General features: G+C 46.3%; 50 protein-coding genes (1 of these 50 running past the window's edge). 4 read left to right on the top strand and 46 right to left on the bottom strand.

Annotated elements, in window-relative coordinates:
* From AB840_RS04780 to ispE, 34 genes are all read right to left on the bottom strand, one after another.
* Nucleotides 1-2413, bottom strand: the 5' portion of a protein-coding gene (locus tag AB840_RS04780; protein WP_048513699.1) for a beta strand repeat-containing protein. It extends 1880 nt beyond the left edge of the window; only the first 2413 of its 4293 coding nucleotides appear in the window; it begins with the start codon at nt 2411-2413; its stop codon lies beyond the left edge, outside the window.
* A 351-nt stretch (nt 2414-2764) separates the two neighbouring features.
* A complete protein-coding gene (locus tag AB840_RS04775) occupies nt 2765-3889 on the bottom strand; it encodes a 1-propanol dehydrogenase PduQ (RefSeq protein ID WP_048513698.1) in 1125 nt (374 codons plus the stop codon).
* A 15-nt stretch (nt 3890-3904) separates the two neighbouring features.
* Nucleotides 3905-5341, bottom strand: a complete 1437-nt coding sequence (locus AB840_RS04770) for an aldehyde dehydrogenase family protein (RefSeq protein ID WP_048513697.1) — start codon at nt 5339-5341, stop codon at nt 3905-3907.
* A 14-nt stretch (nt 5342-5355) separates the two neighbouring features.
* Nucleotides 5356-6165 carry an ethanolamine utilization protein EutJ gene (gene eutJ, locus AB840_RS04765; RefSeq protein WP_048513696.1) on the bottom strand — a complete coding sequence of 270 codons (810 nt, stop codon included), beginning with the start codon at nt 6163-6165 and terminating at the stop codon, nt 5356-5358.
* 14 nt (nt 6166-6179) lie between these two features.
* Nucleotides 6180-6821 carry a phosphate propanoyltransferase gene (locus AB840_RS04760; RefSeq protein ID WP_048513695.1) on the bottom strand — a complete coding sequence of 214 codons (642 nt, stop codon included), beginning with the start codon at nt 6819-6821 and terminating at the stop codon, nt 6180-6182.
* Between the two features lie 44 nt (nt 6822-6865).
* Nucleotides 6866-7162: a propanediol utilization microcompartment protein PduA gene (pduA, locus tag AB840_RS04755; protein WP_048513694.1), complete on the bottom strand. Its 297-nt coding sequence runs from the start codon at nt 7160-7162 to the stop codon at nt 6866-6868.
* Nucleotides 7163-7203: 41 nt separating this feature from the next.
* Nucleotides 7204-7464, bottom strand: coding sequence for a EutN/CcmL family microcompartment protein (locus tag AB840_RS04750; RefSeq protein ID WP_048513693.1), 261 nt, complete (start codon nt 7462-7464; stop codon nt 7204-7206).
* 24 nt (nt 7465-7488) lie between these two features.
* A complete protein-coding gene (locus AB840_RS18145; RefSeq protein ID WP_072061758.1) occupies nt 7489-8190 on the bottom strand; it encodes a BMC domain-containing protein in 702 nt (233 codons plus the stop codon).
* 20 nt (nt 8191-8210) lie between these two features.
* Nucleotides 8211-8954: a hypothetical protein gene (locus tag AB840_RS04740; protein WP_048513692.1), complete on the bottom strand. Its 744-nt coding sequence runs from the start codon at nt 8952-8954 to the stop codon at nt 8211-8213.
* Between the two features lie 17 nt (nt 8955-8971).
* Nucleotides 8972-9250: a propanediol utilization microcompartment protein PduA gene (pduA, locus tag AB840_RS04735; RefSeq protein WP_048513691.1), complete on the bottom strand. Its 279-nt coding sequence runs from the start codon at nt 9248-9250 to the stop codon at nt 8972-8974.
* A gap of 82 nt (nt 9251-9332) precedes the next feature.
* Nucleotides 9333-10139, bottom strand: coding sequence for a propanediol utilization microcompartment protein PduB (pduB, locus tag AB840_RS04730; protein WP_048513690.1), 807 nt, complete (start codon nt 10137-10139; stop codon nt 9333-9335).
* A gap of 17 nt (nt 10140-10156) precedes the next feature.
* Nucleotides 10157-11095: a glycyl-radical enzyme activating protein gene (locus tag AB840_RS04725; protein ID WP_048513689.1), complete on the bottom strand. Its 939-nt coding sequence runs from the start codon at nt 11093-11095 to the stop codon at nt 10157-10159.
* 36 nt (nt 11096-11131) lie between these two features.
* Entirely contained in the window at nt 11132-13714 is a 2583-nt protein-coding gene (locus AB840_RS04720; protein WP_048513688.1) for a glycyl radical protein, read from the bottom strand.
* A gap of 242 nt (nt 13715-13956) precedes the next feature.
* The gene (gene metK / locus AB840_RS04715) at nt 13957-15120 is read right to left on the bottom strand and encodes a methionine adenosyltransferase (RefSeq protein WP_236684547.1); all 1164 of its coding nucleotides are present in this window, start codon (nt 15118-15120) and stop codon (nt 13957-13959) included.
* 26 nt (nt 15121-15146) lie between these two features.
* Nucleotides 15147-16043 (bottom strand): PocR ligand-binding domain-containing protein, encoded by an 897-nt coding sequence (locus AB840_RS04710; protein ID WP_048513686.1) that lies wholly within the window; start codon nt 16041-16043, stop codon nt 15147-15149.
* Between the two features lie 134 nt (nt 16044-16177).
* Complete coding sequence (locus tag AB840_RS04705) at nt 16178-16726, bottom strand: BMC domain-containing protein (RefSeq protein WP_048513685.1); 549 nt, start codon at nt 16724-16726, stop codon at nt 16178-16180.
* A 3-nt stretch (nt 16727-16729) separates the two neighbouring features.
* Nucleotides 16730-18052: a 4Fe-4S dicluster domain-containing protein gene (locus AB840_RS04700; RefSeq protein ID WP_048513684.1), complete on the bottom strand. Its 1323-nt coding sequence runs from the start codon at nt 18050-18052 to the stop codon at nt 16730-16732.
* 299 nt (nt 18053-18351) lie between these two features.
* Nucleotides 18352-20922: a glycyl radical protein gene (locus AB840_RS04695; protein WP_048513683.1), complete on the bottom strand. Its 2571-nt coding sequence runs from the start codon at nt 20920-20922 to the stop codon at nt 18352-18354.
* Nucleotides 20923-21122: 200 nt separating this feature from the next.
* Nucleotides 21123-22019: a PocR ligand-binding domain-containing protein gene (locus tag AB840_RS04690; RefSeq protein WP_048513682.1), complete on the bottom strand. Its 897-nt coding sequence runs from the start codon at nt 22017-22019 to the stop codon at nt 21123-21125.
* Nucleotides 22020-22319: 300 nt separating this feature from the next.
* Nucleotides 22320-23237 (bottom strand): ribokinase, encoded by a 918-nt coding sequence (gene rbsK / locus AB840_RS04680; protein ID WP_048513680.1) that lies wholly within the window; start codon nt 23235-23237, stop codon nt 22320-22322.
* Between the two features lie 19 nt (nt 23238-23256).
* Nucleotides 23257-24273, bottom strand: a complete 1017-nt coding sequence (locus AB840_RS04675; RefSeq protein WP_048513679.1) for a LacI family DNA-binding transcriptional regulator — start codon at nt 24271-24273, stop codon at nt 23257-23259.
* A 14-nt stretch (nt 24274-24287) separates the two neighbouring features.
* The gene (locus tag AB840_RS04670) at nt 24288-25442 is read right to left on the bottom strand and encodes a M20 family metallopeptidase (protein ID WP_048513678.1); all 1155 of its coding nucleotides are present in this window, start codon (nt 25440-25442) and stop codon (nt 24288-24290) included.
* 25 nt (nt 25443-25467) lie between these two features.
* Nucleotides 25468-26226 (bottom strand): glutamine amidotransferase, encoded by a 759-nt coding sequence (locus AB840_RS04665; RefSeq protein ID WP_048513677.1) that lies wholly within the window; start codon nt 26224-26226, stop codon nt 25468-25470.
* Between the two features lie 10 nt (nt 26227-26236).
* Nucleotides 26237-27502 (bottom strand): M20 family metallopeptidase, encoded by a 1266-nt coding sequence (locus AB840_RS04660; protein ID WP_048513676.1) that lies wholly within the window; start codon nt 27500-27502, stop codon nt 26237-26239.
* Between the two features lie 5 nt (nt 27503-27507).
* Entirely contained in the window at nt 27508-28314 is an 807-nt protein-coding gene (locus tag AB840_RS04655; RefSeq protein WP_048513675.1) for an energy-coupling factor ABC transporter ATP-binding protein, read from the bottom strand.
* Entirely contained in the window at nt 28315-29163 is an 849-nt protein-coding gene (locus AB840_RS04650) for an energy-coupling factor ABC transporter ATP-binding protein (RefSeq protein WP_048513674.1), read from the bottom strand.
* Nucleotides 29151-29945, bottom strand: coding sequence for an energy-coupling factor transporter transmembrane component T (locus AB840_RS04645; protein WP_200809936.1), 795 nt, complete (start codon nt 29943-29945; stop codon nt 29151-29153). The genes AB840_RS04650 and AB840_RS04645 overlap by 13 nt, the downstream gene beginning before the upstream one ends.
* Nucleotides 29946-30044: 99 nt before the next feature.
* The gene (locus AB840_RS17525) at nt 30045-30212 is read right to left on the bottom strand and encodes a hypothetical protein (protein ID WP_201775874.1); all 168 of its coding nucleotides are present in this window, start codon (nt 30210-30212) and stop codon (nt 30045-30047) included.
* A gap of 19 nt (nt 30213-30231) precedes the next feature.
* Nucleotides 30232-30624: a hypothetical protein gene (locus AB840_RS04640; protein ID WP_200809934.1), complete on the bottom strand. Its 393-nt coding sequence runs from the start codon at nt 30622-30624 to the stop codon at nt 30232-30234.
* Nucleotides 30625-31070: 446 nt separating this feature from the next.
* Entirely contained in the window at nt 31071-32471 is a 1401-nt protein-coding gene (locus tag AB840_RS04635; protein WP_048513672.1) for an FAD-binding oxidoreductase, read from the bottom strand.
* Nucleotides 32472-32695: 224 nt separating this feature from the next.
* Nucleotides 32696-33991: an NPN-dependent 2-hydroxyacid racemase, LarAH10 family gene (gene larAH10, locus AB840_RS04630; RefSeq protein WP_048513671.1), complete on the bottom strand. Its 1296-nt coding sequence runs from the start codon at nt 33989-33991 to the stop codon at nt 32696-32698.
* A 40-nt stretch (nt 33992-34031) separates the two neighbouring features.
* Entirely contained in the window at nt 34032-34190 is a 159-nt protein-coding gene (locus tag AB840_RS17050; RefSeq protein ID WP_159445799.1) for a hypothetical protein, read from the bottom strand.
* A gap of 20 nt (nt 34191-34210) precedes the next feature.
* On the bottom strand, nt 34211-34951 hold the full coding sequence (locus AB840_RS04625; protein WP_048513670.1) for a GntR family transcriptional regulator: 741 nt from the start codon (nt 34949-34951) through the stop codon (nt 34211-34213).
* Nucleotides 34938-35819, bottom strand: a complete 882-nt coding sequence (gene ispE, locus AB840_RS04620; RefSeq protein WP_048513669.1) for a 4-(cytidine 5'-diphospho)-2-C-methyl-D-erythritol kinase — start codon at nt 35817-35819, stop codon at nt 34938-34940. The genes AB840_RS04625 and ispE overlap by 14 nt, the downstream gene beginning before the upstream one ends.
* 220 nt (nt 35820-36039) lie before the next feature.
* On the opposite strand from ispE, the gene AB840_RS04615 reads away from it, so the two are divergent.
* The 3 genes from AB840_RS04615 to AB840_RS04605 all read left to right on the top strand — a co-directional run bounded on the left by AB840_RS04615 (nt 36040) and on the right by AB840_RS04605 (nt 40642).
* Nucleotides 36040-36975, top strand: a complete 936-nt coding sequence (locus tag AB840_RS04615) for a YitT family protein (protein ID WP_048513668.1) — start codon at nt 36040-36042, stop codon at nt 36973-36975.
* Between the two features lie 464 nt (nt 36976-37439).
* Complete coding sequence (locus tag AB840_RS18460) at nt 37440-39344, top strand: acyl-CoA dehydrogenase family protein (protein WP_074502828.1); 1905 nt, start codon at nt 37440-37442, stop codon at nt 39342-39344.
* A 92-nt stretch (nt 39345-39436) separates the two neighbouring features.
* The gene (locus AB840_RS04605) at nt 39437-40642 is read left to right on the top strand and encodes an FprA family A-type flavoprotein (RefSeq protein ID WP_048513667.1); all 1206 of its coding nucleotides are present in this window, start codon (nt 39437-39439) and stop codon (nt 40640-40642) included.
* A gap of 138 nt (nt 40643-40780) precedes the next feature.
* Here AB840_RS04605 and AB840_RS04600 read toward each other — a convergent pair whose 3' ends face one another.
* From AB840_RS04600 to AB840_RS04550, 11 genes are all read right to left on the bottom strand, one after another.
* A complete protein-coding gene (locus AB840_RS04600) occupies nt 40781-41899 on the bottom strand; it encodes a DUF362 domain-containing protein (protein WP_048513666.1) in 1119 nt (372 codons plus the stop codon).
* A gap of 58 nt (nt 41900-41957) precedes the next feature.
* Nucleotides 41958-42386 carry a PPC domain-containing DNA-binding protein gene (locus AB840_RS04595; RefSeq protein WP_048513665.1) on the bottom strand — a complete coding sequence of 143 codons (429 nt, stop codon included), beginning with the start codon at nt 42384-42386 and terminating at the stop codon, nt 41958-41960.
* 234 nt (nt 42387-42620) lie between these two features.
* Nucleotides 42621-43397, bottom strand: coding sequence for an IclR family transcriptional regulator (locus AB840_RS04590; RefSeq protein ID WP_048513664.1), 777 nt, complete (start codon nt 43395-43397; stop codon nt 42621-42623).
* Between the two features lie 368 nt (nt 43398-43765).
* Nucleotides 43766-44413, bottom strand: a complete 648-nt coding sequence (gene phoU, locus AB840_RS04585) for a phosphate signaling complex protein PhoU (protein WP_048513663.1) — start codon at nt 44411-44413, stop codon at nt 43766-43768.
* A 15-nt stretch (nt 44414-44428) separates the two neighbouring features.
* The gene (pstB, locus tag AB840_RS04580; RefSeq protein ID WP_078791717.1) at nt 44429-45286 is read right to left on the bottom strand and encodes a phosphate ABC transporter ATP-binding protein PstB; all 858 of its coding nucleotides are present in this window, start codon (nt 45284-45286) and stop codon (nt 44429-44431) included.
* Nucleotides 45286-46164 carry a phosphate ABC transporter permease PstA gene (gene pstA, locus AB840_RS04575; protein WP_048513662.1) on the bottom strand — a complete coding sequence of 293 codons (879 nt, stop codon included), beginning with the start codon at nt 46162-46164 and terminating at the stop codon, nt 45286-45288. Before pstA ends, pstB begins: the two co-directional genes overlap by 1 nt.
* A gap of 1 nt (nt 46165) precedes the next feature.
* The gene (gene pstC, locus AB840_RS04570) at nt 46166-47086 is read right to left on the bottom strand and encodes a phosphate ABC transporter permease subunit PstC (protein WP_048513661.1); all 921 of its coding nucleotides are present in this window, start codon (nt 47084-47086) and stop codon (nt 46166-46168) included.
* 33 nt (nt 47087-47119) lie between these two features.
* Nucleotides 47120-48010 carry a phosphate ABC transporter substrate-binding protein gene (locus tag AB840_RS04565; protein ID WP_048513660.1) on the bottom strand — a complete coding sequence of 297 codons (891 nt, stop codon included), beginning with the start codon at nt 48008-48010 and terminating at the stop codon, nt 47120-47122.
* Between the two features lie 298 nt (nt 48011-48308).
* On the bottom strand, nt 48309-49961 hold the full coding sequence (locus AB840_RS04560; protein ID WP_201775873.1) for a M20/M25/M40 family metallo-hydrolase: 1653 nt from the start codon (nt 49959-49961) through the stop codon (nt 48309-48311).
* Nucleotides 49962-49977: 16 nt separating this feature from the next.
* Nucleotides 49978-50823, bottom strand: coding sequence for a transporter substrate-binding domain-containing protein (locus AB840_RS04555; protein WP_048513659.1), 846 nt, complete (start codon nt 50821-50823; stop codon nt 49978-49980).
* 168 nt (nt 50824-50991) lie between these two features.
* The gene (locus AB840_RS04550) at nt 50992-51864 is read right to left on the bottom strand and encodes a DMT family transporter (RefSeq protein WP_048513658.1); all 873 of its coding nucleotides are present in this window, start codon (nt 51862-51864) and stop codon (nt 50992-50994) included.
* A 141-nt stretch (nt 51865-52005) separates the two neighbouring features.
* On the opposite strand from AB840_RS04550, the gene AB840_RS04545 reads away from it, so the two are divergent.
* On the top strand, nt 52006-52872 hold the full coding sequence (locus AB840_RS04545) for a LysR family transcriptional regulator (protein WP_048513657.1): 867 nt from the start codon (nt 52006-52008) through the stop codon (nt 52870-52872).
* A gap of 195 nt (nt 52873-53067) precedes the next feature.
* On the opposite strand, the gene AB840_RS04540 is transcribed toward AB840_RS04545, so the two are convergent.
* Nucleotides 53068-57671, bottom strand: a 4604-nt coding sequence (locus AB840_RS04540; RefSeq protein ID WP_048513656.1) for a TonB-dependent receptor plug domain-containing protein, incomplete at its 5' end; no start/stop codon positions are given.

Below are 57671 nucleotides of genomic sequence, written 5' to 3'. Positions count from 1 at the left end.
TGCCCTTTCCAATAGCCGCAGACTTCGTATCTGCCGCACCGTTTTCCGTCCAACCGTCTTTAGCGGCATACACCTTGCCGTTTACCAAGCCGGCGCCAGCAAAGGTGGAGGTCTGAGTACCCATCTGGATATCGCCTACATTTTGCAGTTTGGCTCCTCCAACAGTAATACTCTGTTTTGTCGCATCATCATATTTCACTGTCAGGGCATCCAAGTCAATGACACTATCCTTTACGGCATTGACTTGTTTCATATTGGCCGCATCATTGTCATCTCTGCCGTCTTTTACATTAGTAATACGGCGCTGCAAATCTGTTTCATAAGTAGTGCCATCCGCTTTTTTATCACCGCCTTTATGGCCTACGGAAACGACGGCATCTGATTTCGCGACGCTGTCCGCCCCAAGCGCCACAGTGTTATATGCATCGGCAAAACTCTGATAACCCAAAGCCACACCGTTAGTCCCTGTAACGTTGCTCTTAGATCCAACGATAGTCGCATAGCTGGCATTGTTGATACTGCTTCCCTGTCCTATAAGGGTGCTATAGCCTTGGAATCCGGAATTTTTCACCGTGATGGAGCTGCCCTGACCAACCAGCGTACTATAGGCTACATTTTCTCCGATCATACTGCCCTGTCCAATGACGGTGCCGAAAGCAGATCCAATCGTGCTATCCTTCCCGACGGCCACACCATAAGCGGCATGGATCTGGCTGCCATTGCCGACAGCCGTGCTTTGCTGATATTTCACATAACTTCCTTCACCAAGAGCCAGGCCTGCCGCTGCAGCGGCATCCACCGTCCCCGGCACGATGCCAGCGGCGGCCAGCTGCCCACCGGTTACGGCATCATGAGATCCGGTTTCGATACGACCAACAGCTACATTGATGATGCGGCGTGTAAATCCATCTGTGCCAGATTTGCCGACGGACACAACACCATGGATATCGGTATCCGGCACATCCGATTGTCCAACGCTGCTATCAGCGCCTAAGGCAACAGAATTCACAGTCGTTACTGAAGACCCGGCACCTAACGCCGTGCTCTTAGCGGCCCCGCCTTGAACCATGGCCCCCTGGCCAAAGGCCGATCCAGATTCACCACCGCTATAGGCCGCAATCCCTACAACCGTGCTGTTCTTAGCGCCAGAACCGACACTAAACTGATGGCCGCCGCCAAGACCGCCTTCGGTTTCCTGGATCGGGCTACCAATAGCAATGCTGTTTTCTGCTCCCGTACCAATCTTAGCAACTTTACCGATGGCTATGCCATTGATAGACTGTACCGCAGACCCCTGTCCAACGGCGATGCTGTCATCTTTGCCCACGTTGCTTCCCTGACCAATAGCCACGCTCTTGCTGGCACTGACACGTGCCCCCTGCCCCAGAGCAAGAGACCGTTCTACGGGTGCGTACTCGCCGTCTACGATAGCCTGACTGACAGCAGCTCCCGCCCCAAAGGCCGCGCTCATGGTTACATTTTCTTCTACCTCACTGCCATAGCCAACAGCCGTACTGTACTTATTATGTGCTATGCCAGGAATCAATCCTGCTTCCTGGAAGCTGTGCTGTTCCGCTTTGCCATTGAAAAAATTCGTCGTATTCATGACGATATCATCTACATTTTTCAGCTTTGTTCCTGCATTATGTCCCTTGTCGTCCGTCACGCCGGCAAACGTAACAGAACGTTTATTGACAGAACCATCTGCATTCCGGTCATATGTAACCGTCTGTCCTATTGTAGCCGCATCCGTATCCCTGATCCCGTCTGCTATATTGATAACGCGGCGGGTAAAGCCATCGGTGCCGGATTTACCGACAGAAACGACATTATCCTCCGATATGGCAGTTTCGCTTGCCTGTCCTAATGCTACACTGTTTTCTCCAAATGCATAAGCATTCGCGCCGAAAGACGACGCATTTATATCATATGCATGACTCTGAAAACCTATCGCGGTAGCATTTTCTTGAGTAGCACTATTCCAAGCGCCAATGGACGTAGCTCCTGCTGCCGAAGCCTCACTGCTGCCGCCTACGGCTGTTGCGTCTTCACCTTTAGCGAATGCCAATGCACCAAAGGCTGTTGCCCTGTTTCCTTGCGACGATGCGTTATTTCCGACCGCTGTACCATGCCCCTTATTATCAACGAGGCTGCCAGTTCCCAACGCTAAAAAGGTATCCGCTCCGTCGCCCACTGTACCGGCTTCCACACCTGCTTGTTTCAAGGCTTCAATATATTCCCCATCTGTCAACACTATGGTTTCTGCCTGCACGGCAAAGGGAACTGCCCCAGTGCAGAATAGCGCCGCCAGCATGGCATTGGCCGCCTTCTTTTTCCAAGACCCCTTCTTTCCCTTACTTGTCACTCCCACGAATAATACTCCGTTGTCATTTTCACGATGTTCTGTATTCATACTGCTACATCCTCCATTCCCAATACGTTTATAAAGTAATGTATTCAGCCGTAATGAATTCTGCTTATTTTCTTACAACTAAATATATATCGTTTATATCGTACGCAGGGAATGTATCGGATTATGAAATACCTCTGTAAATCAATAGTAAATAATATATATATTTTATTTCATCGTGTTATGTATTTTATATTGTAAACCATTTTATTCAGGTCATGCATGTGTATTTACTATGTTTTGCGGGAATTTACATGTAAAAAAAGACCACCGCATATGAAAGTCAGCCAGTAGTCCTATTCGACAACAAGCTGCCCTTCTATTCGGTAGTCTTTATGTGGGCATTTATTACATTTAATATGCGTTTTTTAATAATTCGACAGCCGCATTATAGGTCAGCGGACGACGGTTTTCCGGGAGGCACCGATCCTGCAGGGCATTTTCCGCCATCTGCGGAATCATCGCTTCGTATTCGCTGCGTGATACGGCTTTCGGCAAATCCGATACCCGTTTGGGCATGCTCATGTCATCCATGAGCGCGCTGAGTACGGCGCACAAAGCCTGCACGGCAACGCTTGGCAGCATCGTCCGCGGCGCAATACCTATTTTATATGCCAGATCCGCATATTTGGCCTCTACAGCAACGTCCTGACTGTTATAAGCAATACTGGCCCGCAGGAAGATAGCGCATGCCAGACCATGCGGTACATGCAGCATGCCGCCCAGCTGATGAGCCAGACTATGTGCCATCCCCAGGCCGCTCAGGTTGAACGCTGTGCCAGCCAGGTTGGATGCTGTCAGCATTTCCTTACGGGCTTTTATATTAGCCCCATAATGGTAGCATTTCGGCAAGGCCTGCAGTGCTATTTCAAAGCTTTTACAGGAAACGCCGTCTGTAAAGTTAGAGGCAGAAACGGACACATAGGATTCGATTGCATGCGTAATGACGTCAAAGCCTGTATTAGCCGTAATAGCCGGCGGTACCGTCAGCGTCAGATGCGGGTCCAGAATGGCAATATCCGCATACATCAGGTCGTCGATGAGAGCAATCTTCCGTTTTTCCTGATCATCCGTAAATACGGCAAAAGCTGTCATTTCAGAACCTGTGCCGCTAGTCGTCGGAATGGCAATAAAGGATGGTTTTTTTATAACTGCCTTACCGGATACGGAAAAATAGACCACGCCTTTTGCCGTGTCAATCGCCGCACCACCGCCAAAACCGATAAGAATCGTAGGCTGCAGCGTAATTGCGGCTTCCACGCCCTTGGCAATAACGCCCAGCGTAGGATCCGGTACCGTGCCGTCAAAGACGGTCACGGTATTGGACGAATCCAGATTATTGGTTACTAACTCAATGGTACCATTATCATTCAGGAACTTATCGCATACGATCAATACCCGTTCATTCCGGTAGGTCTGCAAGGTTGCCAGTGAGTTTTCTCCCGAAATTACTTTCGTTACGATTTGGCATATGGCCATATTCGTTCCTCCTAATTAACGGATGTTAAACATATCCTTCAATACGCATTCACGACGGCGGCAGAAGGATTTTGGACTCGTGAGCCCTTCCCCTGTGGGGCCTGCGATCGTAAAGGTCGGATAGCCTTCCCCGCCGATACCAAGACCAGCAAAGGACGGACCGTTTTTAACAAAAATAGTGGTTTCCATCAATTTTGCCATCTTGCTCAGTTTGGTAATATTGGTGGAATGCATCATAGCGCTATGACGGTTGCCATGTTCTGTTTCATGAGCCCATTCAATAGCCTGATCGACATTGTCACAGCGTACGAGGGGCAGAATAGGCATCATCATTTCTGTCTGGACAAAGGGATGATCTTTATTGACTTCCATAATGATCAGACGTTTGGAGTCATCGACTTGGATGCCGATTTTGTCCAGAATATATTGTGCCGATTTGCCAACGAATTCGACTTTAGGACCGCCCTTTTCGTTGGAAACCAGTCTCCACAATTGTTCGATAACATTGCGGTCTTTGATCTCGTATGCGCCGGCACCTTTCATATTAATCATCAAATAATCAAAAATAGTGTCTACAGCAAACACTTCTTTTTCCGCAATGCAAGGCACATTGTTATCGAAGGAGCTGCCAGCTACGATATCCTGCGCAGCTTGCTCAATATTAGCGGTTTCGTCGACAACAGCCGGTGGATTGCCAGGGCCCGCGCCGATTGCTTTTTTACCGGAGGACAATACTTTCTTTACAATGCCGGGACCGCCTGTAGCAACAAGCATACGCACCTTCGGATTGTCGATCATTTCGTTGGTTGCATCAATTGTCGGTTTGCGGATCATGGTGATCATATTATCAGGCGCACCTGCTTCTACCAATGCTTTATTTAAGGTCTGTACCAGGAAGATAGAAGTCTTGCAGGCACGAGGATGGGGACTGAATACAACAGTATTCCCGCCGGCAATCATGCAGATCGAATTATTGATAATCGTTTCTGTCGGATTTGTCGTCGGTGTAATAGCACCGATAACACCAAACGGGCAATATTCAAATAGGGTAATCCCATGATCACCGGTGCGAGCATCCGTTATCAGATCCTCAATTCCCGGTGTGTATCTGGCAGCTGCCGTGTTTTTAGTGACTTTATCTTCATAGCGGCCAATGCCGGTTTCTTCTACAGCCATACGGGAAATGATTTCCATAACATCTTTTTTCAGGCAGGTCTTGCGAATGACATCTACCCATTTCTGACGTGTGCGGGGTGGCTGAAACAACAACGTATGCTGTGCTTCGGCAGATGCGTCGATAGCCGCACCTATCGTTTCAAATACACCGTATTCTTCTTTTGCTGCAGGAGCGGCAGCGGCAGCGGCACAGGGACGGCTACCTTCTGTCTGCAATTGTTTTACAGCCTGTGCAACTAATTGCTGCAGGACTTCAGGATCTATTGTGGCACTCATTATGTTACCTCCATTTATACATTTACAGCAATTCCCAAGGGTGTGACAAATAAACAGTCATTTGGCTTCATCGTAGGAATATGCAGTATTTTTTCAAACACAGTTTCAAATTCTGTAAAGCAGCAAGCTCCGCCTACTACGTATATCTTGGAAACATCACGTCCCGAAACAAACCGCTGGACAATTGTCGCCATTTTTTCGACAACAGGCTTTACAACCGGAAAAACTTCATCTTCTTTGGCAGTATCCTGCTTCATCACTTCCGCTTCGTCAAAGGTCAATCCGTGATAGCCCGCCAATACCAAAGTCATGTGTGTCCCGCCGGTTGCTTCATCGGCAGTAAAGGTCACTGTGCCATTATTCAGGATGCTGATGCCCGTCGTACCACCGCCTACGTCTACAACCGCCCCGTCCTGTATCTCCAAAACAGTGGCAGCTGCCGTAGGTTCATCAATGACGCGGGTCACTTCCAAGTCGGCTCCTTCTACGCAGTTTGCGATACAGCGTACGTTTCCCTCGAGAATTCCCGGCGGGATAGCCGTGGCAGCTTTTATCAGCTCTACACCGAGTTTTTCTTCCAGTTGCCCTTTCATTTTTCGGACAGCCTGAACGGCCCCGACATAATCAACAACGATACCGTCGCGGACAACTTTGGATGCCGTGGTCATGCCGGCTACAGGCCTGTTGTTACTATCCACGACAGCGACAACGATATTGGCTGTGCCCAGATCAACACCGACCTTCAAAGGTCCGTCGAAAGGATTCACATGCCCGGTATGGACTAATGCCGCAAAATCCGCCAAACGTTTGTTATCTATCAACATGATATGCTCTCCTATTACCGATTCGGGCTAATCATCACATAGTCCTTATTGCTTAAAGAGCAGGCATTCGCTTCGTCTACATCGACGTGTATTTCCAATGCAGATTTGTCAGACACACGGATCACGACATCTCCCAAAACACCATGGCGTTCGCCAAAGGTTTCCACATTGACGATCTCACCGTTCGCCAGATCTCGTTCTTCAGCCTGAGCCGGTGTCATGTGAATATGACGTTTGGCAATAATGACGCCTTGCTTCATATGAACAGTACCGCGGGGTCCGATGAGGGTAATCCCCGGCGTGCCATCCAAATGACCGGATAAGGTAATAGGAGCGTTTACGCCTAAACGGCGCCCGTCGGTCTTGCTGATTTCCACTTGGCTTTCCGGCCGGATCGGACCAAGAATACGGACGTTTTTGAATTCGCCCTTCGGTCCTTTGATGGTAACCGTTTCATTCGCTGCAAATTGCCCGGGCTGGCCTAATTCGCTTTTTTTTGTCAGTGCATAATGTTCGCCGTACAGCGTATCCAAATCAGCCCTGCTCAAATGAACATGATGGTTTGAAACACCCACTTTGATTTTAAATTTTTCATAGTAATTGATTTTTTCAATCAATGTTTTTTTAATCAGATTGGTCAAATCTTCTTGACTCATTCGCAAATGCCCCTTTCCCCCTGTTTATATGTACTGCTTGTCTATTATTCAGCAGCTGGGGTTTCATTCAAATGAGGCAGTATTTTTTCAACATCCGTGTGAGGACGCGGAATGACATGGACAGATACTACCTGACCCACAGCTTTAGCCGAAGCAGCGCCGGCATCAACAGCTGCTTTTACAGCACCTACATCACCGCGAACCATGACGGTTACCAAACCGGAACCGATTTTTTCATAGCCAATCAAATATACATTGGCGGCTTTAACCATTGCGTCGGCTGCTTCAATAGAGCCGACAAGACCTTTCGTTTCGACCATTCCCAGTGCTTCGTTTGCCATTGGTTTTCCTCCTTTATTAATAGTGCATTCGCAAGTACCTGTTAGTTGACGTAATCGATAATGCCAACAATAGCCAAGTCCACAGGCTTGCCATGGTTTGCTTCGCGGGTACGCACAGCAGAACCGCTGGCCACTAATACCAGTTCACCGACACCAGCACCGACATAGTCTACAGCGACTTCTTCATTACCATAGGGGACACCTGTGCTTGTTTCGAATCGGACGATCATGAGTTTGGATCCTACGAGTCCTTCTTCCTTCTTTGTGGAAACGACAGAACCTGTTACTTTTGCTATTTTCATGATATATTCCTTCTGTTCTAATGCTTATTTCATATCAGTCGTGAGACTGTTTTTATCGTCTTTTTTAGATTTCGTACTTCCTTTAGTTCGTCTTGTACGGCTCGTCGTTCGCCGTACCGCACGTTTGACCTTCGGTTTTTCCGGTATGGCCTGGACAGGCTCCGCCGGGGTTTCCAGAGAGATGGCAGGTTCCACAGATGCCGTTTTTTCAGCGGCCTGAGTCTTCTCTTTCGGTATCACTTCCTGGCTTGTGTTTTCCGAGATCGGAGAAATGACATCTGCGGCCAGCGCCAGCTGCGTTTCCGGAAGATCCGGAACCGCCGCAGCAGGCGCTTCCTGTACCGGTTCTGTCTTCACAGGTTCCGGATCCGGTTCCTGCACTGCTTCTGCTTTTTGTTCTGGTTTTGCTTTTGGATCGCCGCCATAAAACATAGGCGGTTCTTTTTTGTCCGGATACCGAACAAACATGCCTCCCGTACTTTCATTGGGGCGGGCAATGATATCGACAGACACGAGTGCGCCGAAGGAAGCGGCAACAGCTCGTCCCGCTTCGACAGCAGCCCGTACAGCGCCTACATCACCGATTACCTTTACAGTCATCATGCCGTTGCCGCGAGCGCCTTCAAGCTCGACGAGCACAACGTTTGCAGCTTTGACCATTGCATCGGCAGTTTCAACAGCACTGCTCAACCCTGCTACTTCTACAAGACCTAATGCTTTTTCCATGAATACTTCCCTGCCTTTGGTCACGTCAGATTTTTAATAAATTGAATCTTTCTTTTTGCTGCTAATTCCTGTGCATACGCCGTTACAATGGTGTCCGAAGCAACTGCAATACTCTGACCATCCCTGTATGCATCAAGATCTGATGCCGTAATGAGACGGTTCTTTGTCTCTATCATGTCCGGCCGGCATGCGGTTTGTATTGCATTCTTCTTCCGAGAATCTGAGACGGTCGGGAAACTGGCACAGGGCCAGGCCCCAATAGACACATCGTACTGCAGAAGCATACGGTAATATGATAAAACCCGCTGCACGTATGCTTCCGGTTCTTTTCCCGTAAAACGCTGGAGTCCCGAAAGGAGAATATGTACGGAAGCGCCCGCTTCCATACACTTGGTAAACCACCTTGTCTCAAAGGTATCGCTGATGCACAGCGCCGCTTTGGCAATAAAAGAACGTGATGTCACCGGATACACGGTCAGCGAACCTTCCGCATGAAGGTTCGCTGACGCCGTCCGGCTGACTATCTTACAAAACGGGCAGTCAGCTTGTATGCGGCTGATCTGAACAGTAGACCATTCGTCAGGAATGACAGCGGTCACCTCATCTCGATCAGTCAAGATGTGCAAAAATGAATCGTATCGAACATCAAAGGAATTTTCAAAGACGACATACAGCCGGCGTTTTGCCTGCTTTTCTTCTTCCATGACCTGCCGGATTACCCGCAGGACCATTTCTCTGAATTCCGTTCCATTGATATCCAACATATCACCTCATCGGTAGATTAATCCAAATGCGGCAGAATCTTTTCCACATCTGTATGAGGACGAGGAATAACATGAACGGATACCACTTCACCGACGATTTTAGCTGATGCTGCGCCAGCGTCAACAGCAGCCTTGACAGCTCCTACATCGCCGCGGACCATAACGGTTACCAAGCCGGAACCGATTTTTTCGTAGCCGATCAATGTTACGTTAGCAGCCTTGACCATTGCATCTGCTGCTTCGATGGAGCCTACGAGACCTTTCGTTTCTACCATACCTAATGCTTCATTTGTCATTTTAAAATCCTCCGCTTCATTATTATGCGTTTATAGTTTTAATTCTTTACTTCATAACACGTACTTATAACACAGATTTATATCAGATGTACGGCGTCGTCGTGGATTTCGGTTTTTCACCGAGAGCGCCAAGCAATTTCTTGCCTACGACGATAGCCGCTTTGACAGCCTGCCGTACAGCGCCGGAATCACCACTGAAGCACAAGATAACTTCGTTTGAATAGCTTGTACCGCCGTTGCCGGGAGATGAATAGCCTACTACTTCTACATTAGCCGCTTTAACAGCCGTATCGGCAAGAACCACACCGATAGCGGCCGGACCTGCGCACGTCATGCCAAAGGCTTTGCCGAATTTGGCACCCAACGCCTTTTCAAGGCAATAGCTGGCACGGGCGGAATACTGGAATTCCAGATGACCTGCATCGTTGCCATATACATCACCGAAGTATTTCGGCAGCACCTGCAACGCTGTTTCCACAGCACGGCGGGCATCGGATACATCTTCAGCACCGATGATAATCAAAGAGCCATGACCTGCACCGCCTTTGGTATCACGGGGAAGTTCGACAGAAATAATTTCTGTATTGGTTGCTTTGACAGCGTCATCAACAGCCATGATCTGCGGACCTGCGCCGGTACGTCCGCCAATGATACCAATAGAACGGAATTTCCCCAAATTCATGGAGTCCTTCAGCATCGGATCGACACTGGCAATAACAAGACCGATTGTATCACCAAGTGAGGTTCCTACAAATTCGGTTCTGCCGACAGCCGTGTTGATTCCCGTAGCATCCCCCTTCGTCTGTGTTTCTGCTGCCGGTACGGCTGCGTTCGTTCCCAGTTCAGCCTTTACCTGGTTCATAACTTTTTCCAATAATTCCTGATCCATAATGACCCTCCTTAGGATTATTCATCGCCTATCCTGCAGCGTACACCAGCCTGTTCAATAATAGGACGATACTTTTCTAACTCTTCATTTGAAAGTGATGCAACACTTAGGCGATTCATTTTATATTCGCAGCCCATCATTCGGTATTTATTTTCTCCCAACGAATGATACGGCAGAATATGCATACATTCTGTGTTCCCAAGCGAAGCCGCAAAACGAGCAATATCGCCTATTTCCTTTTCCGAATGATTAAACTTCGGAATGACCGGAACCCGTATGGTGAGCGGGGAAAAAGCTGCAATTTTTCTGGCATTACTCAAAATCAATTCATTGGATACACCGGTAAATGTCCGATGCTTTTCCGGATCCATATGCTTAATATCCATGAGAATATGATCCACATACGGAATGACATCCAATACATCACAAGGTTCCGCACAGCCTTCGGTTTCAATAGCCGTATTCCAGCCCTGAGCCTTACAGGCCTTCAGCAGTTCACGGGCAAAATCAGCCTGCATAAGCGGATCGCCGCCGGATAGTGTCACGCCGCCGCCAGAATGACGGAACGTAGACCGGTCTTTCTTCAAGATATCAATCAATGACCGGACATCAATATGCTGCCCTTTCATGACAAGTGCTCCCACAGGACAAACCGCAGCACAATCGCCATTGCCCGTACATGCATCAAAATTAAAATGCCGGACGCCGTCATCAGTAAACGTGACAGCGTGCTGCCTGCAGGCGCTTTCACAGCGCCTGCAGTGCACACATTCTGCTTCATTATACATTACTACGGGGCGGCGGCGCTGTGATTCGGGATTGCTGCACCACCAGCATGAAAGAGGACATCCTTTCAAGAATACAATTGTTCGGATACCCGGCCCGTCATTCAAGGAAAACCGCTGGATATCAAAAATATCGCCTTCTTGTTTGTAATCAACAGTTACAACGCTCACGCTGCTCCCCCTCTCAGATTTGCCTCCGCAGTGGGATTAAAATACATGTTCTGTTCTGTTGATGATGTTATCCTGTACTTCTTTCGCCAGGGAAACGAACTGAGCGCTGTAGCCGGCAACACGGACGACGAGGTCTTTGTGCTGTTCCGGATGAGCCTGCGCTTCCACCAAAGCCGCTTTGTCAATAACGTTGAACTGAACATGCATGCCTTTATTTTCAAAGTATGCGCGGCACAATGCTGCGAAACGCTTCAAACCTTCATCGCCGGCCAGAGCAGACGGGCTGAATTTCTGATTGTACAGCGTACCGTTGGAGAAGGTTTCATGTTCGAGCTTGGCAACGGACATAGATGCTGCTGTCGGGCCGCTGGTATCGCAGCCGGCACGAGGAGATACGCCATCGGCAAGCGGAGTCCACGCCAGACGGCCATCCGGAAGCGGTGCAACATCTTTCCCGAAGAGAACATTGGCAGATACAGGGTAGCAGCCTGCCTGGAATTGACCGCCGCGGGGATTTTTGTATTTTTGTACTTCCCGGGCATAAATTTGGCCTGCTTCGCGAGTAATCTGATCTACAAAGTCATCATCATTGCCAAACCATGTTGTATTTTCCATGATGCGTTTAATATTCTGATATTGTGTTGCATCACCAGCTGCTGCCGGAGCCTGTGTCTTAGTGGTACCGCTCTGAATGTCTTTCTGGAGCTGGTTGATATCAATGCTGCCGTTAGCGCTGAGAATCCGTTTGACGGCTTCATAAATTTGGCGTTCATCCATGCCTTCGATAGATGCGTTGCTTTCGCAGCAACCATTGCCGAACCACTGTTCTATCTTGCCGGTTTCATCAGCATAGCCGAAGTTATGATTAATTGCGTCAAAGAGCTGTTCCATCGTAACTTCTTTCTTTTCAAATACGTGTTTCTGGATTGCTGCGAAGGAGTCGCCGTTATCTGCCACACCAAAAGCCTGCGGGCCGGTGAAGTTGTAAATCGCGCCGCCTTCCTGAACGGATTTGCCGCGGCCGATGCAATCATCTACCAATGCAGACAAATACGGGAGCGGAGCACGTTCCATATGTGCGTAATCGACGCAGTTATCTGCTTCTGCCAAGAGACGAACGAAGTATTCCATCTGCTGCTTATATGCCAGTATCAATTCTCCGAGGTTCTTAAAGTCTTTCATTTCACCGGTTTTAGGCCCTAACTGGAGCTTGCCGTTGCGGCCGTTATGGAGAGTGACATCGAGAACTTTTGCAATATTGAAGAACGCCGCATCATGCCAGCCTTCTGTCTTATGCGGAACCTGCGGTTCTACGCAGCCGATAATACAATATTGACGGGCATCCTTTAAAGGAATTCCACGGTTCATCATGGCCGGGATGATAACTTCATCGTTGTACATAGCCGGATAGCCATAACCGAGACGCACAAGTTCGCACGCACGATAAAGGAATTCATCCGGTGTTTTATTCCAATAACGGATTGAGAAGGACGGCGCCGCCATGGCCACATGAGCAGCTGAATCAATCATCATGTAGGAAAGTGGATTCGTAGCATCTACGCCATCTTCATTCTGACCGCCGCACTGAATATTTTGGAAAATAGCGTATCCAGCAAATGCCTGATCAGAAACGGCATCACGTGTCTTATTCAGATCATTAAATTTGATCCATATGTTATCAAGCAGTTCCTGCGCAAAATCCTGACTGATGTTTTTATCCGCTTCAAGATGGGGATACATATACTGATCAAAACGACCCGGAGAAATGGAGTGTCCGCTGGATTCAATCTGAAGAATCAGTTGTACGAACCAGAAGCCCTGCAAAGCCTGCCACCATGTCGTTGCCGGATTTTCCGGAACCTGACGGCAATTAACCGCCATCTGTGTCAACTCGGCTTTACGGGCAGGATTGCTTTCCTGCGCAGCAAGCTGATCGCAAAGGTCTGCATAGCGGTGCGCGTATGCCGTAGCCGCTTTATACGTAATAATGACCGCGTCATAAAAATGGCATTTTTTGATATCTTCCGGAGAAGTGCCGTTCAATTTTGCTTTAGCCGCTTCGGCTTCACGGATAATACCGGAATAGCCTTCACGAAGTACTTTACCGTAGTCGACGCATACATGACCGACACCGTTAAAATAATAGTTTCCTACTGTAAAAATACCGTTTGCCTGTGCATCAAGGCAGGGTTTGGACATATACGACGTTGCCAGATCACTCGTCGTTTTACCCGGCCAGTAGAGAAATGCGTCATGCAGGCGCTTTGCCGTATCCTTCGGAATATCAAAGGGGTCGGCCATACGGGTAGCCATCGTATCAAATTCTTTTTCTACCCAGTCAAACGAGAATTCCGGATAAATCTGGCAACCGTGTACGCCTACGGTCAAAGACCCTACAATCAATTCGTTATCACGAACAGCAATAGGAGTTTCGTTTAACAGCTTTTCAACAGCCTTGGCACGGCGGAGAATAATCGGCAACCCTTCCGTTTCCTTATACGAAGCGGTAATTAATTCTGCACGATCTGCTTCGACCGTCGGTGTTGCATCATAAATCGCATTCTTCAGAGCTTTAATACGGTCTGTTGGTTGTGTAAAACCTTTTGCTAATACATCCATAAAATGTAGCCTCCTTGTGTTTTTCACATACGTAGTCATCAAATTGCCATGTTTGACAGCATGCATTATCTGCAATCCGATGTTTCGTGATGATTATAACATTAAACAATACGACTTAATTATTTCATGGTCGCCGAAATACTACTATTTTGATTGATAAAACGCCATTTTTTTGCAAAAAAATGGCGACTGCAGCAAATCTATGTGATTGACTGCAGTCGCGATCTTGTATATTTTGTATATTATATTGCAGCATTCCGTAATGCTTCCGCTTGATCTGTCCGTTCCCAGGCAAACCCTTCATTTTCTCTGCCAAAGTGTCCGTATACAGCAGTTTTTCTGAATTGAGGACGGCGCAGATCCAGGAGTTTGATAACGTCAGCTACGGCAAAGGAGAACACAGCAGCTACGGCCTTCTCAATCCGTTCGTGCGGTACATGCTCCGTACCGAAGGTCTGAATCTGTACGGCCTCCGGATATATGCCGCTGATCGCATAGGCAATCGACACCTCGCAGCGATCACACAATCCGGCGGCCGTAATATTTTTAGCTACATATCGTGCCATATAGGCTGCACTGCGATCTACTTTAGTTCCATCCTTACCGGAAAAGGCTCCGCCGCCATGTTTTGCGATGGTTCCATACGTATCCACCATGATTTTCCGCCCTGTCAGACCGGTATCACCGGCAGGTCCGCCAATGACGAACCGCCCTGTCGCATTGATGTGAACAGCAGTATCTGGCCGCAGCCATTCCCCGCATACCGGATCAATAACGACCTGCCTGATAATACGCCGCAATTCTTCCTGTTCCACTGTTTCGCAATGCTGCGCGGATACAATCAGGCTGTGAATACCGTCAGGCCGGCCCTCCTGATCAAAATGCATCGTCACCTGCGATTTGCCGTCCGGACGAAATATCTTCCCCAGTTCAGTTTCATGGCGCATCCGATCCAACTGCCGTACAAGTCCCTGTGCCAGATTGCAGGTAACAGGCATGTAGTTTGCCGTCTCGTTGGTGGCGTAACCATACATAATACCTTGATCTCCGCTGCCAACAGCTTCCGCTTCCCGGGTTACTCCCTGACGGATATCCGTGGATTGCTGATGAACGTTTGTAAAAATAAGGCAATCCGCCGCCGTAAACCCTAATACCGGATCCGTATATCCGATTTCCCGTATGACCTGACGCGCTGTTTCCGGAATATCGACAGCCGCCGCAGCATGGACTTCCCCGGCAATCGTCAGCACATTTCCAGAAACAAAAGATTCCACGGCTACATGCGCTGTACGATCCTGCGCAAGGTAGGCATCAAGAATCGCGTCAGAAATCTGATCGCAGATCTTATCCGGATGCCCTTCTGTCACGGCTTCCGATGTTAAAAATGTATACAGGCTGTTTCCCAATATATCATCTCCCATGAGAGCCGCCGTTACCGTATGTCAAACTTCTTGCGGTAGGCATGCGGCGTTTCTCCCGTAAATTGTTTAAATATTTTGCAGAAATAGCTGGTGCGGTGATACCCTAAATGCCTGCCAATCGAATCAACGGATGATTTGGACGTTTTCAGTATTTTTTCGGCCTCACTGATACGGCACTGATTAATATACTGCATCAGATTCATATTCATTTCCTGCTTAAACAGCTTGGAAAGATACGATTCACTCAAATATACTTCCTCCGCAATCATCCGCAGCGATAAGTTGCAGTTCAAATGATTTTTAATGTATTCTACTGTTTTTCGGATTTCGCTGCGTTTAATCGCAGCCAGCTCCGAATTCCGTTCACCGCTGATTGTCTGTGTCGCGTATGCCATATCCAGCTTATGATCGCTGAAGGGAAAGTAGCAGGTCGTCAGTGTATTCAGCACCCGCGAGGCGCTGACTATTTCTTCATAGCGGTACTGAGGCACCGATTTGAAGTAATGAAACGCATAGCTGTCTTCCTCCCATTTCGTAGCTTCCTGCAAATAAGGAACCCGCGCATCAGGTGAAGACATTTGTCCTGAAACAATAAACCCATGAAGCTGGTTTTCATGTACGACCGGCACGGCAAAATCGACTAATCCCGCATGGCAGCGGTACGGGCAGCAGCTCTGATTTTTAAATGTTTCCAACCCGCCGCACAAATCACACTGGCTGCATTTATCCTGAAAGGCAGGAATGCTTCTCATAAACTGACAAAATTTAGTGAAATTATACTTACTAGATCGTTCCCGGCCTTTAATATCTACATAAACGCAGGCAATGCCTGTAGCATTAGTATAGTCATTCATGATACTTCCGACAACCTTTTTCACACAATCGTCTTTCATTAATGTAATAGCCATAGTGATTTCCCTTCCACAGATACTGTCCCTGATCTGTTGTTGAAAACAGTTCCCTATTTCTCGTGTCTACCACATCAGTATATCATACCAGACTATCAATTCATAACTACAGGCTATACTTTTATGTGATAGGATTAGAACATCGTTGCCCAAAACTTCTTAGATGGTTTGGGTATAACCTCTGTATCCACTAACAAGCCGTTTCCTTCTGTTTCTTCTATTGCAGCTTTGACCGAAGCTTCCACAGCACCCACATTTCCGGTAAACGCAAAATAAGCCTTGCCACCCAAACCGATGCCGAGCCGAAGCTCAATCGCATCAATGGCCGCGGCCTTGAGAGCTACATCCGCCGCACGAATCATGAAAGCCAGGGAAAAAGATTCAATAATTCCCAGCGCATCCAGGTGCTCGGGCATGGTTGTCCCCGTAATAGCCGGAAAAATTCCTGCGTGAACATTCGGTATAACAACAGAATCCACATATGCACCTTCACTGGCTTGTTCGCCAACCTTCATCGCATTTTGGACAGCAGCCACATCTCCGGCAATAACTGAAATATATTTTCCGGGACAAACCGACCCTGCTGTCACTACTTCCACTTCTGACGCCTTGGTCATTAAATCATTGGCATACATCCCTTTGCCGATACTGGACAATTCCAGCATCCCAATTGCTTTATACATACCTTATCCCACCTTTATTGTAATTTCCTGATCGGTTATACTTGCGACCATACCGTTCACGCTGGCATGAACGGCAGCACCAAGAGTCCCTTCCGGAACGTCAGCAATCAACTGCCCCTTTATCACCACGTCACCTGCGGCAACGACAGCGACGGCAGGTGCTCCGACATGCTGATGCAGAGAAATCCGCACTTCTGGAGAAGCAAAGGTCACATCGGTCATGGGTGCCGGCTTGTCAAAGGCATATAATCCCAAATGCCGTATAAGACGCTTGACTGGAAGGCGCCGGTAATCCCGTGCCGCAGAAGCGTGATACGCTTCTGTCAGGGGCGTATACCGGAGTTTATTAGCTCCCAGCTGCTGTTTGATCATAAAATTAATCTGATGCGGCTTCAAATGAGCCGGACAGGAAAACAAGGTACATATACCGCATTGACTGCATAAATTGGCTTGGGTCAATTCCTCCAGCCGGGCAAGATTATATTTGACCGCCCTCATGATTTTATGAGGATTCAGATTATGCCCAATCAAGTGACGCGGACACAGATCCGTACACATCCGGCACTGTTCACAAGCGCTGCGCCCTTCCAAAAAGGCCGTCCGGTCCGTTGCTGTCTTTTTGACGATAAGAGGATGCTCCGTCCGCAGGACAATATATCCCTTGGTCTTTTTCATAACCGTCGCATCCATATCCTTCAGAACCCGCCCCATCATAGGACCGCCGTCAATAACAGCATATCCATCCAGATCCGTAATTCCCGCCTTGGCGACAACCTCCTTCATCGGCGTGCCTACGGGAACTTTCATGGTCAAAGGATGCGGTACGTCTCCGGAAACCGTCACAAAGGAATCTGTTACGGACATATCCTCCATAGACCGATTGACATTCAGCGTCGTTTCAACATTGATAACAACACAACCGACTTTAATGGGAATACCGCCCTCCGGTACGATCCGTCCTGTCAATTCATACACCATGATCTGTTCGTCTCCGGCAGGATAAAAATCTGCCATTTCATGAATTTCAATAGCCAGTCTCAATTCCCGGATTCGCCTGCGCAGTACATCAATGACATCACCGTGCTTTTTCTTGATACCGATAATGGCATGTTTCACCTGAAGCTGCCGTGCTATCGCATCAAGGCCATACAAAATGCTGTCCGTATACAGTACAAGCAGCTGCTGATCAACCCGCAAAAGCGGCTCGCATTCAGCAGCATTCAGCAGCACGTAATCTGCTTCACCGGATACCTTAGCATGAGTGGGAAATCCGGCACCTCCGGCACCGATTACCCCGGCGTTTTTAATCTTATCTACTAAGCTCACACCTGTCACCTCTATATTATATTTGTATCCTGAATTGTGCATGCAGCTGTCAAACTGAATTTACTAAATTATACCATTTTTCCTTTTAGGGAATAATACAAATGTCAAAAAAGCAAAAATAATTTGCTACAATACGACAAAATAGTGTTATTTTTTTCTTTGGAAAATGCGCAGGCACAAATGGAATAAGAGAGAGACACGCTGCTGACGGTCTCTCTCTAGGTACAGCTGTAAAACAATCGTTTGCTGTCAGGCACGATGTTTTTCATTCACTTCTACGCAGTGATTGCAAAGAGTATTTAGAATTTTAATTCGGATCTATCAATAATATTATCCTGTACCTCCTTTGCTAATGATATAAACTGAGCGCTGTATCCGGCGACACGGACGACCAGATCCTTATGCTGTTCCGGATGCTGCTGCGCATCAACCAGCGTAGCCCGGTCAATAACATTAAATTGCACGTGCATTCCCTTTCCTTCAAAATACGCGCGTACGACTGCTTCAAACCGTTTAAGACCTTCATCTCCCGCCAATGCTGACGGCACATACTTCTGATTATACAGGGTGCCATTTGAATAAATTTCATGACCTAACTTGCATACAGACATCGCTGCCGCCGTCGGACCGTTTGTATCGCAGCCCGCCCGGGGTGATACGCCGTCTGCCAGCGGTTCCCAGGCAAGACGTCCGTCGGGAAGGGCCGCTACATCTTTTCCGAAAAGAACATTGGCCGATACCGGATAACATCCGGCCTGGAATTTTCCGCCACGGGGATTCGTATATTTTTCAACTTCTTTAGCGTAAATCTGTCCGGCTTCCCGGGCCAGACGATCTACTTCGTCATCGTCATTGCCGAACCAAGTTGTCTGCTCCACGATTTTCCTGATCTGCCGGTACCGTTCATTCGTATCCCCTGAATTCGAATTGTTTTCCAACTGCTGCCGGACTTGGCACACATTCATTTCTCCATTAGCACTGAGCAGACGCTTAACTATTTCATAAATCTGCCGCTTATCCATATCCTCTGACGGTTCTTTCGCGTACGTACCGCCGGTCTGCCCGCCGCCAAACATCCGCGTTACCTTTCCTGTCATATCAGGATAGCCGAAATTATGATCAAGCGCTTCTATCAAATCTGTCATAGCTACTTCCTGTTTCTCAAACACATGCTTTTTAATAGCCATGAGAGAATCCCCATTATCCGCAACACCAAAGGCCTGGGGACCGCTGAAATTATAGACGGCACCGCCTTCTTCTGCACTGAGACCCCGGACAATGCAGTCGTCCACCAGCGCCGATTCAAATGGCAGCGGGCAGCGTTCCATATGCGCCAGATCAACAGCATTGCAGGCTTCCACCAGTAAGGCTACAAAATATTTCATTTGCGTCTTATAGGCCTTCATCAACTCTTCGAGAGAGTGAAAATCAGCAGCTTCACCAGACTTTGGCCCCATTTGTAACTGCCCGACACGGCCATTATGCAGCGTAATCTCTAAAATTTTAGATATATTAAAGAAGCCTGCATCATGCCACCCCAGTGTCTTATGCGGGATAGTCGGCTCCACGCAGCCAATCAGTGAATAATTTCGCGCATCCCGCAAGGTTACGCCGCGATTTTCCAGAGCGGGTATGATAACCTCATCATTATACATAGCCGGATAACCATAGCCCAAACGGACTAACTCGCAAGCCCGGAACAAAAATTCATCTGGTGATTTACTCCAATACCGGATAGAAAAGGAAGGTGACGCCATGGCAACATGAGCCGACGCATCGATCATCATGTATGATAATTCGTTTGTCGCATCTTCTCCTTCTTCCGTCTGCCCGCCGCATTGAATATTCTGAAAGCACTGATAGCCGGCAAAGGCCTGATCAGAAATTTCATCACGGGTTTTGTTTAAATCATTCATTTTGATCCACAGACTGTCCAGCAATTCCTGTGCAACATCAGGCGAAACAACCTGATCCATTTTCAAATACGGATACATATATTGATCAAAACGACCTGGCGATACAGAATGTCCGTTAGATTCCAATTGCATGATCAGCTGCACAAACCAAAATGACTGCAAGGCTTCCCACCAATTAGCTGCCGGATATTCCGGAACCTGCAGGCAATTGGCAGCCATCTGCAGCAGTTCTTGTTTCCTCTGTCCATCAGCTTTTTCAGCTTCTTTAGCGGCCAGATCTGCATAGCGGTGAGCAAAATCAATCGCTGCCGTGTATATAATTGTAACCGCATCATAAAACTCTCTTTTTTTCAAGCATTTCGGATCTGAAATGGATAGTTTATTTTTAGCCTCCGCCACTTCCTTTAAAATACCGGAAAAGCCAAGACGAAGGACCTTGCCATAATCCACACAAATATGACCGACGCCGTTAAAATAATAATTTCCCACACTAAAGACCCCCTGAGACTGAGCCTCTAAACATTTTTGAGACATATATGAGGTCGCCAGAGCATGCGTCGTCTTGCCATCCCAATAGGAAAAGGCCTGACGCATCTTTTCTTTTGTATCCGTCGTAATCACAAAGGGATCTGCCATCCGCGTCGCCCTCGTATCAAATTCATTGATAATCCATTGATAGGAAAATTCAGGATACACCTGGCAATTATGCACTCCTTCTGCCATAACTCCTGAAATCAATTCCCCTTCGCGCAGCGCTGTCGGTATCCCTCTCAATACGGCCGCAACAGCCTTCGCTCTGCGAATAATTACCGGCTCATTTTCGGTTGCCTTATAGGATTCCGTAAGTAAAACGGCACGATCTGCCTCCAGTGCCGGTACGGCATTAAAAATTTCTTCACGCAATTTCTGAATCCGTGTGGTCGGCTTGGAAAATCCTTTGGCTAATACTTCCATTATAAAACCTCCTTATAAACTAAATTAGTAACGCATGATTTCATCATGCGTCATATGCAATCTTTCGATTTGTATTTATTATAGCAATGAAAGATACCAATTATTTTATATAAGCCGGAAGAAATGTTACTTTCTCTGGACATGGCCTGACGCACACAAAAAATCTGCCGGCAATTTGCCGGCAGATTTTTTGTGCAATATTATCCCAACTGATGTTTTTTGCGGTATACATGAGGTGTTTCTCCTGTAAACTGCTTGAAAATTTTACAAAAATAACTGGGCTGGTTATATCCCAATTGACGGCTCAGCAATTCTACGGAAATACCGGACTTGCGCAGTATTTTTTGTGCTTCTTCAATACGGCAGCTGTTAATATACTGGGACAAATTCATATTCATTTCTTCCTTAAATACTTTGGAAAGATAGGCCTCACTTAAATATACCTGCTCTGCAATTGTTCGCAGGGACAGCTTTGCATACAAGTGTTTTTTCACATAATCGGCCGCATTCTGTATCTCCGGCCGAATCGTCTTGGAAACAATAATAGCCGCCATATCTTTGCCAAATTGCTGCCGCAGGGATACCGTAACTGACTGTTCAGAAAAGAAGAAATATGCCAGCGTCATGGAGCGAAGAATCCGCATTGCGCTCATAATCTGATCATAACTATATTGCGGTACCTCCTTGTAATATTTTTCCGCCCCCGCCAACGCATTCAGATTGGTAGCCATCCGGATAGCTGGAATACGTGTGTCCTGCGATGCCGTCTGCCCTGCCATAATGAAACCGTAGAGTGTATTATTCTGTACGATAGGGACTGAAAAATCGACGAGCCCCGCATGACAGCGGTGCGGACAAAACACATTCTGCTTAAACATCGCCATACTGCCGCACAGATCACAGTGGTTGCATTTATGACGATATACCGAATCCCGGCGCATCATTTGACAAAATTTGGAAAAATTATATTGATATGACTTTTCTTTACCCTTTACATCCACATACACACACGCTAGCCCCGTCGTATCCGCAAAATCGTTCAAAATAGTAGTGACCATTTTATTGACACTATCTTCCGTCTGGATGGTAAAAGTCATAATTGTCCCTTCTTCCTATATATAGTATGTAATTTTTCCGTTACCAACTGTGCAATCTGCATATTATACATATAATACACATTTCCTATACCTAAATAGTATTCTATTTTTCTTGTTAAAGTAAAACGAACCATTGTATTATCGTAAATAAATGACATAAACAGCAAAAAAAATCGCATTTTTTTAATATCGCCTGCCGCCTGATTTTTTCGTACTAAAAAAAGAAGAATGATATCGTGCTGTATCATCCTTCTATCCCAGTTATGGTGTACTCAATATTTTATTCTGACCCTGTTATGCTTACTCGCCCTGATGAAAAAAACGTTTTAGCTCGGTCATAGACGGATAGGATGTCTGCGTCCCATATTTCTGCACGCTGAGCGCAGAAAAAGCATTTGCATACTGCAGCGCTCGTTCCACATCCCTGCTTTTTTCATATACGGCAGCAAAACAGCCGATATATGCATCACCAGCACCGGTGCTGTCTACCGCCCGGACTGGATAAGCCGGAACGAACACACGCTTGTTGTCCCGCATCCACAACGATCCCTGGCTTCCCAACGTAACAATAACCTGCTTCACACCCTGCCGCAGCACGCTGGCAGCCGCTTTTTCCGCCTCCTCCGGTGTTTGCACAGGCATACCGGTCAGCGACGCTAATTCTGTTTCATTAGGTATAAAAAATTCACATTTTTTTACCCTGTTCATATCCAATCCCGTCACGGCCGGGGCCGGATTCATAATAACAGGAATATGATGGTCCCAGGCAAAATCAACAGCCTTATATATAGCAGCAAGATCTGATTCCAATTGCAGTACGATAAGCGAACATGCGGCCAGTGCTGAAGCTGCCTTATCGATATCATCCGGCCCCAGAAAAGCATTGGCGCCCTTATGAATCAAAATACGGTTTTGTGAAGAATCATCCACCAGAATAACGGCATTGCCGTTAGGTACATGCTCCACCTGCTTAACATAGGTAGTATCTATATGATATTTTTTAAAATTATCCAATACCTGCCTGCCAAATAGGTCACGGCCTACGGCAGTGACCATCAGCACGGCCGCCCCCATCCGGGCTGCGGCGGCAGCCTGATTGGCTCCCTTGCCGCCATACCCAATTGAAAATTGCTTCATCTCAATCGTTTCTCCGGCTGCAGGCATACGTTTTATATAAGAGATCAAATCTATATTATTAGCTCCAATAACGGCTATCATTACATTTCCTCTTTTCTCTTTACAGCATTATTTTACGTGTGCTTTTTCGTATTTTAATTGCCGGTTCAAAAACGACATGCTGAGCCGGTATATGCCCGGCAATTTCCTGCAGCAGTAGTTCTGCTGCCTTGGCCCCCATTTGATAGGCAGGCTGCCGAATCGTGGTCAGCGGCACTTCCGTAATTTGGGAAAAGAAAATATCATCAAATCCCATAACGGAAATCTCCTGTGGCACAATGATTCCCTGCTCTTTCAACGCCTTCATAGCCCCATAAGCCATCATATCATTTAAACATAAAATGGCGCTGGGTTTCTTGGGCAGCAAAACCGGCACTGCATCATATCCACTCTGGTAATGAAAGTCCCCTTCATAAATCAGTCCTGAATCATAAGCAATTCCGTATTTTTTCAACGCCGCCGTATAGCCTTGCAGCCGGTCATTATTCGTTTTCAATCCTAGTGGGCCTGAAATGCAGGCAATCTGATGATGGCCCAGCGTCAGTAAATATTCAATAGCCATGTAGGATGCTTTAAAGTTATCAATACATACGGTACTAAAACCGCCGGTTTCATTAAAACAATCTACCAGCACCGTATGGGTATCCATTTTTTTCAGACTGGAAATACTTTCTGCTTCCTTGTCCCCGTAGGTTTCCGAGGACATGACCATAATCAATCCGTCTACCGTCTGCGTATTCAACATATTAATAGCAGCTACTTCCAAACGGTGACGATCATTCGAATTGCACAGAATCAAATTATACCCATCCTTGTGTAAGATGTCTTCTATGCCTTTTGTAATTTCCGAGAAAAACACATTGCTGATATCTGGAATAATCAGTCCGATCGTATTGGTCACTTTTTTTATAAGTCCCACCGCAAATTTATTAGGATGATAGTCCAGTCTTTTTGCGGTTTCCTCAATGAGTTTACAAGTCTCTCTGGAAATGCGGTGCGGCTTTTCATTCAGTACCAGCGATACCGTCGTAATAGATAGACCCGTGGCCTTTGCAATATCTTTAATAGTTGTGCGCATAATGAGCCATTCCTTTAACTAAAATACGTATGTAATAATTCATTATAGCATACTATAGAAGTAAAATATGCATCCTTATCTACGTATTCATCAACAATATGCGCATTTTCTTCCCGACCCGGACCGAACAGCATGCACGTCAGCTGTGTACAATTTCCGGCAAACACGGAGGCATCCGAAAAAAAGCGGATACCTTTATATGCAGGCTGATTTCCCGTCTGTGTTTTTATAATAGCAGCCACTTGTTCCACCGGTTCCTGCATAGGATCTACGGCTACGGGTTCCCGGTTATTGGATATATTGATTTGAATATCCAGTCCGTCATATTGAGCCATAATCTCCCGGCAAGCCGCATGAATTTTTTCAATCAATACGGTATTCTCCAGATTGGGCGTTGTCCTGATATCCATAACTGTTTCACAACAATCTGCTACCATATTGGTTTTCACTCCGCCGCTGATTTCCGTCATAGTGCAGGTCGACGGCCCCAGCAGGGGATCCGTATAGGTTTGGCAAAAGCCTGTCAGCGTTTGATGCAGTTCAACAGCAGCGTGGATCGCATCAATTCCTTGTTCCGGATACGCTCCGTGCGCCGTCTTACCCTTGATCATAAAATGAGCCCACACCGTACCTTTAGAACAAATGCCGATACCATTGGCCGTCGGCTCGGCAATAAGCATAATTCCGTTTTGCAGCGGCAGCCGCCCCATCAGGGACTGCGCTCCCAGCCCCTGTGATTCTTCATCGGCAGTGGCTGCTAAATATATATCTCCAAGCGGCATCTGCGGATGCGCGGCGGCTTTTTTAAATGCATACAGCAAAGCGGCCAGGCCGCTTTTCATATCACTTGTCCCCCGTCCATAATACCTGCCGCCATCTTCCGTAAGCAGATCCGGCGGAAAATGCCAGCGCGCCGTTTTCCCGAAGGGTACTGTATCCATATGCCCGCATAAAATCAATGGTTTTCTTTCTCCTGTACCTTGTATTTTTGCAAGTATACTGGCTCGTCCTGATCCACAGGGCACAGACCGTACCACTGCACGAGTTCCGGATAAATATCCAGAAATTTTATCTGCCAGCAGCTTTTCATTTCCGGGAGGATTGGACGTATTCGTTTCTACCAGCATTTTTAAAAGGAAAACAGCCTCTTCTGTGTTCAGCCTATCCATCGTTTACACTCCTCATATAGCAATATCAACCCATAATATACTCAAAAATATTTTTCCACAACGTATTATACCCTGCCCAGGAAAGGAAAGCCTGTGGGCCCCAATGCGGCGCGCAGTCTGAAGTAAACACAGCGGTCTTCCCTTTACCGAAATGTCCGAAGGCCAACAGCGGATCGCCATTGATCATAACTGGTATTTCACTTGTTTCTTTAGGAACCACCTTATTATATCCTAAAAAATGTGGCCACTCTGCCGGCAGTCCGTTAAGCGCCGGATGCTTTTCCCGTACTTGCGGCACAATACCCTCCGGATGTTCTTCCCGATCATCTCCTGAAAGACAGCCGACTGGCAGAATATCTCCGATGGCAGTCTGCCCAAATCGAGCTTTATGATCAATGCCGGAAAATGACAAATAACCGCCTATCATCAGGAAAGCGCCGCCTTGTTCAACATAAGAAGCAATAGACTGGCACCGGTTCGGCGTTTGCAATCCTCGTTTAAAGGTGTCATCGGACAACAGCAACGTATTGGAACCTATGTCTGATAATACCACACAGGCATATTCCGAAAACTCTTCCACGGTACGCGGAAATTGTTCTGCCACATGTTGTCCCGGAATATATACCAGTTCATAGCCGGCCTTTTCTATAGCCTGGGCAATATATGTAATTCCTTCTTCATATACACTCGTCGTAAATGTGTCAAATCCTTTAACATGAGTTGTAAAACTCGTCCATGATTCGCCGCCGAATAAGATTTTCTTTTTTGTCTGCTTTGTATTCATATATTCTCCTCTATCTGCACCAATGTAAAATTAAATTCGCATAGATTTTTATGGCATTCAAATATTGTTCTATCTCTACGTATTCATTTACAGCATGACATTGTTCCAGCCGTCCAGGTCCATATTGGAGCGTCGGGCAGTGGGCAATGTTATGCCAGGTTCTCGAATCACATCCTGCCGGAGATCCCACAATGTTCAGCGGCAATCCCACGGCCTCTTGAAAAGACTTCTCAAAAACCCCGACAAAGGGATGAGATAAATCCATTTCAAAAGGATTTCCTGATTGATATACACTAACAGAGGGCGCATGTCCATGAAGCCAAGCATCGCCTTCACAGCACAAGCGAATGGCATCGGTATATTCTTGTACAACTTGTTCATACGTCATGCCCGGCTGATAGTGGACACACAATTGTATGCAGCAGTAATCTGGAACCGTCGAGCCGGCTTCACCACCGGAAATGACACCAACGTTACCGGACGGCGGCGGCAGCAGAGGATGCTTATAAGTCAGCAGCCAGCGATGTTCGAGCTCCCGCAGAGCTTCCATAATCTTGACCGTCTTATCAATCGCATTGACACCCTTTATTTTTAACCCTGAATGTACGGCTATGCCAGATACTTCTATTTTAAAGAAAACCCAGCCCATATGCGCCGCAATCAGCTCATAATTTGTGGGTTCACAAACTACAACCGCATCTGCCTTCTGCCCGTGCACTGCCGCAACTAGTGAACCGTTGCCGCCTCCTTCCTCATCACAAACCGATGCAATCCGAACCGTTCCCGGCAAAGAAATACCGGCATCCCGAATAAGTTCAACTGCCATAATGGCGGCCATCAGTCCGGCTTTCATATCACAAGCACCGACGCCGTATATTTTATGGTCGTCGATAATACCGGCAAAAGGATCGTATATCCAATTTTCCGGATTACCTGCCGGCATAGTATCGACATGGCCGTTAAAAAGAATACTTTTATCGCCTGTGCCGGAAAATTCGGCATATACATTATATCGGCCTTCATAATTATGATTCAGATTCCCTTCATGATACTGATGCCGGCACTGTAAAATGACATCTTCCGTCAGTGGATCCTGTACTACCTTTTCAGCCCCCATTGTATGAAATACCGTTTCCAAATAGGACTGCCCATTCTTTTCCAATCCACCTTCAATACCGTGCCCCAGATCCTGTGTATCGCATTGAATCAGCTTGACTAAGTGCTCAATATATTTCCGTTTATTTTTTTCCAGTGTTTCAGATAGTATATTCTTCATATCCATCAGCTCCTGTTTTTTAAAAACTCGACCATATCCTTACGAAATATAATAGGTTCATCCAATTGTAAGCGCCTTGATATATCTCCGATCTGAGGCTGGCTGATAGAGGCTTCCCGGACAATATGATCCTGACGAAAAACAGCGTCAGGGGTTCCATCAGCAATCACATGCTTGTTGGCCATAACAATGATCCTGTCAAATGTTTCCGCCACAAAATCCATATCATGGGTAATGACAATGACAGCGACTCCCTCCGCCTGCAGCACGTTCAATATTTTTTTCAGTATGCCTATGCGTTTATAATCTTGTCCTGCCGTGGGTTCATCCCATACTGTATACCGCGGCTTCGTCGCCAATACCGCCGCAATAGTAACAAACTTGCGGATTGAATATGAAATATCAAAAGGATTCATATCCTTGCAGTCTTCCAGTTCTGTCAAGGCCAGTACTGCCTGCGTTCTGGACTTGATTTCCTCGCTATTTAAATGAAAATACCGAGGCATATATTCAATTTCACTAGTTACGGTCGTATTAAAAATCTGTTCGTCCGGATTTTGAAATACATATCCTACCAGCCTGGCAATTTGAGCCGTCGTTTTATCTTTTGTATTCATGTGATCCACCAATACAGTTCCCAGTGTAGGTTTATATAATCCATTCATCATTTTGGCAGCCGTTGTTTTTCCCGCCCCGTTCTGCCCGATAATAGCAACGCGTTCTCCCGGCCGAATAGAAAAACTTATTTGTTCATTAGCCGTAAATCCATTAGGATATGAAAACGAAACATTCTTGAATTCTATGCCAGCCATCTACCTTTCCCACCTTTTCCTGATTAGTCTGCAGCATTCTCCAGCCGTAATGGGAATGTCCTCCAACGGGATGCCTGCGGCCTTTAAATCATATGCCAGCAAGGCCGCTTCAGGAGGTTGTACCCCGGCCTCCGCTAACGCCGCATCAGATAATACTGCCTGAGCTGTTCCGTTTTTGACGATTTTGCCGTCCCTCATTACAAGAACAATATCACAATAGGCAGCAATCATATTCATTTTATGTTCAACCAATATAATTGTTTTATTTTGCTTTTTCAATTGATCAATGATAGAAAATACTTTCATTGATCCTGCCGGGTCAAGCTGGGAAGTTGGTTCATCAATAACCAGAATATCCGGATCCATAACGATAATAGATGCAAAAGCGACTCTCTGCCGCTGTCCGCCAGATAGCTCCGTCGGATTTTTTTGTGCCAAATGTGTTATTTCCAACAATTCCAATACACGAATTACCCGTTCGATTATTTCCTGTGGCGAAACTCCCAGATTTTCGAGTCCTAAAGCCACTTCTTCGAAAACAGTTTTCTTGACGCCGCTAATCTGGGTAAACGGGTTCTGGAATACATATCCTATGCTTACAGACAATTGATCCACATCCAGATCCTGCAGATGCACCCCGTCAAAAAGAACATCGCCCGATAATTCTCCTTTATAAAAATTAGGAATCAAGCCTCGCAGTAAATTGCACAAAGTAGTCTTGCCGCTGCCGTTTTCCCCGATAACACCATAAAACGTACCCTTTTCAAAGGTAACGGAAATATCGTCTAATACGGGTTTCTGCGTCAAAGGGTATGCATACCGTACATGCTTCAGCTCTATTGTATCCATGTAATGACCCTCCCGATCACAAGCAAAAGAAAAACCGCATCAAAGACCCCGACAAGAATTCGTTCCCGCAACGGTACAGCACGCAATATCAATAAGCTGGAATGCTCATTGGGCGCTGAAAAAGCCCGGGCATCCATGGCAATGCTTTTTTCCTCCGCATTGGCAATTGCCCCCAAAACCAAAGGACCTAAAACCGGAATAAATGCCTGCGCACGTTTCCTGATACCGCCTTCTGTTTCAATGCCCCGGCAGCGCTGTGAATCCATAATCGTCTTAGCTGATTGACTCAAATCGGTAATAGTCTGAAATGCCGATAAAATAATATATGAAAAAGTATGAGACATGCCCTTTTTTTCCAGCATATATACCAATTCTTCCATTTCTGTTATCTGAATAAACAAGATAAAAGCACCGCTGAATTCCATAACTAATGCCGCCGATATCAAGCCCAAATGAATCCCTTCCGGCGTCACGTGGATACCTCCCAGTTGAAAAAAGACCTCGGTCCCGTTCGTAAAGGCCGCGCGTACCAAAAACAACAGCGACGCAAAACATACCGCAATTTTCCAGTATATGGAAATAAAAGGCTTAAAACGCTTGGCTGCCGCAGCAATGCCGATAAATCCCAGTGAAAGCGCAAATGCGTAATAATAATTAAAGATAAAAAATGCCGACAGGGCCGCAGCTAATAGTATATTAGCTTTGCTGACCGGATTCATATCTAAAATAAAATTGCCCTTGTGTCGGGGCTTCAGATATTCTCTGGCAAACGTCCAATCCAATTTTCTCACCCGCTTTTCTCAAAACGCAGAATTACCAAATCCAATATGCCGTAAAGCCGCCCTGTTCTTCATTAGTAATTCTGCTCTTTGTTTATCTGCTTACTTACGTTTTAACAAAGCTTCACTCATCGGCAGCTTTGCCAGGAAGTGTGTCGGCATGCTTTTAATAATAAAGTAGCACACTAAAACACTAAGTACTTTATCAATCAACCCAAAGGTAAACGAGCTGATAGTAACAGCCAGCGGCACAGAAAGTCCCATCGCCATCAGTCCGGCAGCAATTACACTATTGCCGGTTCCTACAAACCCCCCCGAAAATAATGACGTCCATGGGAACCGCAATAGCCGTAGTAACGACTGCCACAATGAGTCCCAGCAGCAGTGACATTTTAAAGGTATCGAAAAAGCCTCTTTTGGAAAATACGGCAGAAACAACAGCCATAGCAAATCCGACAATCATATATGGTAAAATAGTCGGCAGTGATATGGCATTAATCAATTGTGTAATACCGGCAACGATAAGACCCGGAACTAAACCGCAGATAGCAGCGATTAAAATAGTACCGATAGCATCCAGCCAGATAGGCAGTTTTAGTAAAATAGCAATTTGCCCACCCACAATATTGACAGCAATTCCAACCGGAATAAGAAAAATCGTTAATTTTCCTAATTTTTTCATGATGACACACTCCTCGTATGAGATTTGATAAAATGTTTTATCAATTATCCTTGAATACACTATTACTAATTGCACAAAAAACAAGAAAATAACTAGTTATTATAAATATATTATGTCCGATAAAACGTTTTATCTATGTTCTTAATAGTATTACAAAGTTTAACATTTGTCAATCTCATTATTTCTTTTTTTATATTTACCATCTTGTTTTTATAAAAAAATTAATAGTTGTCTACATTGGGCGTACATTTTTTTACTTTCTGTCACTGATCCTCCGCATGACTGGGATGTGCATATATCCGCATGCATGTACACACCACATTTTCTTTATTTCACTGAATAAAAAGCAAAAAAAAAACTGAGTAAACAAATTTATTCAAATTTTGTTTACTCAGAGAAGACTATATTATCTTTTAAAAAGACGGCACCGCTGCTATCAGCTCCTGTCAGCAGGCACTGATAACCTTGCCGGGGTTTAATATCCAATTAGGATCTACGGCATGTTTTATTGTTTTCATCAAATCCAATTCAACAGGATCTGTATATTGCTCCATGTAATCCAAGCGTTTCAATCCGATACCGTGTTCACCGGAAAGACGCCCGCCGAGATCATACACATAGCGATAGGCCACAGCACGGAATTCTTTCAGTTGTTTTTCCCATGCACTATCACTCATATCACATTTCAAGATCTGAAAATGCAGGTTTCCATCTCCGGCGTGAGCAAGACAGAATACCCGAAAATCATATTTTTTACTTTCATCAACCAATGTTTGAATGCAATCGGCAATCTTTGTCACTGGCACGACTAAATCCTCTGACGTTGCAACCTTGGAAAAAATTCGCGTACTTTCCAAACAGTTGCGGCGAACCTTCCATACTCGATCATCAGCTTCGACGACATCCGTAGCACCGCACGCTTCACAGATTGCTGCCAATTTTTCCATTTTATCATCCAATTCATCTTCATTAAATGTTTCAATAGAAATAATGTCATAGCAGCCATCCTCATAGTGAGGCAGCCTCAATTCACTGTAATCACTGGCACTGCGTACAAAATTATTATCCATAAATTCAACAGAAGTCGGATTCAATCCTGCTTTAATAAGCTTGGGAACCAGCGCGGTAGCTTTGCTCAAATCCGTAAATACCGCCAGTACGTCAAGCTTATACGGGCAAAGCGGAACGAGCTTCAGCACTGCCTTCGTGATAATACCCAAGGTTCCCTCCGAGCCAATAATAAGCTGATCCAGGCAAAATCCGGTTGAACATTTCTTCAGCGTTGCCCCCAATGTAGTCACTTTTCCATCCGGCAATACCACTTCTATGGAATATACCTGATGACGCGTAGTACCATAACGGACAGCCTTATTGCCCCCCGCATTGGTAGCCAAATTGCCTCCAATGAGACAGCTGTCGGCACTGCAGGGATCACCGGCATACATAAGATTTTTAGAATGCGCCATATTTTGAATGTCGATAGTCCGTACTCCCGCTTCCACGCTCATATACATACCATCTTCATTAAATTCTAAAATATGATTCATTCTCTCCATCAAAAGCACAATGCCATGAAATGCAGGAACAGCGCCGCAGCTGACACTTGTACCGGCACTGCGCGGTGTCACCGGTACCCGATACGTATTAGCCACCTTCATAATCTGCGATACTTCCTCTGTGCTGCCTGCCGATACGACAACCTCCGGCGTTCTCCAAAAAGAAGGTGCCAGACTTTCATCTGCTTTATACACATCCAGCGTAGCAGCATCGGTTTTGACATATTTTTCTCCTACAATATTCTTCAATGCGGTTACGACTTCATCAGTCACCGGATTGTATGTGTTCATTGTTTCAATCCCCTTTTCTATATTATATGCAACGCTTGTTTCTCTAGTTGCAACATCTTTTGTTGATACAGCTTATTATAGTACAAGTATGGCGGTTTGTCTTGTTTTATTTCAAAATTATATATATGGTTTTATCATTTTATGATATGCATTTTATTTATACAAAAAGTAAAACGTATAACCTATGGTTATACGTTTTATCGGTGTTCATATTATATATTCTTTTATTTTAAAACAGGAAATGTAGCCGCAGCATGACTCATGATCGTAACTTTATAATGTATTCTGCCTTCCTGTTCAAGCACCTGTTTCGCCATATCCCACGCTTCCTGAAGTGTAGCTGCCGGAATTTGACCGCTTTGACGGATAATATCAAAATTTTCCGGCCGCGTAACGATATACACGTGTTTCATGGACTGGATAATGCATCGTGTTTTAAACGCCACAAAAGCCGGAATAGAAAAATCGGCACGCAAATCCGCCTCAAAAGAGGCCATATCACTGCGAAAAAACCAATCTGTAAAAATAGCCGGCTCTTTAATATCCGGACAATCCAGAGTAAAAATCATCAGGCCGCCGGGTTTGGTGGCAAATACAGCATTCATATGCGCCTTGGTACTCTGATATAGATTCATATCCTTAGGATAGCCGCCAGCTGATCCAATTGTGACGTCTGCCGCCTCCTGAATCGGCACACTGGCAATGCGCAGCAAATCCTCGCATCCTTTTTTCCATGCATCATACCAATGTCCGCCAACAACCTCATACAAATCACCATCGGCCGTAAATACCGTATTGATGAGAAACACCGGTTGCAGCAAAGCTGCCGCTTCCTTCATATCCCCATGGAGCGGATTATCCTCGAGAAGGCTCGTTTCACACTGCGGATTACAGCCCCCGCCGACGAAGTCCGTAAGCGCCAGGGCATGATTACGCATAATCGTTTCATATCCGGCAATACCGGGCAGCACCGCTTTGCGGCCGCCGCCAAACCCCGCCATTGGATGAAATGAAACCGCACCCGTCAAAATCACTTTATCCGCTTTTACGGCTTCCGCATTAAGATATACGTCATTTCCATAGCTTGTTGTCCCCGCGAAGGCGAGCGTATTGCTGCGGCTGTCATGATTGACGATGCGTAGGCGCCGTGCCATATCCGGTCCGCATACGACAGCATCCTCTGATGGCGTATGCGCCCTGTGTGTTCCCTGCGCGGTAATGACTGTAATCTGGGCATCCGCCACGCCGATGCCATTGAGTTCTTCTACAATAACAGGCAACATCTGTGCCGTATGGACCAAACGGGTAATATCACTGACAATAATTGCCACCGTATCGGTCGGCCGGATAACCTCACGCAGCGGAGCACTGCCTACCGGATGCCGCAGCGCCTGCCGCACCGCTTCCCCTTCATCGGTCACGGCGGCTGCGGCATTGCCGTGCAGGTCATATAAGACATGCTCTTCTTGTATGTGTACCCGTTGTATCCCTTTTCCGCAGGGAAGCGAAAATGTTTTCATCCCATACCCCTCTCCATACCATCTCAGCCGGCCTGACTATCTAAAACAAATTCCATCGGCCCATATACAATGCCACAAGCGATCGTATAAACAAGATCATAAATAAAATATACGTTAAAACAAACAGGAAGTTTTCAAAATCATCCATCTGCTTGGCTCGATGGCGAAAATCGGCAATAAAATGCGTCACCACATTCATACTATCCCTTCTTTACTCGTTTAACTGTCCGTTCTCTTATGTGGAAATAATTCATGTATCCGGCGTGCTGATTCTTCATCCTTACTAATCCCCTTCAGCAAGGTTTTTTCCGAGTTTTCCATATGTTTTTTAGCTACCTTGCGTGCCATGGCACTGTTATGATCGGCAATATTTTCCACCATCTGCCGATGTTCCTCCCAGGTTGCCGCCAGACGTCCCGGATAGTGCATGGAAATAGAACGAAACCGCAGCATCTGTTCCCTCAGGTTATGCAGAATATCGACCAAGCGCTGATTGCGGCTGGCATGATACAGCGCATCATGAAAACGAACATCGGCATCGACAATTTTATCAAAATCATCATTTTCCATATATTCATTGATTTCAACCAGTATCCGTTCCAAATATTCCAATTCATCCGGTGTAATCCGTTCAGCAGCAAGCCCTGCCGCTAACTCCTCCAACGCACTGCGGATTTCAAAAACCTGCGCGATATCTTTTAAAGAAATATCAGCTACATACGTTCCGCGACGCGGCACCATGACAATAAAGCCTTCCAGTTCCAATTTGCGGATAGCCTCACGGATCGGCGTACGGCTGACTCCCAGTTCTTCCGCCAGTTGAATCTCCATCAGCCGTTCTCCCGGCTTCAGTACGCCGTCCTTAATGGCCTGACGCAACGCCTCGCTGACGACCTCCCGCAAGGGTTTATATGCGTCCAGTTTAATTGGTTCCAGCTTATGCTGTCTATTCGTTTTCATTGTGATTGTCATCACCCCTGACAAGTGTACTTATATACGTATCCATATGACGGGCCTCCGCAGTAATCTGACGGAATACTCTCTCTCCATCCATATGCGGCGGAACAAGCGCAAAAGTCGTCGGTCCGCTGCCAGCCATAAGCGGCTTCAGACCATATTTTTGCAGCAACATGCGGCATTCCTGAATAAGCGGTACATCAGCTACGATCAATTCCTCAAAGGTATTTCCCATACCGCGGACCAGTTCTGTGAAATACTGCGTCCGCACGGCCTGCTCCACCCCATCGACATCAACGTGTTCCCGGCAGCGCTGCGAATCAAACAAAGCATATGCCTCTTTAGTATATACAGAAGCATGGGGATGTACAATAATGACCAGCCATTCAGGAAGGGACGGCAGTGGTTTGAGGACATCTCCAATTCCCATTCCCCGCGCAGTTCCGCCAGTAATACAAAACGGCACGTCTGCACCAATATGCCGGCCAATACGACACAGTTCACTGACCGAAAGGCCCAGTCCCCATAGCCTGTTCAGTCCCCGCAGTACGGCTGCACAATCCGTACTTCCCCCTGCCAAGCCGGCGGCAATAGGGATCCGCTTTTCAATATGAATTTTTACAAATTTTTTTTTCACATTTACCGCCCGTGCCCGCAAAGCCGCATAAGCTTTATATGCTAAATTAGACTCATCACAAGCCAGGCTCTTCTCAGAACACGTAATTTCCAGATCATTTGCCTCTTCCACGCGGACAACATCACATAACCCAACAGATTGAAATACTGTATCAATATCATGATATCCGTCTGCCCGCCGGCCTGTAATCTGTAAAGCTAAATTAATCTTGCCATACCCTATTTCTTCTATCATTGCCGTTTTTCCACTCCGGTTGCCAAATGTGCAATTTATATTGAATTAAAATTTTCCTATGTTATAATGAGGAAGCAGCGAAGAAAATATTTGACTCGCTCAATCCGTCCTCAGTGCACATGCAAGAAATGCACAGTTAAATCATTTTACCATAATATTGATTATAACGTTTTTTTATTTATTTTACAATTATTTCTGTATACCAATAGGAGCAGAGATCATGAATCCAACAGAAAAACCATCTCGTAAAAAGCTGGCAACACCGTACATTGCATCTTTTATCGGTAATCTCGTCTCAGCAATCGGCATCAATGCTTTTTTTATTCCTCATCATTTGCTCAGCAGCGGCATCGGCGGCATTGCCATCATGCTTTACTTCACCACCGGCATTCCTGTCGGCGCGGCCGTTTTTATTTTGAATATACCGATCATGATCGCCTGTTACAAATATATGGGCCGCAAATACACCTTCATCAGCCTTATGGGGACGGTCATATTTTCCGTACTGGTCGACGTCACTTCTTTTATGACTACATGGACAATTATCAAGGACCCGATCATTTCCAGTGTTGCCGGCGGCCTTATGTCCGGTCTTGGTTTCGGGCTTCTCTATCGATATAATGTTAATAGCGGCGGCTTAGACGTTGTGGGGGCGATTATCAAAAAGTACTATTCCTTGGAAATGGGCAACGTTGTTATGGGCATTAATACTATCATTCTCGTAGCTGCCGCATATCTATTTTCACTGGAATTAGCCGTTCTTACCTTTGTAGGCACCTATATTGGAACGTTTATTACTAATAAGGTCGTCATCGGTTTAAAACAGCGAAAATCAGTCATTATTATTTCCAACAGGGCAGAGCCTATCGCTCACATTCTTATGCGATATGTAGGGCATGGCGCTACGTACCTGCATGGTCAGGGAGCTTATACCATGCAGGATAAACAAGTCATTTACGCCGTTATTAAATTGACGGAAGTTGCCAAGGTAAAGGAATTGGTCAACAAGCTGGACCCTATGGCTTTTATGATCATCAGTGACGCCTCAGAGGTCGTCGGCCGCGGATTTACCGCTCCACCCGTGAAATATCATTCCTATCCGGGGGATGCTCTCTCCATGCCTCACACAAAAAAAAATATCCCTCCTGAATATTAAAATGCAAAACGGTACCAGACGCAGCAGTGCGCAGGGTACCGTTTTTTTTTATTCTCTCAGCGGATATGGCCCTGCTATACCGGTAGAAAAATAAGTTCATAGAAACTAATCGTTTTTTTAATACATAATTAAGCCATTTTTTTATATTGCTTTATGTCTATTTTCATTTCGAAAATTTTTCTTGATAATATGCCCTTCTAAAATTGATATTTTTAATCCAAAATATTATAATGATACCGTCACATAGAGAATCTCATGTATTCTCTATATGCAACAACAATTGTCTGTCAGCAACATATTGCTATCAAACTTTATTCTGCGCTCCTGCTATATATATTCCATACCAGCCGCTGTCAAACGCGTACTCGTATAGAGCAAAGAAGAAAAGTATTATCATATATATCAATACTGGATATTTTTAATCATAAATATCCCAAATAATATCTCCGAAGGAGGCTGTATGTATGTCATTTAAAACAACTACCGAACATGAAAACTTTCGTGCAAAAATTCGCGAATTTGCCGAAACAGAAGTAAAACCTATCGCGTTTTTATTGGATAAGGAAAGCCGTTTCCCCGATGATGCCGTCAAAAAGATGGGAGAATTGGGACTGATGGGCATCCCCTACCCGAAAAAATACGGCGGCGCCGAACTGGATATCATCAGCTATGCGATTGCCGTAGAAGAACTGTCCCGTGTCGATGGCGGCACCGGAGTTATTCTATCTGCCCATGTGTCCTTAGGCTCCTGGCCTATTTTTGCGTACGGCACAGAAGAACAAAAGAAAAAATATTTGACGCCTCTGGCCCAAGGTCAAAAACTGGCCGCCTTTGGCCTGACTGAACCAGAAGCAGGCAGCGATGCCGGCGGTACAGAAACGACAGCAGTGCTGGAGGGCGATCACTATGTACTGAACGGCAACAAGATTTTTATTACAAATGCAGATAAAGCTGATACATACGTTGTTTTTGCCGTAACAGATCCCATGGCAGGCACACGCGGTATCAGTGCTTTTATCATAGAAAAAGGCTGGAAAGGTTTTACCTTTGGCGACCATTACGATAAGCTTGGTATCCGTTCCTCCTCAACAGCTGAATTGCTTTTCAGCGATGTCCTTGTACCACGTGAAAATTTACTAGGCAAGGAGGGCGAAGGCTTCAAGATCGCCATGTCCACTCTGGACGGCGGACGTATCGGCATTGCCTCTCAGGCTCTGGGTATTGCCCAAGGGGCGTATGAACATGCTCTGGAATATTCAAAAGAACGCATTCAATTCGGCAAACCAATCTGCCAGCAGCAGGGTATCTCCTTTAAACTAGCCGATATGGCAACAAAGCTTCGGGCCGCCCGCCTGCTTATATACAGCGCGGCAGAATTAAAAGAAAATCATGAATCCTACAGTATGGAAGCGGCCATGGCCAAACAATATGCTTCCGACAGCGGTTTGGAAATTGTCAATGACGCGCTGCAGATTTTCGGTGGTACCGGTTACTTAAAAGGTATGGAAGTGGAACGCGCCTATCGCGATGCTAAAATTTGCACGATTTATGAAGGAACAAATGAAATCCAGCGTGTTGTTATTGCTGCCCACATTACAGACAAGCTTTCCAACGAACAGCACGCGCCGATAGCGAAAAAACGCGGCCCGATTACGGGCAACCGCAAAAAAATGATCTTCAACGAAGGCTCCGCCGCAGAACGAACAGACGCCCTGGTAGCGGCACTGAAAGGAGACGGCTACGATTTCACTGTGGGGATTGATATCAATACGCCAATTACTCAGGCAGAACGTGTCGTCAGTGCCGGCAAAGGTATCGGCGAAAAGAAAAACATGAGTCTTATCAAGGAATTGGCAATCCAGTCCGGCGCTGCTATCGGATCCTCCCGTCCCGTCGCCGAAACATTGCAGTATGTTCCATTAGACAGATATGTAGGTATGTCCGGCCAAAAATTCAAAGGAAATTTATATATTGCCTGCGGCATTTCTGGAGCCGGTCAACACCTCAAGGGAATCAAGGATGCGACAACAATTGTCGCTATCAATACGAACCCCGGTGCCCCTATTTTCAAAAACTGCGATTATGGAATTGTCGGCGATTTGATGGAAATCCTGCCGCTTTTATCCAAAGCACTCAATACCGGTGAAGCAAAGAAACCGGCGCCACCTATGGTGAAAATGAAACGTCCCGTCGTGAAAAAGGAACTTCCTCAAGGACTCTATGTCTGCAATGGATGCGGCTATGAATATGATCCGGCGCTGGGCGATCCGGAAAATGACGTCCGCCCCGGTACAAAATTCGATAAACTACCGGAAGAATGGATTTGCCCCGAATGCGGCGAAGATAAGACAAATTTCATCAAGGTATGATACACATACAGCCGTTTCGGCCTGCTCTGATTTCATTCGAAATGACCTGCCGTCCGGCTTTTAGCATCATGACTAAAAAAGGAGGATTTACTATGCATTGTGTTAGAAAAGTGACCGAAGATTTATATTGGGTAGGTGCTAATGATCACCGCCTGGCTTTATTTGAAAATATTCACCCCATTCCCCGCGGCGTATCCTATAATTCTTATTTGCTCCTCGATGAAAAAACAGTACTATTTGATACCGCTGACTGGTCTGTATGCCGGCAATTTTTAGAAAATATAGAGGCTGTGCTGGCAGGCCGCCCTCTTGATTATTTATTAATCAACCACGTGGAACCGGATCATGCCGCATCCATTGAAGAAGTACTGCTGCGGCACCCCGAAACCAAAGTAATCAGCAATGAAAAGGCCTTTATGCTGATGCGTCAATTCGGATTTCCTGTCGACGGCCGGGCAGAAGAAGTCAAGGAAGGAGACACTAAAGCCTTCGGCAAGCATGTCGTCACTTTTGTTGCTGCTCCCATGGTTCACTGGCCGGAAGCGATGGTCACCTTCGATACTACAAACGGAGTGCTCTTCTCTGCCGATGCCTTTGGCTCCTTCGGCGCCCTGGACGGCAAGCTCTTCAATGATGAAGTAAATTTTGACCGGGACTGGATCGACGATGCCCGCCGGTATTATACGAATATTGTCGGAAAATACGGTCCCCATGTACAATTTTTGCTAAAAAAAGCCGCCGGAATTGATATCAAAATGATATGTCCCCTCCATGGGCTCGTATGGCGCAGCGATATCGGCTATTTTCTTGATAAATATGTCAAGTGGAGTACCTACGAGCCAGAAGATCAAGGGGTACTGCTAGTTTACGCCTCCATGTATGGCAACACGGAAAGCGCAGCTTCCCTGCTGGCAGCCAAATTAGTAGAAAAGGGAATTACAAAGGTTTCCATGTATGATGTGTCCAGTACGGATATTTCCTATCTGATCGCAGAGACCTTCCGCCTCAGTCACATTGTTCTGGCAAGCGTCACATACAATCTGGGCATTTATCCAAAAATGCATAATTATCTAATGGATATGAAAGCACTAAATGTGCAGAACCGTACGGTGGCAATTTTGGAAAATGGATCCTGGGCCTGCACCTCCGGCACACTCATGCGTCAGTTTCTGGATGAACAGTTAAAAGGGATCACCGTCCTCGACGATGTCGTTACCTTAAATTCCGCAATGACGCCAGTACAAGAACCTTCGATGGATGAGTTGGTCAACAGTATTGCAGAATCTATGAAGCAATAATGCAGTTGATAGCCTTAGGGTATATCTGCTGTATAATATACTGACACACCTCCATCCCCAACTCAGATATACTTTATTCAACTGCAGCAAAACAGGAGGCTGGCTCATATAGTCAGCCTCCTGTTTTGTGTATCTTCATCAGAATGGAAAAGCGCTCTTACGGCCTATCTCCTGCAGCAGCACATGAAGAATGGTTGTCGCTGCTGGCGGACACCCTGGAACCGAACACCTGAACCCTTGTGTACAGGCACCACAGCCAACGCCATCGCCGGTCTTTCCTTTAAAGCCCTGCCCGATAAAAATCGGCTGCTGTTTAAAATGAACTAATAAATGCTTATCTTGCAGGCGGGCCAGAGCCTGAATGAGATTGGCATAGCAAGCAGAACAAGCCTCTTTTTCCACTATAGCCTGCGACAGTAGCTGTACCTTGCGGGAGTAAAGCGGCCGGACAAGTACGTGATCATGATGGAGTACAATGCGATTGGCATGAATGATATCACAGGAACCTACGCCGAGTTCATGAGCAATTTTTATATATTCGATCTCCTCCGGACTATACCCCATAGCTTCAGCCACATAGGAATCCACCAAAACCGGATCAACTCCCCCGATAATCCGGTTCATGGGAACCGGATTGCCTCCTTCTTCAAAATCAAGATCGCCGCACAAGCCGTCCATCAGTATAAATCCGGATTTCAATACAGTATTCAAATAGGCAATCGGCCTGTGAAGACCCAAAAGATGAAAATGCCTCTTTTCCCTATCTGACATACATCCTTTTAAATTTTTCAATGCCCCCGTAATCTTAGTCTGGCAATGTCCCTTCAGCACAGGCATATTGATAATAAAATCAAGATCCAGCGCGGTTTTACTGATTTCCATCTCCATCGGCCCTGCCTGTACCCTGCAGTATGCGTCATCCTTTGTATCCAGTAACGGTACGCCGTATTTTTCAGCAGCTTCTTCGATACCGCTGACAGAAAAAGCCTTTTTAGTACTATCTCCAACCCATGAACCTTCTAAAATCAAAAGCTGTTTAAATCCATGTTCCCGTAAATACCGCAGCACGGCTTCGACCATCACCGGAGACGTCGTCGCCCCCGAGTTATGCGGCTTAGCAACTACTAAATTCGGCTTGATGCCAATTTTGGCATTGCCATCAGAAATCATAGACGCCAGATCCGCTTTATCTAATACCTGCCGTGTCATTGCGGCTGCATCCGTACCGTACGTCACAATCAGATCCTGTTTTTCCATACTATTCTGCCGTCTCCTTCATACCTGCTAAAAAAATGCTGCACATTTCACTGTATAATCAGTCCTTAAACCGCACTAGATTCAAACCTACAGCTTCACTATATTCACGGTCTATTTCGCCCTCCAACAGGGTAACTACAATTTCAGCAGTCGCACTGATGACCGCTTTATTCAAATGTCCTCCCAGCACCATTCCCCTCGCATCTCCGACACTGATATGAAAATGACTGTAGTAGGTTCTCTTCATGCGATCTATTGTCCCCGTAAGTGAAACGATTTCAAAATTTCCCGTGAACATATTGGAATGATATCGTTTCGTCTCTACATCAAACACCCCTACAATGATATCATTGACCGCACCCAGTCCTTGAATCATAGCAAATGTAATTTGTTCCGCCTCTGCCATTTTTTTCAGTGATGCAACAATTTCATCACCGGCATCCAGACGAACCATATAATGCGCAGTATCTACTTTACTATATTCCATTCCCAATCCCTCCCTCAAAAAAAACACTATGCTGTCTGCTTGTTACATTATATAACCATACGTTGTTTATATCAATATTTGAATATATCATTTCTATATATGAATAATATTTTTATTTAATAGGTTTATTTACTCTATATATAAAACAGAGGATCTTTCCCTGTCCATGGGAACCTGATCCTCTGTCATGTATTTGCAGACCTTGCTTTCTTCTGAAAAAAAGATCCCGTTTTATTAATTAGATTCTCCCAAATTCTGCATCGCCAGGGAGACCCGATTGGCATATTCTAAGAGAATCGGCCGATACCCTAAAATCTGCTCTCTACTGTAGGTAGATACGGGCCCGGAAATACTGATACCACCGATTACACGCCGGCCCAAATCAAACACCGGTGCCGCAATACAATTGCTGCCGTTCGTCCATTCCTCCAGATCCGTTGCATACCCTTGAAGCTTTACCGTTTCAATTTCTTTACGAAATTCCGTTTCATCAGTAATCGTATTCATGGTACATTTAATAACGCCCTTGGCAAATACCCGTTCGATCAACTCCGGTTTCTGATACACAAGTACCTTTCCCAGCGCTGTGCAATACACAGGACGGCGCATTCCCACGTGAAAATACCCATACCGGCAGTATGGCGTTTCCGCTCTTGCGACATATAACACCTCATCGCCCTCCAGTACCGCCAGATTTACGTTGATCCGTTCCTTCAAGGATAATTCCTCTAAATACGGCATACATACCCGCCGTAAGGTAATGGAATTCAGTACAATACTTTCATACCGCAGCAGTCCCAATCCCAACGAATAAATGCTGCCATGCTGCTCCACAAGGCCGAATTGCTTTAATGTACTCAGCATCCTGTATGCGGTTGGCTGGCTGATGCCTGTCATGACACTAATTTCCTTTAAACGTAATCTTGGCTTTTCCATTGAAAACGTATTCAAAAGTTGTACCGCTTTGACGATACTATTATTAGTATTGGCACCTGCAGTATTATTACTCATATTCCACCATTCCTATATTATGATAAACATTCCACTATTTAAAATTTTTCTTTAATTATAAAATATTATGTACCATATTGCAATCCTTATGTATAATTTCTATTTCCAATACAAAATGCATACAACGCATATTTAAATCACACCTGCTCACATTGACAAAAAAATATCAACACGGAAGAAAAATCTGCCGTGTTGATATGTAAAATACATGACTTAGCGTTTTACCTCGATACTATTTACTAATACAATATTCATACAAAGGACTCGCACATGCAGTAATACCAGATAAAAAAATATCTGAAAATATGGCACAAAAAAAAAGAACTGCACGTCTAACCGCGCAGTTCTTTATCTCCAAAAAACTAATGCTATATATTCAATTCATTCTTATCACGATATATAACCCATTCTGCAATATTATTGGCATGATCGGCCATGCGTTCAATATATTTGACAATAAGCACGAAGGAAATGTAATCCCGGGAATGTTCCGGATCACTGGTAATTTCCCTAGAAATTTCTTCCATGAGATGATTAAATGCCATATCTACAATATCATCCTTATCCCGCATCAGTTCTGCCTGCGAGCTTTCCTTTCCCTTATAGAAATCAAGAACGTCGCTGACCATAGAAGACATAACGCCGTACATTTCTTTGAGTCCCTGCGGAATAGGCAGATGATGATTTGCATGTTCCAAATGCATAACATAATGGCTTATATCTGCACAGTGGTCAGCAATTCGTTCCAAATCGGAGAGGATTTTAAGAGTTGCCATCAAACTGCGCCAATCGGCTGCCACCGGACTCTGCATCATACTGATTGTCAGATCCTTGCGCATGCACTCCTTGACCATCACATCAATTTCATCATCGCCCCGGTATACCTCTTCAGCCAGCTTTACATCCATAGTTTCCAGGGCTTTCCAGGTCTTATCGATAGCTTGTTCGATCTTAATGCCCAATGACGTGATCTCCGCATTCAACTCACGCACAGATTTTTCATATGCTTCCAACATACGCACAACCTCCCATTAACCGAACCGACCCGTAATATACTCTTCTGTTTTCGGATTGGACGGGTTCGTAAACATTTCAATAGTATCATTAAATTCAAGCAATTCCCCTAAGAGAAAGAAGGCCGTCTTGTCAGAAATGCGGCGTGCCTGCTGCATGCTGTGCGTTACGATGACGATAGTATATTTTTCTTTCAGTTCCAATGCCAAATCTTCGATTTTCTGTGTAGAAATCGGATCCAGAGCCGATGTAGGTTCATCCATCAAAATCACAGACGGACGGGCCGCCAGCGTGCGAGCAATACACAGACGCTGCTGCTGTCCGCCGGATAAGCCCAGCGCGCTCTGATGCAGACGATCCTTCATTTCGTCCCAGCACGCAGCCTGCCTAAGACTCTGTTCCACGATTTCTTCCAATTCTTTTTTATTGGAAATTCCCTGAATACGGGGACCATAGGCTACATTTTCAAAAACGCTTTTGGGAAATGGCGTCGGCTGCTGAAATACCATGCCCACACGATACCGCAGTGCCAGAGAATCCACCTCTTTGAAAATATCTTTGCCTTCAAACAGAATCTGCCCGGTCACATGGCAGCCTTCAATCCAATCATTCATCCGGTTCAGCGTTTTAATAAACGTAGATTTGCCGCAGCCCGACGGCCCAATCAGTGCCGTAATTTGATTTTTCTGAATCTTCATGGAAATATCTTTCAACGCCTGCGTCTGATCATAGTACAAATCCAGTCCGTTCACATCAAACGTATATTCCACAGGATCTGCCTTAGCGATATCATGTTCCCGTACAGCTGTCTTTTCCTGTTCTTTTTTAGCCGCAGCCGCACCATATCCGGATAAGGTCGTCGTCAATTCTGCCATTATCTGTTTCCTCCCATCTTTTTGTCAATCCGCCAACTCAGATATCGTGCTGCCAAGCTGAACGAAACGACGAGAACCATCAAAATTGCCGAAGAAGCTCCTGCGGCCTGAAATGCATCCGGCTGCAATGCTTCTGTACGCAAAGCCCAAATATGCAGCGCCAATGTTTCCCCTGGGCGGAACGGATTGAGCGGGCACGAGGAGGATGTAATATCCCAGTTATTCCAATCAATATCCGTAGACATCCCGGCCGTAAACATAAGAGCCGCCGCTTCCCCAAAGCCACGACCGGCAGCCATGATAAGACCCGTCATTATGCGAGGAAAACACGCTGGCAGCAGGACGCGCCAGATAGTCTGCCAATGCGATGCGCCTAACCCAAGGCTGCCCTGACGATAGCTGTCAGGCAAATTGCGCAGCGCATCTTCGGTTACCGACGTTACCAATGGCAAGGTCAAAATGGATACAGCCAGCGAACCGGCGAAAAGATTCCATTGCGAGCCCGTCATAACGATGAAAGCCAGATACCCGAACAGCCCTACAACGATAGATGGCAGTGAAGCCAGTGTCTCAACGGCCATGCGGACCCATTTTGTAACGCGGCCCTGCTTGGCATATTCAGCCAGAAATATCCCAGCCGGCACACCCGTAATCGTACTGGCAATGAGAGCCAGAAGAACCAGATATAACGTATTGAAAAACATATTCCCCAACCCTGTCGGAGAAAAAGACAGCATGGACATGGTCATATGTCCAAATCCCTGTATAATGACAAAACCGACAAACCCAATCAGAAGGACTACGGCAAAAGCAGCTCCGGCGCAAAACAGGCCAGTCATGATATTGTCAGCCCTTTTTTTCTGCTGAACGCTATTCATTTTAAGCCTTTCCTTTCAAATTCGTCGCTGAATTCAATTGATGAATCAGGAAAATAAATAAGAACGAGAGAACAAACAATAGCAGCGCCATAGTCCACAAGGCAGCGCTGTATTCACCGCCCTCCATGGCACCGCCCATATCTGCCGAAATAGCCGTGGTCAGTGTACTGGCGGGCAGAAACAGTGACGTAGGAAATTCCTTCATCTGACCGATAACCATCGCAACGGCCAAAGCTTCGCCCAAGGCCCTGGCAAGCCCTAAAATAATACCCGTAAAAATACCGCCCTTAGCAGCCGGCAGTACAACGTGAGCAATGGTTTCCCACCGCGTTGCCCCTAATCCATAGGATGCCTCCCGCCATTGTTTCGGTACGGCATTCATCGCATCGGCAGCCATGGTCGTGATAGTCGGAAAGATCATAACAGCCAATACAATACCTGCTGCCAATACGGAAAAACCAAAAGGCATAGGAAAAAACAAACGCAAAAATGGAATGAGTACTGTCATGCCGATCCAGCCGTAGACAACGGAAGGTATCCCTGTAAATAATTCAATAGCCGGCTGAATCAGGCGGCGCGTCCGCGGCTTGGCTATTTCCGTCATGAAAATAGCTGTTGCAATGCTGAGCGGCAGCGTGATCAGCAGTGCCAGGGCACAGGTGACCAGCGAACCGGATATATATATACCAGCGCCCACTGAGCCGCCGCCTTCTGCCGTATCACTCGGGTCCCATTGTCCGGAAAAGAGAAATTCTCCCAAACTATGACCAAACAAGGTAAAGGTATCTATACCTTTGATTAAAAGAAAGCCCCCAATGAGAAACGGCACCAGTGCCATACCGATGCCGCATACTGTAATGAAAAATCGGGCTGCTTTCTCGTTCCGGTGGGCTTTTAAAACCGCCGTTTCGATAGCATTCATTACATTTCCTCCCAGTTTAATTAGCCGCGCCGATTAATGAACTTCTTTCGTCTGCATCTTACTGCCTATGCCATAGCCCAGTTCTTCAATCCGTTTGCCATATTCATCGGACAAAATGTAGTCAATGAAAGCCTTAACAGCTGCTTTCGGTTCTTTGCTTGTATAGATGTGTTCATAACCCCATACAGAATATTTACCGCTGTACGTATTTTCCAGTGTCGGTTCTACGCCGTCAATGGACAAGGCCACAACGCTCTTATCGTTTACCAGATACGGAAGTGCCACATAGCCGATGGCGCCAGGATTTTGTGCTACGCTCTGCACAAGAATGCCGGAATTATCTGTTTCGAGGGATTTATTGCTGGCTTCTTCAGCATCATTGATGGCATACTGTTTAAAGAGAGCACGTGTACCGGAAGTTTTAGGACGGGTGACAAGGACAATCGGTTCATCCGGACCGCCGACATCTTTCCAGTTTGTGATTTTAGCAGTGAAAATATCCTGCAGCTGCTGGCGAGTTACGCTTTTTACTTTATCACCAATATCTTTATTTACAATGGCAGCGACCGTCATAACGGCTACCTTATGATCCTGCAGCTTATCCGCCTTGGCTTTATCCAGTTTTGTTTCAGCCGGAACATCGGAGTTGCCCATGTCGACAGAGCCGTCAGAAACCTGTTTCAAACCAGTGCCGGAACCGCCTGCGTTGAGGCTGATGGATACGTCTTTATTTTTTTCTTTAAATTTTTCTGCCGCATCCTTGACAAGTGGCAGCAAAGCCGAAGAGCCAGAACCGGTAATGCTGCCGGAAACAGCCGCCGTTTTCGCAGCACCTGCATCACTCTTCTGTTCGCTTCCACAGCCTGCCGCACCCAAAACCATCATGGCAGCTAAGGCTACAAGAATAACTTTTTTCAATTTCATTATAAATCCTCTCCTTTGTGATATAGAATCTATGCGTGATCCCTAATACATTCTTATCCTAACAAGGACGTGTAAGGTTCCTGTGTAAGAAATGTAAAGTTTTGTAAAATATGTTACCATTTCTTTAACAATGCTGCTTTTATACACGGATTCTGCCATATTCAATGCCATAATTTTCTGTTTTACCATCATTACGTTATTTCACCGCGCGCAAAAAAACAGCGCACTGTCAGAAAATACATTTCTGCCGTGCACTGTCTCATTATCTGCTGTTTTTTTTTCTTCAATGGCCGTTCGCTTACGCCAAATACGTATAAATAGTTTTAAGGATAAGTTCCGGTAAAATGCCAAAGCTATATGGCATATACAACCGTTCCGTGCGCTTATGCGCATCCTTGCCATAGCAGCCGTAATTGATACCTGGGATAGACAACTGCCGTATCATATCCATAGGCAACGGAAAAAGCTGTTCATGCACAGGAAAATTATGAGTCAAAGCAGCGACGGAAGCCGGACTATCATCGATTTTCAAATAGCTGCTGTCACTCAAGCTTGGGAAAAAGTGAAGCACCTCAAAGGTTTCTCCCGTCTGCGCTGACATATCCCCGGCAATACGCTCCAGTCCCTTCATAAGCAGCGCTTCATCCGGCTTGTCCCTATGCAGCGTATTATGAGGCAAATAAGGCGGCGCAATAAACAATACGACTGCCGGGCCGCTCAGCTGCAGCTGGCGGCACAACTCTTGCACGGCAGCCAGCGCAATATCCCGCGCATCATCATGGTTCTCTCGTCCCCGAACCGCCAATTCCGCCAGATTTTGTTCTATATGTACTAATTCCCGTTCTGCCGCCAACGCCATCAATTCCTCAAAAAGATATACCTTGCCCTCAAACGCAGGCGGTTTGTACGGTATACCTGCCGCCTGCGAATACGTCTGAAGCTGTTCCTGCTGGCAGGCTATCATATCATCGAGAATATGCTGCGACAGGTCCCGCAGACGATGCAAGATATCCGCCGTCTCACCGTCTTCAATCATATAGCTGAAATAGGCAAAAGCCTCCCTGGCCGTCTGTACATTATACCACGGCTTCAAATCCCGCAGCTTCAGCGCTACAGGAGGCAGCGCCAGCTCGCCGTCGTACGCATCGCACAAATCCGCATTCAAATCAATCGCCTGAACGATACGCGATGCCAAATTAACCGCGTTGACACCTTCATAGCACTGTCCGACATGGGTCTCCTTTCCCAATACATACATACAGGGTAGTATTTTTCCCATCGTGCCTGTATAAATATAGCGTTTGCTGTCCCCGGCATACAAGGGGCATATATAATCATTATTGACAGCAAACAAATATTGCAGCCCTTCTTTTTCCTGAAATTGTTTCAATATCTCCAGACCCGTAATCATGCCGGTATGATGATTTTCCTCCACCGGATTAAACATGAACAATATATTGCCGTCCAGTTCCTCCGGGTGCGCGCTGAGATGTTTGAGCAAAACCAGAAACACCGCATCGCCGCTCTTCATATCCGATGCGCCGCGGCCAAATAAATACTCTCCCGATTCCAAATCCCGCCGTACCTCCTCTGTCTGGGGAAGCTTTTTCATTTCTTCGGCCAGACGGTCGCAATCAAAGGCAAACTCCTTCAGCGTACCCAGATCCTCAACGCCAACCGTATCCATATGTCCATGAAAAATGAGCGTATTTTTGCTGTTTCCTTTAGTTCCCCGCAGCAGAGCAAACACATTTTTCCGGCCCAGCTGATCTTTCGGAAGCGCCTGGGTAAATACATCCTGCCGATGCCGCTGAAAATACGGCATACCGGACACATACCCGTATATAAAATCGGCAATGGCCGCTTCACCTGACGAACCGTTGATACTGGGAATAGCAACCAGCTTTTTAGTTAATTCTTTCATTTCTTCAAACATGACAGCCTTCAACATGCGTTTCACTACTCCCTTACTGCTTGGCCAATCCTACAGCCAGCTTGTCGCTTTCATCCAGAAATTTATCCATATCTCCATTGGCCTTTTCCTCTTTAATGACTTCATTCAATACAGCCAGCAAATCTTCATTTCCTTTATTTACACAAATCGCCGATTCTTTCTTGTCTTTTTGGAAAGTAATATCCAGCATCATCAAATTACTATTCATCATCAAATACTGCTGTGCCACCACATCCTCGGCAATGACACCGGCCACCTTGCCCTGGGTCAGTTCGAGAACGGCATCCGGTACATATGCCAGCGACGCCACCTTGCTGTCAGGCATTTCCGTCTGTGCCACATTTTCCTGCGTCGATGATTTCTGCACGCCGATGGTCTGCCCTTTGAAATCTGCAATAGTTTTATATGTATCAGCATCGGCTTTCCGGATAATCATCCGATTATGAGAAACAAGGTACACGTCGGAAAAATCAAAGGTCTTGCGGCGTTCGTCCGTCGGATTGATGCCGCCGATAGCCAGATCCACCTTATTGGAAGACAGTGAAGACAGCAACGCCTGGAAAACCATATCCTGAACCTTCAATTTGACTCCCAGCTTATCGGCCACCTTCTGTGCCAGCATAATATCCAATCCGGCGTATACCTTGCCGGGCTTTGATGTATCCAAAAAAATATACGGTGGATACCCTGTCGCCGTGCCGATGACCAATTCGCCTCTGGACTTGATCGTATCCACGAGCTTTGGCTTATCCTGCGATGTGCTTTTGACAGAATCAGATGATGACCCGCAGCCGGCTGCCAGCATAGTCAGAACAGCTGCACACGCACACAGGATCAGCTTACATTTACGATGTATCATATAAATCCCTCCGAATCATAATAAAAAATGCAAAAAGAGACAATAAAATCTATATCAGACTTCATTGTCTCTTCGTATGCTAACCTTATTATGCCATGAAATACAACGCAAATCTTGTAAAAAACCATCATCATGCACAAAATATATTGTTTTATTCTGCTGCCGGTATTACAGACTATACGAAAGTTGCCGCCGGTTCCTCCACTCACACCATACGGCACCGCCGATAATCAAAAAAGCTCCCAGCCACTGCAGCGCTCCCATAGTCTCGTGAAGCAGCAGGCCGGACAACAAAATAGCTGCCAGCGGTTCCAAATATCCGCAGATGGAAATGGTCTGCACAGATAAGGTACGCATGGAAGAAAAATACAAATAATAACATATGCCCGTATTTAAAATCCCCAGCCATATTACAGGAACCACATCCGATTCTGAAAAAGAAATATGTAACCCTTGTTTTATACTGGCATACCCAATCAGAACGATACAGACCGTCACAAGCTGAACCACTACGCACTCCAGTCCGTGTATATGGCGAATCAGCTTATTAAGCAGTACCATGCCGGCAAAAAACAACGCCGCTGCCAGGCCGCAGGCCAGACCCGGCAGATTCAAACCGCTGACAGCCGCCTGCCCGCCGATAAGTACCACTCCCGCCATAGCCGCTGTGAGAGTCCCCACTTTAGCCTTCGTCAGACGCTCATGCAGCACTACAGGAGATAATAAAACAACAATCGCCGGACCGCAGTAATTCAGAACGGCCCCCACACTGACACCGATCAGATCATAGGCTTCAAATAAAAACACCCAGTTTCCCGCCATGGCGGCTCCGGACAATACCAAATAAAACAAATCCCGCGGATGGTGAAATACGGTTACCCTATTTTTCATACATAAAAAGACTGCTGCTAACGAAATAGCACCTATCAAGGCCCGCAGCAATACAATATGCAAACTGGGTACATGTATATACGCTGCAATAATGCCATTCGATCCAAAAATAAACAATGACAAAAGGTACTTCCACAATGCCTGCTCCATGTCCTATCCCTCCCAGTCAATTCATGCATATATCTTGTGTGCTCACTGGCCTTAGTGTATCATGATCTATAGCATGATAAAAGCAAATATTTATCATCTAAAGCATAACAAAGTCAGATGTAAAAGGAGGTTGTATTTGGTATGGATATGAATATCCAAAAATATGTGGCCTTTGTAAAAGCAGTGGAGTACGGCAGCTTCACCAAAGCCGCCGAAGCATTATCCTACTCACAATCCGGTATCAGCCGCATGATACGCGATCTGGAGGATGAATGGCACATCGCCCTGCTGGAACGGGATCGCAGCGGTATTCGCCTCACTTCAGACGGGGTTCGTCTCCTTCCCTATGCGGCCAGGGTCTGTCAGGAATTCCAAAAGCTGCAAGCTCAGGTGGATCAGTTGAAAGGGCTGGAAGCAGGCCTTATTCGCATCGGTACCATTTCCAGCGTCGCAACTCATTGGCTTCCCAACGTCATCAAAGCCTTCCACAAGGATTATCCCCATATGGATTATGAGCTGAAGCTCGGAGATTACGATGAAATCGAAGAATGGATCAGTAAAGGCCAGGTAGACTGCGGCTTTATTCGCTTGCCAGCCAGAAAGCCATTGGATACGGTCTTTCTGGAAGAAGATCCTTTTCTGACCGTCCTGCCGGAAAATCACCCCCTGACAGATTACGATGCGGTACCCATTCATGCCCTGGAAAACTGGCCCTTTCTCCTGCTGAAAAAGACGTGTCAAGGTGATGTATCAGATCTCTTTGAACAATACAGCATTACGCCGGACATTCACTTTACCACCTGGGACGACTACGCCATCATGTCCATGGTAGAAAGCGGACTCGGTATCAGCATTCTTCCCAAACTTATTCTCAAACGGATTCCTTATCACATTGTCCTGCGCAAACTTGATGTGCCGGCCTCCCGCAATATCGGCCTGGCCCTGCGGGATAAAAGAAACGCCCCCTTGTCTGTACAACGTTTTATCAGCTATGTATCGTACCGATGATCTTTAGGTTATCAGATACATTGCGGCCTGCTCCTATACCGTATATAACAAAAAAGACCGGTTCCCCAGTCTTTTTTGCCGAAACAAGGATGACGCTTCACATATACCGAAAAAGATACCCGGAAGCCGCGTGGGAGTTGTTCCATTCATGGAACTTGCCATAACAAAGGGATTCCGTCATATGAGTTGCCGCACTCAAAAACGATATGTCATTTGGATTCTCGTGTAGTCTCCCAGACTGAAGTTTTCGCTGCCATACAGCGTGTCGCGCTTACCAATGCCCTTGGCGTCGAAGGTGTAGAAGGCTTCCAGGAGGATGTCTTTGGCCGGGACGTAGCCGCCGCCTACGGTGAAGCTCTTGATGCCGTCGAGATAGCGGTCGGGCACGCCTTCCGTGCCGTTGCCGCCGAAGAAGGAGCCGTGCTGGAAATATTTGTAGTCGGCGAAGGCATTCCAGCTGCCGGGCCTATCCGTATCGGACTTGCCGATGTCGACACGGGCCACCCAGAAGTGGGGCGTACCGCCAGCGGCTCGGCCGCCAAAGTCAAAGGTGGAGTTGCCCGCTTCGTGATTTTCGTAGATCGTATGACCGTTCATATAGCGGGCAAAGTCGGTGCGGTTCTGGCCGTAGTCCAGGGAGACCGTAGCTTTGTCGCCGACATGCCACTGGGCGCCAACGCCGAAGACGTTGGCCAGCTGATCAAAGGAGGCGATGTCATTCGTATCACCGTGAGCCGCTGCGAAACTATGCTTGTCATCGCCGGTGGAGCGCAGGTACCAGGCCATGACGCCGAAGTCCGGCGAGAAGGAATGCTTCGCCTGGATGTAGGCGGCCCGTTCGATGGCCGGGATCGTGTCTTTTTGCAATTCTGTACCGGAAACTTTGATGATTGCCCCAATAACATCACCTAACGGGCCTCGCGGCAATGAAGACTTGTCATCGTTCGTGTGTACTCCCCAACAAAGAACACGAAAAACCGTATTAGTTATTCCATTAACTACTACTTTATTATCGCCATCTTCCCCACCTGCCCCAATATTTGCGCTATCATAATTTCTCTCGTAAAATGCCTCATAGGCTCCATCTGCCTTTAAAGCTTTATTAGCAGCCTTTTTAACACCGTCTTCTTCTTCCGATGTAATATCACGTTGCTGATTCGTTTTTATCAAGTCCCTATAGTATTGAACATATCCATCTATCATGGTTTGCTGATTAGAATCCCACCATTGTCTGGGATTTAACAGCAAATCTTTTACCTCTGACGGCCTTATCCTAGTTGCCAGATTACCACTACCAGCATATTGGACAGTTGATCCGAAAATATCAATATTCGTTGCCCCAGCCGTAGTTTCATACAACTTATTTCCATATGCCCTATATGCCAGATCATACATTCGACTTATAATTGCGGCCCGTTCCTCCACTGTTTTGGCATTTTTCAATTGCTGATAGAATAAGACATTATTGTTATCGGTAGTTACATTTTCTACTTCTCCCGCCGGTTTAGAAAGCATATTTAAATTTAATCCTATAAACTCATATGCTGTAGGCGCCCGATAAAACTCTTTATAGATAGAATGAGTATATGCACTGTCCGTAATCCCTGTACTGGAACTGAAATCACCGTAGCCCAGGCGAACCTGGTTCTTGCCGCTGGTCCAGACAGCCCGTCCACCGTCGTACTCCTTGCCAAACCAGTACCCTGTGACGCCCATAGCTTCCGTAAGACGGCCAATGGAGAAGTCCCACTTATCAGCATGCTGAGTCACATCGACAATATCGAGACGCTGATGGTTCAGGCCTTTGGCGTCACTGACGTCGTGCTTCGTATCGACGCCGCTCATGCCGGAAGCGCTTCCCAGAACGGTGATATTCGTATTGTCGCCAATGCGGGCGTCAAATCCCAGGCGCAGGCGCTGTTCAAAGCCGTGGCCCTTTTGATCGAGCATATTTTTCGCCGCATCGCCTACATGGGTCGTTGCTGTAACCGTAGCGCTTGGCTTGTCACTGCCGCCATGGACGTTCCAGCGGGCCTGATAGTCGCCGATCAGTTCCACGCCGGACTTCTTGTCCACGTCAAAAGGCGCCGTAATAAAGGCATCGCGCGGTACTCTCGGTTCTGCAGCCGCACTTCCTGCAACGATCTTCCCATTTGCACGTACAACCGCTTTGCCATCTTTGCCTGCAACACCCGTTCCTTGCCCTTCTGCAACGGCATTCGTTACAACCGTCTTTTTCTTTTCATCTTTCTTATGTCCATCGTAGCCGAATTTCATGTTGAAGCCCATTTTGTAGACCCGTTCCTGCAGGGCCCGGTCATAGTCACGATGATTGAAGAGATTGTCGACGCCGAAATAGACGAGGGAATCCTTGTCCAGCTTCTTCTGGACCATGACGTTCCAAATGCCGAAGGTCTTCTTTTGATAGGTCTGCTTGCCTCCTTCGGCAAAATTATATTCGATAATAGAGGAGTTTCCTGTCGGATCACTGGGATCAGAGTAGGAGATCAGGTAATTGCCATTCCCAGCTACGGAATTGCTGTCCAGCATGTTAATGTAGTAATCTCCCCAGAGAGAACCGCTCCAGCCGCTTTTGACATTGTCATAGGAGATGCCGATATCGATCTTGTGCTGGGGCTTGTCCAGGAGCTGACGGGGCATGTCGGGATCGCTTTTATTCACGGCATGGAGCCAGGCATAGCCTAGTTTTCCTTTCCAATGGCTGCCGAATTTCTGTTCTACCGAAGCCTGAAAGCCTGTAATTTCCGCTTTGCCAATATTCTTGAAGCTGTAAATCATATCTGGAGGATTTAAAAATTTCCAAGATCCCTGCATATTATTTTCATTAAATTCCGGATGAAAATCTATTAAGTTACCTGTAAAATAGGTAGTCATATAATCTCTGATTCGATTGTAAAATAGTCCAGCCCGGGCATAGGTATTGGCATTTTCCCCTTCCACAGACAAATCGATATTGACGGATTTTTCCGGTTTCAGGTCGGGATTGCCGATCCAGTACCAGCCCAGCCGGCCTGTCCCCAACCCTGCCGCACTGCCGCTGTACATTTCCCAGTTATAATAGAGTTCGCCCATGCCCGGCTCGGTGTAACCTGTTCCAAAATTCGCTTTCAGGCGGCGGTGGCTGTTGCCGCCCAGGTTATGGGTCATGCCCATATTGGCTGTCACCGTAGAACCAAAGAGGCTGCTGTGATCGAGACGGATAATGGGAGCCAAAACAGTGTCTTTATTGACCTGCCACGTATCCTGTAAAAAAAAGCTTTGCTTGCGTATACTGGCCCTTCCAACTGTTTGCTTATTTTGCAAAAATTTATAGACTTCCTGAAACTGTTTTCCATTTAAATTTAACGCACTAAAGAAAGAAACTCCATTTTGATAATACGCAGCTATTGCTTGTGGCAGCCAATTGACATTAGTCACTAACAAATTTCCTTTATTTGACGGATCATTAACTAGTTGCTGGTATAATTTTTGGGCACTTTTCTGGATTTCTACTGGCATAGACGCATAGGCTCTATCAGCATCTCCCATTGTAGTTATCTTACCAAAATATTTCAAATATTTATCATACGTAAAATCTGGTTTTTGAGAGTTTTCATTTTTTCCATCATATCCATAATATTCATAGTCATAGTCCCATTGCGGGATACCATTTTCATTAGTAGTATACTGATAATCATGAACTGATGAACCAGGCTGTCCCGTCTTCTGGTCAATACTCAGGCTCTTGTCATAGTTCCAGGGATCGATAGCTTGTTGAGCCGTATCAGGTGCACCTTTCAGACGGCTCCCTTCGCCCTTTTCATAGGTATAAGTCACGCCGTAGGTGAGCAGGTGCCGGTCATTGACCTGCGTGTTCGCACTGGCCTTGAAGTCGTATTGGCGATGGTCGATGTCGTCGACGTAATTCAGGGTATTCTTGCCTTCGTAAATGGATTTTTGATAATCACTGGTCAGGGCAATATCATCTTCATTCATGCGGGCATAGTTCAGCTCTACATTCCAGTCCGTACTGCCTTGATTATTCCCCTTCCACGACAGACCATAGGTATTGCGGTCTGCTGTACGTTTAAATTGTTGATATGGCTCCATCCACATATTGGTATGCTTCGTATCTTTTTTCAGGTCTTCCTTGTAGTGATTGGCATTAAAAGATATCGTGTTATGATCGTTCACGTCATATTCCGCGGCCAGGCCTACGTTAGAGATAGTACCGTAATAACGCAGAGAATTTTTATAATTGCCTAGGTCCGTCGTCATGATACTGGGCGGCAGCAGAGTCATGCCGCTGTTATCATAAATAGGCAATACATCCCTCTTACTGCCAAATATAGTCGCCCGGACCTTGCCCATCTGGCCGGAATCGGCGCGGAGAAAGACGTTCTGATAGGGAAAGACGTCGCTGTCTCCCTTGACGCGGCGGCCTTCTACGTTGACCTCCATGCCGGCGGTTTTCGCGGGCTTGCGGGTAATGATGTTGATGACGCCGCCAATGGCGTCGGAGCCGTATTTCGCCGAGGCAGCACCCTGGATGATCTCGATGCGCTCGACGTTTTCCGTGCCCTGACGCAGGAGCTCGTCCCCGGCACCGTAGTATTTGGCAAAGTCCCCCATGACGGCTTGTCCGTCCACAAGGATCAGGGTGTGACGCGGTTCGGCGCCGCGAATGGACACGCCAACACGGCCCATCGCGTCTACGGTCCGCGATACGCCTGTTTCACTGAATATGACATCCTCTACGGATTTAGCTTGCTTCTTGACGATATCCTCCCGGGTAATGA

This window comes from Megasphaera cerevisiae DSM 20462 (genome assembly GCF_001045675.1).
In the GTDB taxonomy this organism is placed as follows: Bacteria; Bacillota; Negativicutes; order Veillonellales; family Megasphaeraceae; genus Megasphaera; species Megasphaera cerevisiae.
This window is presented reverse-complemented; position numbering and strand designations above follow the sequence as displayed.

What these genes read in the sequence shown, in the direction of transcription:
- AB840_RS04775 (WP_048513698.1), bottom strand. Translation starts at nt 3,889, where the DNA reads ATGGCCATATGCCAAATCGTAACGAAAGTAATTTCGGGAGAAAACTCA.
- AB840_RS04770 (WP_048513697.1), bottom strand. Translation starts at nt 5,341, where the DNA reads ATGAGTGCCACAATAGATCCTGAAGTCCTGCAGCAATTAGTTGCACAG.
- eutJ (WP_048513696.1), bottom strand. Translation starts at nt 6,165, where the DNA reads ATGTTGATAGATAACAAACGTTTGGCGGATTTTGCGGCATTAGTCCAT.
- AB840_RS04760 (WP_048513695.1), bottom strand. Translation starts at nt 6,821, where the DNA reads ATGAGTCAAGAAGATTTGACCAATCTGATTAAAAAAACATTGATTGAA.
- pduA (WP_048513694.1), bottom strand. Translation starts at nt 7,162, where the DNA reads ATGGCAAACGAAGCACTGGGAATGGTCGAAACGAAAGGTCTTGTCGGC.
- AB840_RS04750 (WP_048513693.1), bottom strand. Translation starts at nt 7,464, where the DNA reads ATGAAAATAGCAAAAGTAACAGGTTCTGTCGTTTCCACAAAGAAGGAA.
- AB840_RS18145 (WP_072061758.1), bottom strand. Translation starts at nt 8,190, where the DNA reads ATGGAAAAAGCATTAGGTCTTGTAGAAGTAGCAGGGTTGAGCAGTGCT.
- AB840_RS04740 (WP_048513692.1), bottom strand. Translation starts at nt 8,954, where the DNA reads ATGTTGGATATCAATGGAACGGAATTCAGAGAAATGGTCCTGCGGGTA.
- pduA (WP_048513691.1), bottom strand. Translation starts at nt 9,250, where the DNA reads ATGACAAATGAAGCATTAGGTATGGTAGAAACGAAAGGTCTCGTAGGC.
- pduB (WP_048513690.1), bottom strand. Translation starts at nt 10,139, where the DNA reads ATGGATCAGGAATTATTGGAAAAAGTTATGAACCAGGTAAAGGCTGAA.
- AB840_RS04720 (WP_048513688.1), bottom strand. Translation starts at nt 13,714, where the DNA reads ATGGATGTATTAGCAAAAGGTTTTACACAACCAACAGACCGTATTAAA.
- AB840_RS04710 (WP_048513686.1), bottom strand. Translation starts at nt 16,043, where the DNA reads ATGGCTATTACATTAATGAAAGACGATTGTGTGAAAAAGGTTGTCGGA.
- AB840_RS04705 (WP_048513685.1), bottom strand. Translation starts at nt 16,726, where the DNA reads ATGTATAAAGCAATTGGGATGCTGGAATTGTCCAGTATCGGCAAAGGG.
- AB840_RS04695 (WP_048513683.1), bottom strand. Translation starts at nt 20,922, where the DNA reads ATGGAAGTATTAGCCAAAGGATTTTCCAAGCCGACCACACGGATTCAG.
- AB840_RS04690 (WP_048513682.1), bottom strand. Translation starts at nt 22,019, where the DNA reads ATGACTTTTACCATCCAGACGGAAGATAGTGTCAATAAAATGGTCACT.
- rbsK (WP_048513680.1), bottom strand. Translation starts at nt 23,237, where the DNA reads ATGATAGCCGTTATTGGAGCTAATAATATAGATTTGATCTCTTATATA.
- AB840_RS04675 (WP_048513679.1), bottom strand. Translation starts at nt 24,273, where the DNA reads ATGCGCACAACTATTAAAGATATTGCAAAGGCCACGGGTCTATCTATT.
- AB840_RS04670 (WP_048513678.1), bottom strand. Translation starts at nt 25,442, where the DNA reads ATGGATAGGCTGAACACAGAAGAGGCTGTTTTCCTTTTAAAAATGCTG.
- AB840_RS04665 (WP_048513677.1), bottom strand. Translation starts at nt 26,226, where the DNA reads ATGAATACAAAGCAGACAAAAAAGAAAATCTTATTCGGCGGCGAATCA.
- AB840_RS04660 (WP_048513676.1), bottom strand. Translation starts at nt 27,502, where the DNA reads ATGAAGAATATACTATCTGAAACACTGGAAAAAAATAAACGGAAATAT.
- AB840_RS04655 (WP_048513675.1), bottom strand. Translation starts at nt 28,314, where the DNA reads ATGGCTGGCATAGAATTCAAGAATGTTTCGTTTTCATATCCTAATGGA.
- AB840_RS04650 (WP_048513674.1), bottom strand. Translation starts at nt 29,163, where the DNA reads ATGGATACAATAGAGCTGAAGCATGTACGGTATGCATACCCTTTGACG.
- AB840_RS17525 (WP_201775874.1), bottom strand. Translation starts at nt 30,212, where the DNA reads ATGGCGATGGGACTTTCTGTGCCGCTGGCTGTTACTATCAGCTCGTTT.
- AB840_RS04640 (WP_200809934.1), bottom strand. Translation starts at nt 30,624, where the DNA reads ATGAAAAAATTAGGAAAATTAACGATTTTTCTTATTCCGGTTGGAATT.
- AB840_RS04635 (WP_048513672.1), bottom strand. Translation starts at nt 32,471, where the DNA reads ATGAACACATACAATCCGGTGACTGATGAAGTCGTAACCGCATTGAAG.
- larAH10 (WP_048513671.1), bottom strand. Translation starts at nt 33,991, where the DNA reads ATGAAAACATTTTCGCTTCCCTGCGGAAAAGGGATACAACGGGTACAC.
- AB840_RS17050 (WP_159445799.1), bottom strand. Translation starts at nt 34,190, where the DNA reads ATGAATGTGGTGACGCATTTTATTGCCGATTTTCGCCATCGAGCCAAG.
- AB840_RS04625 (WP_048513670.1), bottom strand. Translation starts at nt 34,951, where the DNA reads ATGAAAACGAATAGACAGCATAAGCTGGAACCAATTAAACTGGACGCA.
- ispE (WP_048513669.1), bottom strand. Translation starts at nt 35,819, where the DNA reads ATGATAGAAGAAATAGGGTATGGCAAGATTAATTTAGCTTTACAGATT.
- AB840_RS04615 (WP_048513668.1), top strand. Translation starts at nt 36,040, where the DNA reads ATGAATCCAACAGAAAAACCATCTCGTAAAAAGCTGGCAACACCGTAC.
- AB840_RS18460 (WP_074502828.1), top strand. Translation starts at nt 37,440, where the DNA reads ATGTCATTTAAAACAACTACCGAACATGAAAACTTTCGTGCAAAAATT.
- AB840_RS04605 (WP_048513667.1), top strand. Translation starts at nt 39,437, where the DNA reads ATGCATTGTGTTAGAAAAGTGACCGAAGATTTATATTGGGTAGGTGCT.
- AB840_RS04600 (WP_048513666.1), bottom strand. Translation starts at nt 41,899, where the DNA reads ATGGAAAAACAGGATCTGATTGTGACGTACGGTACGGATGCAGCCGCA.
- AB840_RS04595 (WP_048513665.1), bottom strand. Translation starts at nt 42,386, where the DNA reads ATGGAATATAGTAAAGTAGATACTGCGCATTATATGGTTCGTCTGGAT.
- AB840_RS04590 (WP_048513664.1), bottom strand. Translation starts at nt 43,397, where the DNA reads ATGAGTAATAATACTGCAGGTGCCAATACTAATAATAGTATCGTCAAA.
- phoU (WP_048513663.1), bottom strand. Translation starts at nt 44,413, where the DNA reads ATGTTGGAAGCATATGAAAAATCTGTGCGTGAGTTGAATGCGGAGATC.
- pstB (WP_078791717.1), bottom strand. Translation starts at nt 45,286, where the DNA reads ATGGCAGAATTGACGACGACCTTATCCGGATATGGTGCGGCTGCGGCT.
- pstA (WP_048513662.1), bottom strand. Translation starts at nt 46,164, where the DNA reads ATGAATAGCGTTCAGCAGAAAAAAAGGGCTGACAATATCATGACTGGC.
- pstC (WP_048513661.1), bottom strand. Translation starts at nt 47,086, where the DNA reads ATGAATGCTATCGAAACGGCGGTTTTAAAAGCCCACCGGAACGAGAAA.
- AB840_RS04565 (WP_048513660.1), bottom strand. Translation starts at nt 48,010, where the DNA reads ATGAAATTGAAAAAAGTTATTCTTGTAGCCTTAGCTGCCATGATGGTT.
- AB840_RS04560 (WP_201775873.1), bottom strand. Translation starts at nt 49,961, where the DNA reads ATGTTGAAGGCTGTCATGTTTGAAGAAATGAAAGAATTAACTAAAAAG.
- AB840_RS04555 (WP_048513659.1), bottom strand. Translation starts at nt 50,823, where the DNA reads ATGATACATCGTAAATGTAAGCTGATCCTGTGTGCGTGTGCAGCTGTT.
- AB840_RS04550 (WP_048513658.1), bottom strand. Translation starts at nt 51,864, where the DNA reads ATGGAGCAGGCATTGTGGAAGTACCTTTTGTCATTGTTTATTTTTGGA.
- AB840_RS04545 (WP_048513657.1), top strand. Translation starts at nt 52,006, where the DNA reads ATGGATATGAATATCCAAAAATATGTGGCCTTTGTAAAAGCAGTGGAG.